62 protein-coding genes, 1 pseudogene and 1 riboswitch (2 of these 64 only partly in view) are annotated in these 57,671 nt (G+C 47.9%); of the genes and pseudogenes, 11 read left to right on the forward strand and 52 right to left on the reverse strand.

Going from position 1 to position 57,671, the window contains the following annotated elements; translation table 11 throughout:
• On the reverse strand, positions 1-250 hold the 5' portion of the coding sequence (locus SNR34_RS18820) for an alpha-ketoacid dehydrogenase subunit beta (RefSeq protein WP_236412245.1). The gene continues 728 nt to the left of window position 1, outside the view; 250 of the gene's 978 nt are visible here — the first part of the coding sequence; its start codon is at positions 248-250; its stop codon lies off the left edge, out of view.
• A gap of 109 nt (positions 251-359) precedes the next feature.
• Positions 360-1,427 carry a pyruvate dehydrogenase (acetyl-transferring) E1 component subunit alpha gene (gene pdhA, locus SNR34_RS18825; protein WP_236412244.1) on the reverse strand — a complete coding sequence of 356 codons (1,068 nt, stop codon included), beginning with the start codon at positions 1,425-1,427 and terminating at the stop codon, positions 360-362.
• A gap of 256 nt (positions 1,428-1,683) precedes the next feature.
• Between pdhA and SNR34_RS18830 the strand changes: the two genes are divergently transcribed.
• Positions 1,684-2,418, forward strand: coding sequence for an alpha/beta hydrolase (locus SNR34_RS18830; RefSeq protein ID WP_236412242.1), 735 nt, complete (start codon positions 1,684-1,686; stop codon positions 2,416-2,418).
• A 142-nt stretch (positions 2,419-2,560) separates the two neighbouring features.
• Here the strand turns inward: SNR34_RS18830 and SNR34_RS18835 are convergent, their stop codons facing one another.
• Both SNR34_RS18835 and SNR34_RS18840 read right to left on the reverse strand, forming a co-directional pair.
• Complete coding sequence (locus SNR34_RS18835; protein WP_486179920.1) at positions 2,561-3,034, reverse strand: low molecular weight protein-tyrosine-phosphatase; 474 nt, start codon at positions 3,032-3,034, stop codon at positions 2,561-2,563.
• A 4-nt stretch (positions 3,035-3,038) separates the two neighbouring features.
• Entirely contained in the window at positions 3,039-3,707 is a 669-nt protein-coding gene (locus SNR34_RS18840) for a trimeric intracellular cation channel family protein (RefSeq protein WP_236412918.1), read from the reverse strand.
• 165 nt (positions 3,708-3,872) lie between these two features.
• On the opposite strand from SNR34_RS18840, the gene SNR34_RS18845 reads away from it, so the two are divergent.
• On the forward strand, positions 3,873-4,514 hold the full coding sequence (locus SNR34_RS18845; protein ID WP_486179921.1) for a thiamine diphosphokinase: 642 nt from the start codon (positions 3,873-3,875) through the stop codon (positions 4,512-4,514).
• A gap of 282 nt (positions 4,515-4,796) precedes the next feature.
• Entirely contained in the window at positions 4,797-5,297 is a 501-nt protein-coding gene (locus SNR34_RS18850) for a C40 family peptidase (protein ID WP_236412236.1), read from the forward strand.
• A gap of 63 nt (positions 5,298-5,360) precedes the next feature.
• Here the strand turns inward: SNR34_RS18850 and SNR34_RS18855 are convergent, their stop codons facing one another.
• The 26 genes from SNR34_RS18855 to metH form a co-directional block, all read right to left on the reverse strand.
• The gene (locus tag SNR34_RS18855) at positions 5,361-6,056 is read right to left on the reverse strand and encodes a winged helix-turn-helix domain-containing protein (RefSeq protein WP_486179922.1); all 696 of its coding nucleotides are present in this window, start codon (positions 6,054-6,056) and stop codon (positions 5,361-5,363) included.
• A gap of 130 nt (positions 6,057-6,186) precedes the next feature.
• The gene (locus SNR34_RS18860; RefSeq protein ID WP_486179923.1) at positions 6,187-7,242 is read right to left on the reverse strand and encodes a ThiF family adenylyltransferase; all 1,056 of its coding nucleotides are present in this window, start codon (positions 7,240-7,242) and stop codon (positions 6,187-6,189) included.
• Positions 7,239-8,006 carry a thiazole synthase gene (locus SNR34_RS18865; RefSeq protein WP_343260152.1) on the reverse strand — a complete coding sequence of 256 codons (768 nt, stop codon included), beginning with the start codon at positions 8,004-8,006 and terminating at the stop codon, positions 7,239-7,241. Before SNR34_RS18865 ends, SNR34_RS18860 begins: the two co-directional genes overlap by 4 nt.
• Before the next feature lie 2 nt (positions 8,007-8,008).
• A complete protein-coding gene (gene thiS / locus SNR34_RS18870; protein ID WP_236412227.1) occupies positions 8,009-8,212 on the reverse strand; it encodes a sulfur carrier protein ThiS in 204 nt (67 codons plus the stop codon).
• On the reverse strand, positions 8,209-9,429 hold the full coding sequence (gene thiO / locus SNR34_RS18875; protein ID WP_486179924.1) for a glycine oxidase ThiO: 1,221 nt from the start codon (positions 9,427-9,429) through the stop codon (positions 8,209-8,211). Before thiO ends, thiS begins: the two co-directional genes overlap by 4 nt.
• Before the next feature lie 14 nt (positions 9,430-9,443).
• Complete coding sequence (locus SNR34_RS18880; protein ID WP_486179925.1) at positions 9,444-10,142, reverse strand: thiamine phosphate synthase; 699 nt, start codon at positions 10,140-10,142, stop codon at positions 9,444-9,446.
• 191 nt (positions 10,143-10,333) lie between these two features.
• Positions 10,334-10,443: riboswitch (TPP riboswitch) on the reverse strand.
• 151 nt (positions 10,444-10,594) lie between these two features.
• Positions 10,595-11,581: a hypothetical protein gene (locus tag SNR34_RS18885; RefSeq protein WP_486179926.1), complete on the reverse strand. Its 987-nt coding sequence runs from the start codon at positions 11,579-11,581 to the stop codon at positions 10,595-10,597.
• A complete protein-coding gene (locus tag SNR34_RS18890) occupies positions 11,568-12,119 on the reverse strand; it encodes a hypothetical protein (protein ID WP_339272896.1) in 552 nt (183 codons plus the stop codon). The genes SNR34_RS18885 and SNR34_RS18890 overlap by 14 nt, the downstream gene beginning before the upstream one ends.
• Positions 12,112-12,513 (reverse strand): hypothetical protein, encoded by a 402-nt coding sequence (locus tag SNR34_RS18895; RefSeq protein ID WP_486179927.1) that lies wholly within the window; start codon positions 12,511-12,513, stop codon positions 12,112-12,114. Before SNR34_RS18895 ends, SNR34_RS18890 begins: the two co-directional genes overlap by 8 nt.
• A 16-nt stretch (positions 12,514-12,529) precedes the next feature.
• Positions 12,530-13,015: an ABC transporter permease gene (locus tag SNR34_RS18900; RefSeq protein ID WP_339272900.1), complete on the reverse strand. Its 486-nt coding sequence runs from the start codon at positions 13,013-13,015 to the stop codon at positions 12,530-12,532.
• Positions 13,016-13,046: 31 nt separating this feature from the next.
• On the reverse strand, positions 13,047-15,116 hold the full coding sequence (locus tag SNR34_RS18905; protein ID WP_486179928.1) for a hypothetical protein: 2,070 nt from the start codon (positions 15,114-15,116) through the stop codon (positions 13,047-13,049).
• Positions 15,106-16,932, reverse strand: coding sequence for a pilus assembly protein CpaF (locus SNR34_RS18910; protein ID WP_486179929.1), 1,827 nt, complete (start codon positions 16,930-16,932; stop codon positions 15,106-15,108). Before SNR34_RS18910 ends, SNR34_RS18905 begins: the two co-directional genes overlap by 11 nt.
• Positions 16,933-16,937: 5 nt before the next feature.
• Entirely contained in the window at positions 16,938-17,768 is an 831-nt protein-coding gene (locus SNR34_RS18915; RefSeq protein WP_486179930.1) for a CpaE/TadZ family protein, read from the reverse strand.
• On the reverse strand, positions 17,765-18,478 hold the full coding sequence (locus tag SNR34_RS18920) for a hypothetical protein (protein WP_339272909.1): 714 nt from the start codon (positions 18,476-18,478) through the stop codon (positions 17,765-17,767). Before SNR34_RS18920 ends, SNR34_RS18915 begins: the two co-directional genes overlap by 4 nt.
• A 71-nt stretch (positions 18,479-18,549) precedes the next feature.
• Entirely contained in the window at positions 18,550-19,545 is a 996-nt protein-coding gene (locus SNR34_RS18925) for an SAF domain-containing protein (protein ID WP_486179931.1), read from the reverse strand.
• Between the two features lie 118 nt (positions 19,546-19,663).
• Complete coding sequence (locus SNR34_RS18930; RefSeq protein ID WP_486179932.1) at positions 19,664-21,133, reverse strand: serine/threonine protein kinase; 1,470 nt, start codon at positions 21,131-21,133, stop codon at positions 19,664-19,666.
• 245 nt (positions 21,134-21,378) lie between these two features.
• The gene (locus tag SNR34_RS18935) at positions 21,379-22,434 is read right to left on the reverse strand and encodes an SAM-dependent methyltransferase (RefSeq protein WP_486179933.1); all 1,056 of its coding nucleotides are present in this window, start codon (positions 22,432-22,434) and stop codon (positions 21,379-21,381) included.
• A 6-nt stretch (positions 22,435-22,440) separates the two neighbouring features.
• A complete protein-coding gene (locus SNR34_RS18940) occupies positions 22,441-23,220 on the reverse strand; it encodes an ABC transporter ATP-binding protein (RefSeq protein ID WP_486179934.1) in 780 nt (259 codons plus the stop codon).
• Positions 23,217-23,534, reverse strand: coding sequence for a thioredoxin family protein (locus SNR34_RS18945; protein ID WP_236412203.1), 318 nt, complete (start codon positions 23,532-23,534; stop codon positions 23,217-23,219). Before SNR34_RS18945 ends, SNR34_RS18940 begins: the two co-directional genes overlap by 4 nt.
• Positions 23,531-23,872 carry a cyclic-phosphate processing receiver domain-containing protein gene (locus SNR34_RS18950; protein WP_236412202.1) on the reverse strand — a complete coding sequence of 114 codons (342 nt, stop codon included), beginning with the start codon at positions 23,870-23,872 and terminating at the stop codon, positions 23,531-23,533. Before SNR34_RS18950 ends, SNR34_RS18945 begins: the two co-directional genes overlap by 4 nt.
• A 22-nt stretch (positions 23,873-23,894) precedes the next feature.
• Entirely contained in the window at positions 23,895-24,743 is an 849-nt protein-coding gene (locus SNR34_RS18955) for a deoxyribonuclease IV (RefSeq protein ID WP_339278433.1), read from the reverse strand.
• A complete protein-coding gene (gene mutM / locus SNR34_RS18960) occupies positions 24,733-25,554 on the reverse strand; it encodes a bifunctional DNA-formamidopyrimidine glycosylase/DNA-(apurinic or apyrimidinic site) lyase (protein WP_236412201.1) in 822 nt (273 codons plus the stop codon). The genes SNR34_RS18955 and mutM overlap by 11 nt, the downstream gene beginning before the upstream one ends.
• A gap of 7 nt (positions 25,555-25,561) precedes the next feature.
• Positions 25,562-26,371 carry a TIGR01457 family HAD-type hydrolase gene (locus SNR34_RS18965; protein ID WP_486179935.1) on the reverse strand — a complete coding sequence of 270 codons (810 nt, stop codon included), beginning with the start codon at positions 26,369-26,371 and terminating at the stop codon, positions 25,562-25,564.
• Positions 26,372-26,483: 112 nt separating this feature from the next.
• Positions 26,484-26,624, reverse strand: a complete 141-nt coding sequence (locus tag SNR34_RS18970; RefSeq protein WP_486179936.1) for a hypothetical protein — start codon at positions 26,622-26,624, stop codon at positions 26,484-26,486.
• 140 nt (positions 26,625-26,764) lie between these two features.
• Positions 26,765-27,709 (reverse strand): ribonuclease Z, encoded by a 945-nt coding sequence (rnz, locus tag SNR34_RS18975; RefSeq protein ID WP_486179937.1) that lies wholly within the window; start codon positions 27,707-27,709, stop codon positions 26,765-26,767.
• An 80-nt stretch (positions 27,710-27,789) separates the two neighbouring features.
• Positions 27,790-31,230 (reverse strand): methionine synthase, encoded by a 3,441-nt coding sequence (metH, locus tag SNR34_RS18980; RefSeq protein WP_236412195.1) that lies wholly within the window; start codon positions 31,228-31,230, stop codon positions 27,790-27,792.
• Positions 31,231-31,408: 178 nt separating this feature from the next.
• Here metH and SNR34_RS18985 point away from each other — a divergent pair, with 178 nt between their 5' ends.
• The gene (locus tag SNR34_RS18985) at positions 31,409-31,948 is read left to right on the forward strand and encodes a cupin domain-containing protein (protein WP_236412194.1); all 540 of its coding nucleotides are present in this window, start codon (positions 31,409-31,411) and stop codon (positions 31,946-31,948) included.
• 103 nt (positions 31,949-32,051) lie between these two features.
• On the opposite strand, the gene SNR34_RS18990 is transcribed toward SNR34_RS18985, so the two are convergent.
• The 8 genes from SNR34_RS18990 to SNR34_RS19025 all read right to left on the reverse strand — a co-directional run bounded on the left by SNR34_RS18990 (position 32,052) and on the right by SNR34_RS19025 (position 39,094).
• A complete protein-coding gene (locus tag SNR34_RS18990; protein ID WP_236412193.1) occupies positions 32,052-32,726 on the reverse strand; it encodes a GntR family transcriptional regulator in 675 nt (224 codons plus the stop codon).
• A 102-nt stretch (positions 32,727-32,828) separates the two neighbouring features.
• Complete coding sequence (locus SNR34_RS18995; RefSeq protein WP_486179938.1) at positions 32,829-34,460, reverse strand: ABC transporter substrate-binding protein; 1,632 nt, start codon at positions 34,458-34,460, stop codon at positions 32,829-32,831.
• 68 nt (positions 34,461-34,528) lie between these two features.
• Positions 34,529-35,398 (reverse strand): carbohydrate ABC transporter permease, encoded by an 870-nt coding sequence (locus tag SNR34_RS19000; RefSeq protein WP_236412191.1) that lies wholly within the window; start codon positions 35,396-35,398, stop codon positions 34,529-34,531.
• A 12-nt stretch (positions 35,399-35,410) separates the two neighbouring features.
• Entirely contained in the window at positions 35,411-36,340 is a 930-nt protein-coding gene (locus SNR34_RS19005) for an ABC transporter permease (RefSeq protein WP_438286790.1), read from the reverse strand.
• 606 nt (positions 36,341-36,946) lie between these two features.
• Positions 36,947-37,738, reverse strand: coding sequence for an HAD family hydrolase (locus tag SNR34_RS19010; protein WP_486179939.1), 792 nt, complete (start codon positions 37,736-37,738; stop codon positions 36,947-36,949).
• Positions 37,739-37,767: 29 nt separating this feature from the next.
• The gene (locus tag SNR34_RS19015) at positions 37,768-38,280 is read right to left on the reverse strand and encodes a hypothetical protein (protein ID WP_236412187.1); all 513 of its coding nucleotides are present in this window, start codon (positions 38,278-38,280) and stop codon (positions 37,768-37,770) included.
• A gap of 130 nt (positions 38,281-38,410) precedes the next feature.
• Complete coding sequence (locus tag SNR34_RS19020; protein ID WP_339272930.1) at positions 38,411-38,620, reverse strand: DUF896 domain-containing protein; 210 nt, start codon at positions 38,618-38,620, stop codon at positions 38,411-38,413.
• A 99-nt stretch (positions 38,621-38,719) separates the two neighbouring features.
• Positions 38,720-39,094 (reverse strand): LysM peptidoglycan-binding domain-containing protein, encoded by a 375-nt coding sequence (locus SNR34_RS19025; RefSeq protein ID WP_236412183.1) that lies wholly within the window; start codon positions 39,092-39,094, stop codon positions 38,720-38,722.
• A gap of 276 nt (positions 39,095-39,370) precedes the next feature.
• Between SNR34_RS19025 and lexA the strand changes: the two genes are divergently transcribed.
• Together lexA and SNR34_RS19035 are read left to right on the forward strand one after the other, a co-directional pair.
• Positions 39,371-39,997 (forward strand): transcriptional repressor LexA, encoded by a 627-nt coding sequence (gene lexA / locus SNR34_RS19030; RefSeq protein WP_236412171.1) that lies wholly within the window; start codon positions 39,371-39,373, stop codon positions 39,995-39,997.
• Positions 39,998-40,309: 312 nt separating this feature from the next.
• A complete protein-coding gene (locus SNR34_RS19035; protein ID WP_486179940.1) occupies positions 40,310-40,573 on the forward strand; it encodes a hypothetical protein in 264 nt (87 codons plus the stop codon).
• Between the two features lie 45 nt (positions 40,574-40,618).
• On the opposite strand, the gene SNR34_RS19040 is transcribed toward SNR34_RS19035, so the two are convergent.
• From SNR34_RS19040 to SNR34_RS19055, 4 genes are all read right to left on the reverse strand, one after another.
• Positions 40,619-40,993, reverse strand: a complete 375-nt coding sequence (locus SNR34_RS19040) for a DUF5412 family protein (protein ID WP_343260134.1) — start codon at positions 40,991-40,993, stop codon at positions 40,619-40,621.
• Between the two features lie 72 nt (positions 40,994-41,065).
• Positions 41,066-41,809: a polymorphic toxin type 44 domain-containing protein gene (locus SNR34_RS19045; RefSeq protein WP_486179941.1), complete on the reverse strand. Its 744-nt coding sequence runs from the start codon at positions 41,807-41,809 to the stop codon at positions 41,066-41,068.
• A gap of 461 nt (positions 41,810-42,270) precedes the next feature.
• A complete protein-coding gene (locus SNR34_RS19050) occupies positions 42,271-42,492 on the reverse strand; it encodes a transposase (RefSeq protein WP_343260493.1) in 222 nt (73 codons plus the stop codon).
• Positions 42,437-42,670 carry a helix-turn-helix domain-containing protein gene (locus SNR34_RS19055; protein WP_486179942.1) on the reverse strand — a complete coding sequence of 78 codons (234 nt, stop codon included), beginning with the start codon at positions 42,668-42,670 and terminating at the stop codon, positions 42,437-42,439. Before SNR34_RS19055 ends, SNR34_RS19050 begins: the two co-directional genes overlap by 56 nt.
• A 231-nt stretch (positions 42,671-42,901) precedes the next feature.
• On the opposite strand from SNR34_RS19055, the pseudogene SNR34_RS19060 reads away from it, so the two are divergent.
• From SNR34_RS19060 to SNR34_RS19070, 3 genes and pseudogenes are all read left to right on the forward strand, one after another.
• Positions 42,902-43,237 (forward strand): annotated as a pseudogene (locus tag SNR34_RS19060) (tyrosine-type recombinase/integrase); the annotation flags it as partial.
• Positions 43,238-43,830: 593 nt separating this feature from the next.
• Positions 43,831-44,571, forward strand: a complete 741-nt coding sequence (locus SNR34_RS19065; protein WP_486179943.1) for a P1/P2 acidic ribosomal protein — start codon at positions 43,831-43,833, stop codon at positions 44,569-44,571.
• 54 nt (positions 44,572-44,625) lie between these two features.
• On the forward strand, positions 44,626-45,144 hold the full coding sequence (locus SNR34_RS19070; RefSeq protein ID WP_486179944.1) for a hypothetical protein: 519 nt from the start codon (positions 44,626-44,628) through the stop codon (positions 45,142-45,144).
• Between the two features lie 47 nt (positions 45,145-45,191).
• On the opposite strand, the gene SNR34_RS19075 is transcribed toward SNR34_RS19070, so the two are convergent.
• On the reverse strand, positions 45,192-45,383 hold the full coding sequence (locus tag SNR34_RS19075) for a hypothetical protein (protein WP_486179945.1): 192 nt from the start codon (positions 45,381-45,383) through the stop codon (positions 45,192-45,194).
• A gap of 21 nt (positions 45,384-45,404) precedes the next feature.
• The gene (locus tag SNR34_RS19080; protein WP_486179946.1) at positions 45,405-45,767 is read right to left on the reverse strand and encodes a hypothetical protein; all 363 of its coding nucleotides are present in this window, start codon (positions 45,765-45,767) and stop codon (positions 45,405-45,407) included.
• A 188-nt stretch (positions 45,768-45,955) separates the two neighbouring features.
• Between SNR34_RS19080 and SNR34_RS19085 the strand changes: the two genes are divergently transcribed.
• Positions 45,956-46,645: a stalk domain-containing protein gene (locus tag SNR34_RS19085; RefSeq protein ID WP_343260129.1), complete on the forward strand. Its 690-nt coding sequence runs from the start codon at positions 45,956-45,958 to the stop codon at positions 46,643-46,645.
• 292 nt (positions 46,646-46,937) lie between these two features.
• Here the strand turns inward: SNR34_RS19085 and SNR34_RS19090 are convergent, their stop codons facing one another.
• Complete coding sequence (locus tag SNR34_RS19090; RefSeq protein WP_486179947.1) at positions 46,938-47,402, reverse strand: hypothetical protein; 465 nt, start codon at positions 47,400-47,402, stop codon at positions 46,938-46,940.
• A 430-nt stretch (positions 47,403-47,832) separates the two neighbouring features.
• On the opposite strand from SNR34_RS19090, the gene SNR34_RS19095 reads away from it, so the two are divergent.
• Complete coding sequence (locus SNR34_RS19095) at positions 47,833-48,177, forward strand: tyrosine-type recombinase/integrase (protein ID WP_486179948.1); 345 nt, start codon at positions 47,833-47,835, stop codon at positions 48,175-48,177.
• A 108-nt stretch (positions 48,178-48,285) separates the two neighbouring features.
• Here SNR34_RS19095 and glnA read toward each other — a convergent pair whose 3' ends face one another.
• The 7 genes from glnA to SNR34_RS19130 all read right to left on the reverse strand — a co-directional run.
• Entirely contained in the window at positions 48,286-49,614 is a 1,329-nt protein-coding gene (gene glnA / locus SNR34_RS19100; RefSeq protein ID WP_236412161.1) for a type I glutamate--ammonia ligase, read from the reverse strand.
• A gap of 131 nt (positions 49,615-49,745) precedes the next feature.
• Complete coding sequence (locus SNR34_RS19105; protein ID WP_236412159.1) at positions 49,746-50,159, reverse strand: MerR family transcriptional regulator; 414 nt, start codon at positions 50,157-50,159, stop codon at positions 49,746-49,748.
• An 83-nt stretch (positions 50,160-50,242) separates the two neighbouring features.
• Entirely contained in the window at positions 50,243-51,496 is a 1,254-nt protein-coding gene (locus tag SNR34_RS19110) for a methionine gamma-lyase family protein (RefSeq protein ID WP_486179949.1), read from the reverse strand.
• A gap of 84 nt (positions 51,497-51,580) precedes the next feature.
• On the reverse strand, positions 51,581-52,867 hold the full coding sequence (gene hflX / locus SNR34_RS19115) for a GTPase HflX (RefSeq protein ID WP_236412154.1): 1,287 nt from the start codon (positions 52,865-52,867) through the stop codon (positions 51,581-51,583).
• A gap of 494 nt (positions 52,868-53,361) precedes the next feature.
• Positions 53,362-54,360 carry an AAA family ATPase gene (locus SNR34_RS19120; RefSeq protein ID WP_486179950.1) on the reverse strand — a complete coding sequence of 333 codons (999 nt, stop codon included), beginning with the start codon at positions 54,358-54,360 and terminating at the stop codon, positions 53,362-53,364.
• A 208-nt stretch (positions 54,361-54,568) separates the two neighbouring features.
• Positions 54,569-55,132, reverse strand: a complete 564-nt coding sequence (locus SNR34_RS19125) for a ribonuclease FAU-1 family protein (RefSeq protein ID WP_236412153.1) — start codon at positions 55,130-55,132, stop codon at positions 54,569-54,571.
• Between the two features lie 239 nt (positions 55,133-55,371).
• Positions 55,372-57,671 carry the 3' portion of a transglycosylase domain-containing protein gene (locus SNR34_RS19130; RefSeq protein WP_486179951.1) on the reverse strand. The gene runs 394 nt beyond the window's last position, so 2,300 of the gene's 2,694 nt are visible here — the last part of the coding sequence; its start codon lies off the right edge, out of view; the stop codon is at positions 55,372-55,374.

Genomic DNA, 57,671 nt, shown 5'->3' on the forward strand with positions numbered 1-57,671 from the left:
CGAATTGGATTTCGGCAACCGGACGGAAGCCTTGAATACCCAAACCTACAGCCAGACCGCCGATTGCGGACTCAGCCAGCGGTGTATCGAATACGCGCTCTTCACCAAATTCTTTTTGCAGTCCTTCCGTTACACGGAAAACGCCGCCTACATGACCTACATCTTCACCGAAAAGCACAACGTTAGGATCACGTTTCAATTCAACGCGAAGCGCATCACGGATTGCTTCTTTCATGTTCATTTGTGCCATTTGCTTCATTTCCTCCTTAAACATTGACAGTTCACATTCTCGAAATCACACAAGGAACCGTAATCCGGACGATCGTCCGGACACGATATATGCTTTTAATGGAAAAAACTTATTGGAAGTCTGCTTTTTGCTCTTCCAAGTGCTTAGGCGTATGTTCGAACATGCTGTCAAGCAAGCCTGGAATCGTCATTTTTTCTGTTTTTTCCGCTTTTTTGATCTCGTCGTTGACTTTCGCTTTTGCTTCTTCTTTCACGCGAGCTGTATCTTCTTCGGTCCACAGACCTTTTTTCTCCAGATATTTCGCAAAACGCGCGATTGGATCCTTTTCGCTCCACTCTGCTTCTTCATCTTTGGTACGATATTTGGAAGCATCGTCCGAAAGGGAGTGAGGACGGAAACGATACGTTACGGCTTCGATCAATGTTGCGCCTTCGCCATTGCGGCCGCGCTCAGCAGCTTCTTGAACCGCTTTGATGACAGCCAGAACGTCCATACCGTCAACTTTAACGCCTTTGATCCCTGCTGCAACCGCTTTATGAGCGATGGACAATGCAGCGGTTTGTTTAGCAAACGGAGTTGTGATGGCGTAGCCGTTGTTTTGCACAAAGAAAATAACAGGCAGCTTGTAAACGCCGGCATAGTTCAAACCTTCGTAGAAGTCACCTTCGGAAGAACCGCCGTCACCTGTATATGTGATAACGACTTGTTTTTGTTTTTTCAATTTGTATCCCATTGCAATCCCCATCGCGTGCAGGATTTGCGCGCCGATGATGATTTGCGGCATCAATACGTTAACGCCGTCAGGCACTTGGCCACCATGCTGATGTCCACGGGAATACAGGAATGCTTGGTACAATGGAAGTCCATGCCATACGAGCTGCGGAATGTCGCGATAGCCTGGGCAGATAAAGTCTTCTTTTTGAATGGCGAATTCACTACCCACCATTGTTGCTTCTTGTCCGGATACCGGAGCATAGAAACCGAGACGGCCTTGGCGACCGAGGTTAACTGCACGATCATCCCAAGTGCGGGTAAATACCATGCGGTACATAATTTCTTTTAATTGATCGTCGGAAAGTTCTGGCAACTTATCTTTGTTAATAATTTCACCATCCGGAGACAGTACGGACAGAGCTTCTACTTCCTCCGTGTATACTTCATAAGGAACCTTGCTCATTTTTTTCTTCACCTCAACAAAAAGTTTGAATATCAAGTTCCGCTGTTATAGAATTATTATACACCTGTTTCACCGCATACGTCAAAGAAATCCGTAATTTTTTTATATTCCCTTTCGGATTGTATGTATAACAGGGGATGAATAATGGTATAACAGCATAGTACATGGCTGCTGGTCTGACCTATCCGCGCACAAGGTTAATCTTACCGTATTGTGCAGTTGAATGCAAAAAAATAACCGAGAAAGGTGACGTTTTATGACGGATTCCCGCTATTTGAAACGGACGATTGTGAAAGAAGAAATCGAGAGTCGCCATCTTGGCGAAAAGCGTGTCCTGCGCATCTACCTTCCCCCGGGGTATAACGAACTGCTAACTTATCCTGTCGTTTATTGTCAGGACGGAGAGGAGTTTTTCAATTTTGGACGCATCGCGACGACGGCGAACCGGATCATCCTGGATGAAGGCGCCGAGCCGTTCATTATTGTAGGCGTTCAGGTGGATGTCTCGGTGAGAACCCAAGAGTATGCTCCGTTCGGCGATCGCTTCAAAGCATACACGGCCTGCTTCGCTGAAGAGATTATTCCCTATGTGGAAGAGAAATATCCTGTACGCCGCTCTCCCCAGGAACGTGTGCTTGCGGGAGATTCCCTCGGCGGCAGCGTATCGCTGCACCTCGCCCTGCTTTATCCTCACCTTTTTAACCGGGTCATCAGCCTGTCAGGAGCCTTCTATTCCGCTTCCCAAGAAATTTACGCTGCTGAGGAAGACTTGTCGTGGCTGAACATCTGGATGATCGTTGGCTTGCAGGAGGATGCATTTGAATCCGATACAGGCATCTACGATTTCGTGCAGCTGAACCGCGATACACGCGACATTTTGGAGAACCGCGATGCGGTTGTATCGTACCGGGAGAAAGACGGGCGTCATCAATGGGGGTTTTGGCAAAAAGAGCTCCCCGAGGCTCTGCTTTATTTCCTGAGCGAGCGCTAACAACATCTGTCCGGCGGCGGCTGAAAGGCCGCTTTTTTCCCGGCATTTTTGTTAGCGTTTACATTTGAGATCAAAAAAGAAGCAGGACGCCCTGCTCTTTCAGTCGCTTTTGTTGCGCTCAGTATGGAAGAATTCCGAAATGTTATAATGATAGTGAATGATCACTTTCAATCCGTTTCAATAATGCGTCGCACCCGGCATCCACGAGTCTGTAAACCTCTTCGAAATTCCCCGTATAATACGGATCAGGCACTTCGCGCAACGTCTCATCAGGCAGCAAATCCATCAATTTGAGCAGATCGGCTTTCTCTCCGCCAACGACTTTGCGTACGTTCGCCACGTTGGAATCATCCATGCACACAATATAATCGAACTGTTCAAAGTCTGTACTTGCGAATTGCCTGGCGGCCATATTGGCATAGGAAATCCCGTATCCGTCCAACAATTGGCGCGTTCCTTCATGAGGCGGCTTGCCGACATGCCAATTGCCTGTCCCAGCCGAGTCTACGCGAATTCGGTCCTGCAGTCCGCGCTGCTCTATTTTGTGCCTCATCACCGCCTCGGCCATTGGGGATCTGCAGATGTTCCCCAAACATACAAACAAAACATGAATCATCTCGTTACTCCCCTTTTCCGAACGTACGATTTAATGAGCTTTGTGCCGCCTGAGGCTGCACACGATCCGCCTGTACCAGCGAACGGCGCGGCAGCTTCCATTTATAATGGACGGAACACATCCGGAAAAATACGACCGCAACAAATCCGATAAGCAATCCCGTATTGGTTGTCAGCCAGCCCATTCCGATCGCAAACCCGGCAGCGATCGCCCATACCGCATAGATTTCATCCCGCAACACCAAAGGTTTGCGTCCTGCCAACAGGTCGCGAATGATCCCTCCGCCGATGCCTGTCATCACTGCTGCCACAATGACCGCACTGATGGGATGACCCATGTTAACGGCATATAGGGCACCCTGAATCGCAAAAGCGGCAAGTCCGATGGCATCGAAGAGCGCCTCCGTCCGCTTCCAATGTCCGATCCATTTCAGCGGGAGCACAAATGCCACGGCTACGGATACGAGGGCAAGCATAATAAGTGCGCCTTGGCTCCACAGCGTGGTCACGGGCACACCGATCAGAACATTCCTTACCACCCCGCCACCGAAGGCGGTGACCAATCCCAGCACCAGTACGCCAAGAATGTCGTATTCCTCTTCCATGGCCACGAAAGCCCCCGACATCGCAAACGCAATGGTGCCGATGATGCTGAACACTTCAAAAATGTGCAAGTCCAATTCCGTCCAAACCTCACTTTTCAAGTCATCTCCATGTCGCTCTCATCATTGTATCCGCGAGTGCCGGAATTGTGCAACTAGATTTTGTGATTTATACTGGAAGGGTTCGCAATATAATGATAAATGAAAACTTTCTTCATGGCAGGAAGGATGAATAGAATGACCATGAAACGCGTCGTCATTTTTACGGGGGGAAGCCTGTCTCCCGAATTTCTCAAAGAAATCAGGCACGATGACGTGCTCATCGCTGCAGATCGCGGGGCACTGTACCTGATCGATCACGGCATTCGACCCCACTTTGCCGTAGGCGACTTCGACTCCATTACTGACGAGGAACGGGAAAGGGTCCGCCTGAACAGTGAACGCATGATTTCCGTCGATGCCGTCGAGAAGGACTGGACGGATACGGAAATGGCTTTCGAAACCGCATTGGATATGGAACCTACCCATATTCTCATGCTGGGCGCTACAGGCACTCGCCTTGATCATACGCTTGCCAACGTACATATCATGGTCCGTGCGATGCAGCATCATATCTCTTGCACGCTTCAGGACGAACACAACTATCTGACACTGACCACGTCCGAAGCCACGGTCGAAGATCGGGGGTATCAGTACGTTTCATTGCTGCCGTTGACGCCTGAGGTCACCGGAATCAGTCTGGAAGGCTTTCAGTACCCTCTGGATAAAGCAACGCTCCGGATGGGACAATCCCTTGGCATAAGCAACAAGCTTTTGGGACCTGCGGGGACAGTTACCATCGATAGCGGATTGCTGCTCATTATTCAGAGCAAGGATTAACGTTGGTTCATATGAAAGTTACATTTTTGTAACTTGCTGAAAAATAAAAAGAGCAACTTATTATTCGAAAAAACCTTTGATTTTCAAAGGTTTTTTCTGTTTCAAACCTTAAATGCATCCGTCAACGATTAATTTTTTGACATTTTTAATGGTATTTTAATAAAACGCTCCAAAACCAGTCACTTCAAGCACTTCAAGCTTCTACTCCAAATTTTAGGGTGTTACAAACCTGTTATACTCGCTCTAGCAAACGAAACGAAAACTTAATTTTGGAGGTACTACATGAAAACAAACATCTTTGTCCAAAAGGCCGTGACCGTGGGATTGTGCGCAGCACTTGGTTTTGGAGCCATCGCAATGACATCGGCACCTGCTGCTCAAGCAGCAAGCGCAACCGTGTCCAAAGGACAACAAATCGTCAATTACGGTAAACAATTTATGGGAACGCCATATAAATTTGGAGCATCCACTTCGACAACCAAAAATTTTGACTGCTCTTCCTTCATGAAATATATCTTTAAAAAGTATGGCGTGGACCTTCCGCGTACCAGCGTCAAACAATCCAAGGAAGGCGTAGCCGTATCCAAAGCGAACCTGCGCGTCGGAGACCTGGTATTCTTTTCGAGCGGCAGCCGTTCCACAGGCAGCAATATTACGCACGTAGCAGTTTACGCGGGCAACGGAAAGATCCTGCACACTTACGGATCTCCAGGGGTAACGTTCTCTGACCTGAACTCGGGAAACTGGAAAAAAACGTATATTAAAGCACGCCGTGTACTGTAATTTCCCTACGAATCATTGAATATATGTCTAAAATGGCCGGATCCATTAAGGATCTGGCCATTTTTAATGGGAAGAATGAAGCATATAACCCACTCCGCGCACAGTTTGAATGAGTTTGACGCCCCTACCCTTGTCCACTTTTTCACGCAAATGTTTGATATACACATCCACCACGTTCGTATCCATTTGAAAATCATAGCCCCACACTTCCGATAAGATCGTCTTCCGCGAACAGGCTTCGTTTGCATGCCGCGCCAAAAACTCCAACAATTCGTATTCTTTCGGCGTCAGCGTCAAATACTCCCCTGCCCGGCTGACTCTCCGCGAGCGCAAATTGATTTTAAGGTCATGCACCATGATAACTTCTTCGTCGAACTGCGAACCTTGAGAAAACAAGCGAAGCAAATTTCGAATCCTTGCCATCAATATACTCGGCTCGCTCTCTTGCTCGAGTATGTCGTTTGCCCCGCTGTCCAACCATTCCACGATTCGATCCGCAGATATTGCGGTCGTAATAATTATAAACGGAATGTTGTGATGGTTCTGTCCGCGATGCCACTTCAATCCTTCGTCGGGCTGGATTGCGTCTTCAGGAGCAGCGGTCCAGATGATCATGGACAGATTCTGCTTGACCATCTCCAATTGCTGCTTGTATGTACCTGCGCTGGCCAAGAGCACGGCATAGCCCTCGGCACTCAGCGCTTCTTTTAGCGACCTTGTCTGTTCCTGGGCGCCAACAAGTAAAATGGTCGTTTTCATCCGTTCACCCGGCCTTGGACAAATTCTTTCTCTGTAGAGGTCGCGTGCGATCCTCCATATGTCGTTATGATGCCGAAAAACGAAAAAGTCCATTCCTCGAAAGGAACGAACTTGAATTTGGTGCACGGCATTAGCCAAAATAGCGATGGACAAGCGTGCGTGCTTCCGCCGTATCTTTGGTCCCGTGGACGAGGATCCGACCGTCTTGAAAAATAACCATCCGATGTTCCCCTAGGCTGAACGAGACCAGAAACGGATTGTGTTCCACGACCCCTTCCCCAAGCTTACCCAAACGTTCAGCGGTCTGTTGGAGATCCAGCTTCAATGGTCGGGAAGGACGGATCTGCACCGTATCCCTGCCGCAAAGCACGTCCGTTTTTTCGAGATTCGAGGCGGATAAATACGGAAATGATGCCGATGCGCTGCACGAAGGACAATCCGGCTTCTTCGCGCCATCCACGTTGATCGTTATGTACTCGTTCCGCCACAGGTCAAACGACAGCAGCTTGCGCCTTAAGGCGCCATGATTTCCGCTAAGTAGCTTCATGGCTTCTGCAGTCTGATTGGCCGTGACCATCTGCACGGCTTGCGGAATGATTCCAGAAGTATCGCAGGTATCCCCGCCCAACGGCACCTCCCCGAGCAAACAATTCAAACAAGGGGTTTCCCCTGGCATAAAGGTGTAGGTAATCCCGTAGCTGCCTACGCACCCACCGTAAATCCATGGTTTGCGATGTTTTTGGCACATATCGTTGATCAGCAGTCTTGTATCAAAGTTATCCGTTGCATCCATCACCAGATCGACATCCGCAATGAGTTCTTCCAATTCATCCGCCCGCACATCCATGACTTTTCCAACGATGTCTACTGTGGAATTAATCTCTTTCAGACGCTTTACAGCAGCGATCGCTTTCGGCATGCGCTCCAATGCGTCCTTCTCTGCGTAGAGCTGCTGGCGCTGCAGGTTGCTCCACTCCACGTAATCGCGATCGGCGATCGTGATATGCCCGATTCCGGCACGTGCCAACGTCTCGGCGATTCCCGTTCCCAGCGCGCCTGCACCAATGATCAGTACACGGCTTCCTTTCAGCCGCTCCTGTCCGTTTTTGCCCAGCGGCGCGAATCGTTCCTGCCGTGAGTAACGGTTTTCTTGCTCTGGATGCTCGTTCGTGTTCGGGTTTGTCATGACTGAACCATTCCTTCCGCAGGACTGCTCGCTGCTGCATAACGCTTGACGGGGATCATGCCTGCCTCGTATGCCAATCTTCCTGCTTCAACGCCCATTCGCATGGCCTTAGCCATCTTAACCGGATCGCGTGAACCTGAAACAGCCGTATTAAGCAATACGCCATCTGCCCCAAGTTCCATCGCTTGGGCAGCATCTTTGGGAGAACGAAGGCCTGCATCCACAATGACCGGAACCGCAGCCTGTTCAATGATCAGCTCAAGATTGTACGGATTTATCAGCCCTTTGCCCGCACCAATCGGCGAGGCCCCAGGCATCACGGCGTGTACACCGAGCAATTGCAGACGTTTGGCCAAAATGACGTCATCCGAAATATACGGCAGCACCGTAAATCCTCTTTCAAGCAGCATCTCGCAAGCCCTGTACGTTTCGATCGGGTCGGGCAACAACGTTCGCCCATCGCCGATCACTTCTACCTTAATCATATCACAAAGTCCCGATGCCCGTGCCAATTCGGCGATGCGTACCGCTTCTTCGGCATTCGTCGCTCCAGCGGTATTCGGCAGCAACGTGAATCGACTCAGGTCCAACGTGTCGAGAAAATGCTTGCGGTCCCGCTGCTCCAAATTCAAGCGCCTTATAGCAAATGTCAGAACCTCTGTGCCTGATGCCTCAACCGCCTGTCGTTGTACATCCAAGTCTTCGAATTTCCCTGTTCCCAGCAGCAATCTCGATTCAAAGGCATATTTTCCAATGTTTAACACACTTATCCGCCTCCCACAAAATGTACGATTTCGATTCGGTCTCCGTTTTTCAGCGGCGTCGTCTCATGAAGCTCTCGCGTTAAAATTTGCCGATTCAGCTCAACAACGACGGTTTTCACCTGAAGATTGAAAGAGAGCAACAATTTGTCCACACGATTCAACTGGTCTTCAATCTCCATCGATTGTCCGTTGACGATAATATTCAATGCATCATCCCCTTTCCGCATAAGCGCTCCGGATTGAAAGCAGAAATCCCGAGTTCACCGGCCGATTTCCCCTCGATCAAATCCGCCAACACACTGCCTGTGATAGCGCTGAGCAAAATACCGTTCCGATAATGTCCGAAAGCGGCATACAATCCCGAATATTGTTCGCTTTCCCCCAAATACGGCAAACCATCCGGAGTCGATGGTCTCACGCCGGCCCAGGCTCGCTCGAATCGGGCGTGCGCAACGGCGGGAACCCATGCTGCCGCGGCGGAGATCAGTTTCTGGATTCCTCCAGGGGTCACATGCAAATCCGAAGCTCCCGCCAAGCTTGTTGCACCCAACCACACTTCTCCATTCGCTTTTGGAACGATATAAACATCTTCCGCATAAACGGTCCTGTCCGGTACATTTCCCCGTGCAGCGTCATGATGTGAAAACCGGACAGCAACCATTTCTCCCTTTACCGGCACGACAGGCATGTTCAACCCTACGCTTTCCATCAACTCTACTCCTTGCAGCCCGGCCGCGACTATGACATTTTTACATGTCAACATGCCAATGGAGGTTTGAACCCCTTGTATGCGCCCTGCCCCGGTTTGCAGCGTTACATTCTGAATGCCTTCCATGATTCGAGCCCCGTATGCTTGAGCAGACTTGGCATAAGCTGTGACAAGGTTTAACGGCAGCACTTCGCTTTCAGCTTGCCTGTACAACCCGCCATACGTATCCCGGCTTAGCCAGGGTGCCTGACGCTGCAGTTCCTGCCTATCCCAATACGTGCATGCATTCGAATCTGTTTCATATGCGGCTGCATATAGTCCTGCCTTTTGTCCGCTTCGAAAAGGCGTAATGAACCCGGCCTGCCGCAAGCCAATGTCAATTCCGCTCATCGCTTGAATATGCTCCCTCTGCCGGTGAACCCGTTCACGGCTGCGCCGGGCAAGCTCCGCCATGGCCGCATGATGAAAGTGCTCACTGTCGGCAGCCAGCATGCCGGCCGCCGCCGATGACGTCCCTCCACCCATTCGGGCTCGTTCCAGGAGCATTACTTCCTGCCCGCGGGCTGCCAATTCATAAGCGATGGAACAACCGATGACACCCCCTCCGATCACGATCGTTTCGGCAGACATGTCCTTTCGCGAACGTGGCTTCTCTTTTTTGTCGAGAATGTCGAACCCCGAACTACCGTCTAAGCTAATGCGATCATCAAACAACGATTGCCCCTCCTTCATCTTCGTTCAATGGCGTCATTCATGGGCCGTACACCGGACATGGCCTGTTTGAATGCAGCGGCTGCTTGCTCAGGTTTACTGTTCTCCCATATGGCGGACATGACCGCAATCCCGCTTGCCCCGGCTGCGTAAATCGCATCCACGGCATCAGGGCGAATTCCGCCGATCGCAATGACGGGAATGCAAAGGGAGCTGCATATCGCTTTCAATGCTGGTATGCCTCTTGGCGCAGCGCCAATTTTGCTGTTGGTAGCAAAAACGTGCCCAAAAATAACATAATCTGCGCCTTGGCGCTCAGCGGATTTCGCCCCTTCCAAGGAATGCACGGAAACGCCCAGACGGATCGGTTCATGCTTGTTGTCCATCCGGATGGTTGTTCCATACTGTTTGAAATCCGATTCCCCCCTTTGCACGCCGCACAACTTAGGAACAGAAAAACCATCCATTCGATCAGGAATGCCATTAACGACAATTTGCGAAGCCGGGATACCCGCTTCTAGCATTCGTTCGGCCCAATGCAATCTTTGGTTGATCGCAAGATGTTTTTCCCGAATATGAATGTAATCTACCCAAGGGCTCACCCGGATCGCCTTTTCAAGAAAAACATCAAGGTCCCCCGTTCCGTTTGAAATGACATGGAGCTCCAATGATGAAGGTACTGATTGAGTTTGCGAAGCAACCATAACTCGGTTCACCTGCCTTTCGCTGAAAGAACACAAAAAACCACTCCCGCAGGGGAGTGGCGACTTATTCGTATCTTTCGTGCAATGCAAGGCAAATGCGAAACCAATGGGCATTATTCTCACGCGTTTATGCATGGAACGAGCATTGCCGATAATCGCATTGCAATCCAAGCGACGGCTGAAATACAGCCTTCCTTGTCATGACGAAAAACGTGCCACTTCCCTACGCTGGTATGATCCAGATCAGGTACAAAGGGTCCGGAATCGAATTATTCCATCTCAGCCGCATCGCGCGGCACCCCTAGTGCTCTTATGAAGTTGTAGCCTATATTACCATAGGCATCCTGTTTTGTCATCGATCATTTTTGCGTGCACTGCCAGAAATCAGGAAGATCAGCGTTTTTTTAGGTTAGACTACGCAGCTGAAAATATCGCACTATCCAGTGCCTTTTCGTCGGAGGATACTAGCGATTGATATAACAATTTTGCTCAAAATAGCCTCGAGCCGCTGCCTCCTGGGCATCCGTAAAAACTTCCTCCGGCCTGTATCCGTTCGAGCATGTGGCCGGATAATAATATTTGATGCCGCTGTCAGGATCCACGCCGCCGATCACGGCCGTCCTCTTAACAAGCCGGCCGCCTCCGATGGCAAAGTTGTTGATTTTTCGGCTCCCGCTCGGAATACCCTGAATGAAAGCAATGATCCCTGTGTCATTTATAGAGTTGTACCAGTCTTCCTGGGAGATGAGCGGCAGAGTAAACGTGTATGAGATGCCATTTCTTCTGGCAAATTCGTTGTGACGATTGATGACCTCGGCCAAATCCTCCTGAACGGCACTGACAATCCGGCTTCTGCGCACATGTTCAAAATGTTCATCATTTCTCAGCAACGGGATCCGTGTCGACGCGATGAGTTCATTCCGAAAGCCTTCAAGCCACATTTGCCTTTCGGCATCATAGGCGTAGACATAACTATCCAACGTGAAATTGATGCTGTTTCCGTCTTCGTCTGCATAGGTATAAGGTTTCTTCGGGCTCCATACGTGACGAAAATAGTTTTCGGACTCCCCCATCATTTCCGTCTCTTTGGCAAACATGTAGTAACCGTCGTAGTCCAGAACAACGATAGCCGGGATATAATCGAACAAGGAGCGAATCGCTGGCGGATCGTCCTGAATCCCCAAATTAAGAGCCATCGTTTGCGTAAACGTCTCCAGCGCCAAATCTTTATCAGCGTTCACAAACTTTGATGAACCGTAGCCCGCTTCTCCACTTTGCTTTTCGTTCTGGTGCATGACCATGCCAGCGTCCATGACGGCAGTCCTCAGCGCCGTCTCATATCTATTGCTGAGGATCTGGGCCTCTTGGAGTTCCCGACTGCTCTGCGACACGATCCAAAAAAACGGAAAAAAGACAAGCACAAAAACGATGGACAGCTCAGTAATCTTCATTCAGCACCATCCCTCCATACGTGGTAAACACGGCGGGAGATTGGATTGTCCCATTTAGCCATTCGCGGATAAGCATTGCGGGGGTTCGATTCGTATTTCTGACGGACACGGTAAAAAAATCCCCTACTGTAAACGTGTATCTTCGGGCAGGATCCTCCGCGGTTTCTAAACCGTCGGTCGGAAAAAGCTTCTCTTTGATTTGGCTTGAATAATATCCATCCAAAACCGTCTCGTACGTCCCCGTAAAAGTCGCAGGATTTTGGGGATCGATGTAATTCGGCACATATTTTTTGTGCAGATGCTCCATTGAAATGTCGTAGACATTGCCCGTGCGCGCCAATTGTTCTTCGAATTCGGCAAACATCGCTGGAGAAATGTAACCTTTGGTGCGAGCGGAATCAACAAAACGCGTGACGGTCTGGTAAACGGTCATCCGGGAAATCTCATCCTGCCGATCCGCCGTTTCGGCAGCCGGATATACATATAGCAGAAGTACCGCCAACAAGACGGCAAGCAGTTTGGATGCGGCATTAATCAATATCTCCGGCCTCCTTCCAGAACGAGATTTTATTCAGCTGCCCGGACTCGTCTCTGATAAACTCAGGCCTGTAGAGACCCATAAGCTGGACCGGAACGGTCGCCCCCCTGTCTGCCAAAGGGTCTATACGATAGGCGCTTCCGTCCACCTCCACCTGAATGGTTGTCCCCGTCATCTGTCTGACCGTATGCAGCACTTCCGCTCCGCTATAACGTTCCGGCTCAGAAATTCTCAGCGTTGCTGTCAACTTGCCCTCCATAGCTTCCGTTCCCTGGATGGTCTGATCAATGGCTTGTGCCAAGTGGCGAACATGATGCTGTCCGTGCATACAAGCTGCAACAAACATAACTACCGCCGTGCAAAACAACATAAGCTGCTGCGTGTTTCGGGACATCACCCTCCAGCTCCTGTCACGATTGTGTGAAAATAAGCCCTCTCACCACATTGGACTTATCTTTCACGATGATCGCTTTGAATTTCCCGCTCGGATTGACGTATTGGTTGTCTTTCTCGTTCATCGTTTGATTAATGCTCCCTACCTTGTTATCAGGCGCGATCACCGAGCCATAATCTGCGTTATTGACGTCACGTGAAATGTTCAATTCATTGCCGTACCATTGTCCCGCTGCGTTTTTGCCAGTAATGATCTGAATGCCGAACTGGTCCTTGTCCGCATACTTTCGCAGCGCATTGGTCACCTGGGAGCCGCTGATCGTTGTTCCGTCATAAACGGTGAATGCAGCCTGAGACAATTCGGTCTGAATGTCCGCGAAGTTGTTCTGTGCCGTCTTGGTGGCCTCCTGGGCCGATATAAACAGCAGCACCACGATCGTAATCAAGGCAATCGTCAAAAAAATCCCGGCAGCAACCTTTAGCGCACTGGATGCATTGTTCATTTTCAATTCCTCCCAAAATAAGTAGTATGATTTATAATTTTTGGATTTGTTCGTAATACATGTTCATCTGCAGGAAGCTCATGCCAACAAGCGGGACGACCAAGTAGAGAAAGACCAGTGCATACATAGGCGCAAACCCGATCATTTTTCCCCATGCAGCCTTGGCATCGACCATTTTGGCGTACTCCTGCTTGCGTTGTTCAAAATAAAAAGACATCATGCTATCCAGATCATCAAATGCTTCCTGGATCGAAATTTTGCCCAGCGCAAGCTGCAGCTTGTCCACAAGGCGTTGAAACTCCGGGAGCCGCGCATCCGCCTTTAAATGTTCAAGGGCATCCTCCGGCCCATGTTCGAAATGAAGCAGGCACTTTTGCAAAGGACGTTTGAAAATGACGGCAAACCGGTTAAGCCACTCCAGAATCTCTTCCACCGACATCCGCTCCATGTCGCGCAAAATCGAGATGACCGTCTGGAACTGGTAAATTTCATGCAGCATGTCCATGCCGCGCATTTTGCGCTGAAACAGCATCAGCCATATGGGCAAATAATACCCGGACGTGCCGATCAGAAAAGCAATGAGCAGTTCCCACCACTGCAAATATTGACGTTGAAGCTTCTCCCATTTTTGCGTGATCCGGGCAACCGTTTCATTCTGCACCTCGTCCTTAAGCTGCCGGGAACTAACGCGCTCTAGCGCTTGGACGATTTCGTCATGAGTCGCATTCCCTGCTTTGGAGACCTGCTGCAGCACAGCCCGGTCCAGATCCGCCGTATCCTGGGCTTGTTTCAATTCATCTGCGGACATGGCTCCGAACATTCGGTCATCCCGGACAGGCGCATATAAAATATGGTTCCGTTCCACCTGGTGAAGCGCAGCAATGCAACAAAGAGAGAATAGAAAGCATCCTACAAAGAGGACAAACCTTCGAATAGCCAACCATTCATACTTGAGCTCCGAGCTGCTCTCTCTCATCAAACGTACGGATTGGCCGTACTTGATGCTGCCGGGTTTGGCTGCAAGCAGAAATGAGCATTTTCGAATAAAAGGCTGCTTGTAAAGGATTCGCTCCCATACGGTATTGCTGCGCCCTGCCCGAAAACGCGTTTCATCGTACTGTTGCAGGCGCTGCAGCAGTAAATAGGCAGCAATAATCACCACATAGATGGATATCTTGGTTACGAACCCCAGCTTGCTTCCGTAAAACTCATCCATCGAAGGAAAGCTGCTTCTGGCCCAACGCTCGATCGGCGCCGTAAACAGTACCGGGGCAAGCGCAATGATATTGAGCCCTTTCAACAGGTAATCCAGCTTGTCCCTGCGCAAAATTTCCAAGTGGATTTCCTGCGTGAGGTTGCCGAGCCCCTTCAGATAGATGGAGCCGTGCGCCCTGTCCTTATCCCCGAATTCCATGACCAAGTAGGACATGCCCGCAAATCCTTTCAAAAAACGGTTAGGAGCAACCTCATAATACCTTTCCAGCGCCTCGTTCGGATCCGGTGAAGTCAATGCCTCGTAGATGAGCATGACTTGCTGCGCGGCTTCCCCTTTACCTGTTTCCGCTGCCTCGTATAGCGCTTCTTCGATCATGCCGTGCTGGTGATAACGATGACGCACTTCGGCAAACACATCCAGCATCTGCATCAACAAACGTTTCTCCAAGCGATTTAGCCACATATCCAAGACCAGGCTGTTCAACACAACCGCGCACAGAACAACCAATAACAAAAAGCTCCATCCAGGTTGAACCATCAACAGAACGATACCGACTAAACTGCAGCTTCCTGCGACGATGAGCACGATCCCCATCGTCGTTTTTCTCAGCGCCATTTCATCTCCGACATGGCGGAACGAAATCCTCTTTTTGACCTGCAGAACGTATGCAGACCATAACGGCAGTTTCATGCTCCAACGATAGCTCTGCAATAAGAACGATCTCCAACCGGCAAGCCGCCGACTTCCTGGCATGGAAAATACGGTTTGCCGTCTGGTTGCTGCAACACCTCCTTTATGGCGGAGAATCGCTAGAATCAGCATGACAACCGCCAGACCTACAGCACAGCATGCAAGCAGCAATAACAGGATCGATTTAAACGGCATGGGTATCCCCCCAATATTTGATCAGAAACCGCTCGAACCGGTCTGCATCCTGCATCGTCATTTGATCCCGCATATCGGACATGCTTTCAGCAGTTAAAGGCGCAGCCGCAACATAACTTCCGTCCCGATACTCGACCACGTTGCGGAACGAAAACCCTACCCGCTCTTCAACGCTCTCGATCTGCCCGGAACGCGGCAGGCATTCGGTGATTCGCTCGATGTATCTGCGTCCCTCCACATCTTTTTTCATGTGCACGTCGAAATTGATCACGCTGACGACCTGCTCTTCGGCAATATGTTCATGTTGAAACATCCCTGTTTTGAGCAGTGAATTGCGCAGGGAAAACACAAGATCCCTGAACGTTTTGGCATGGTGAGTGAACAGCGTGAACAGACTGGCGACTTGAGACATTTGAATCATCCAGGCAGCTACTTCGTCACTCGCTACTTCACCCAAAATATTCACGGTTCCGTCCGTTTTTTTCTGTAAATCAAGGCCTTCCTGACCGGAAATATGCTCGGTTTCGCGAAAGCTCAATATGTTGCGCCGGCTATAAATACGTCTCAGCTGCAGCTCGAAGGCCATCTCTTGCACACGCAAGGTATACGATGGATAAATGTGTTTCACCATGGCCATAAGGAGCGTTGTTTTCCCCGAACCCTGAGCTCCGGTCACCGCGGTAATCCGGCTTCCTTTCATCAAATAACACAACAGCATGATCGGCAGCTCCGCATTTTCGCCAGTGACAAGCTGCTCCAGCGAAGCATTCGGAATATCGAACTTCCGTACGAAAAAGGCCCACGATTCCGCAAACGGAGGACGAACGACAACAACGCGCGAACCGTCTTTCATCTCGTTCACTTTATATCCGTTCGCCTCGGACAACTGTCCAGGGTAGTTGTATTTGTAAATGTTCTGGCATACCCTTTTCAGTTCACGGACGCTGCCAAAGGACAGAAACGACAGGTGGATCGATCTCCCCTTGTAAAAAATCCAAACGCTCTCCGCTGCGCTTAAAGGCTCTTCCGCTTCATTCACAAACGATGTATCCTGTATCAGATCATCCCACGATGCAGGCAACCGACTTCCTTGATCCTGCGTATCCAATATGCCGCTGACTCCGCCGCTCACGCCATCAATGCGTTGGTCACGAATCTCGTCAACTATCGAAAACCCTTTATAATGCTGATAGATTCGCTGCACGACGATATCTCTTTTTTCATGAAATTCTAGCCTGCGGTATTCGCAATCGAAAACGTAATGGATGTCTTCCTCCGAAATGTAGTAGCTCCCCCCGTTCTCCCCTTCTGCCTCCATTCGCAATTTCCCAAGATCATACGTTTCGATCAGCCGGGAAAGAGCATCCACCCCGAATTGCTGTTTGTACAAAAAAAACACAATTTCAAAGCGATCCTGAACCGTTAACAGCTCCTGATCTTCAAATGGAATGACTTCATCAATGGTGGTTTTGTTCAATCCAAGAGTCCGCGTGAGCAGATCGCCGATGAGTCTTTTAACATAAAGTTTGTCGCTCAGGCTGCCGGAGACACAGCCTTTCAGCGCTTTCCGCATCTCGGCACGCTGGTTGATTCTCCGCTGATATTCCTCTTCATGCAAGCCGGCGTCAGCCAACTGGCTGTGACTTAACTCATGTAGTGCATGTTTTACTTTCTCCGTCAAACCTTCGATGGTCAGCGATTCGTGATTATGATCTTTCCGTTCTTGTTGTTCACGATCAAGCTTCCTGTATTTCGTCCCAAAAAATAGGATGATTCCAAGCAGCATTACGCCGATTAATGTACCATTCACCCCCATGAAGGTCAGGCTCCCCTTTCAAGCCTTTTCAAGATCGTGCGCATTCCTGCGCCGTCCATGATCAGGCGAGCGAATTCAGCCATATGCTTGCTGAAACTGTCTTTCCCTTTTCCTTCATTGCCACTCCACCCGTGCAATTGCAGAAAACTCCCCACATCGCGCCGGTTGGCTGCATCAAGGTACCCCGTTGTGTACGGGATCGCCGACATCGTCCCCTTATATCGGAAACGACGACGAATGTTCGCTAGCGTTGCTCGGGCATGCGGGTCATACTTGCCAATTACCAAATGCATTTTTCGGTCTTTCATACAAAAAGGCATTTCTCCTTCAAAAAACTGTTCAAGCTCCCTCATGTTCTGCGTCAAATGAACGACCACGAACTCAGCGCGCTGCAGAAGAAGACTTGCATCTCTCCCTTCCTGACCCGCCTCTACGATGACCAGATCATAGTATTCGTTCGCGGCATTCAGCAGCGAGTTCAGCGGTTCAGCCTGCCCTTTGTGCAATCGCTCCATATTGTTCATGGAACCGGTCAGCAAGTCCAAGCGGTCTTTGATCAGCGGTTTGGCATGATCCTTGACGTTATGTTTGGTCAATGCGCCGCTGGCATGCAGCCGCTCGATGGCATCCCATCCCCCTTCGTCAAAACGGTGAAGCGAGTCTGCTTCATACCCTTGAATCGGAGGAAGCAACGCCTCCACTCCGCTGCACGCCTGTCCTGAATTCACCAGTAAAATTCTTACTCTGTACTGCAAACCCATGGCATACGCACCAATCAATGAGCTGGAGGTGCAGCCGCTTCCGGGAAACGGACTCCAAAACGCTACCGTACTCATGCCCTCATCCTTTCTGCTTCTTTCATCGCCTTTCGGCTCTGAACCGGTTCCCAGCCTGTCAGCTGCTCGATCAGGCGGCGAAGCGACTTTTTGTAGTTTCGAGAAAGTGGGCCCAGCCGTATTCGGCGATGATGCTCATTTTCCAATTTGACTGCCGCAATCAGTTCATCCCAGGGCAGCACCAGAGATTCTGCAGTCCACTCAAACGGGCCTCTATCAAGATATGTCCATAAATATTGAACATCCAGTTTGCAATCCACCGCATTGATCAAAATCCGTTGAAACGAAAGATTGCCCGGCAAGTCCTGTTCCTCCAGCAAATGCTCCAGCCAGCCCTTGCTGCGCTCGAGATTATAACGCTCGTAATCGCAGACCCAGAGACGGATCTCGGCTTGCAGCCATAAATCTCGGGAAGCGAAATGGGAGCTTTCCACGTCATAAACGATGTAATCATAAGCGTCAATCCCTTCGCCGCTTGCTTCGAGATGGCCCTCAACCGCTGCGGACGTAACGAATTGGCAAGCGACGTCAAATCCTTCAAACTCAGTAATGCGAAGCGAGTGATTGCCTTCACCCACGCTATACATGTATTTCTGTTGAAGCGTACCATCTACAAGCAAAACCCTTTTACCGGACGCCGCCAAAATTTTGCACAAGTACAACATCAGATCCGTTTTCTCGCACAATCCCGCAAAAATCCATGCATGCAATTGAACCCCTCCTAAGCAATCGCGTTGTTATAAGAATCATTAATAGAATAAATCGCTTGTTTTTCTGTGTCTCATTGCCCGCCAGTCAGCACCCGTTGTTGTTGTTCCTCAGCACTGCCGCTGTCCGCCGGTTGGTCAAACACGCTGCCTGGATCAACGTTCGCGGACTGATCCGTTCGTTCGCCAGCGCCTGGACGGTTATTGTACGAAACAGAGGATTTCGCCACATCCTGTTCAACGCTCCGCGAAGGCGCGGCAGCAGAGATTGCAAGCGAGCTTTCCAATGAGCTGCGCACTTGGCGCACCAGCTCCTGCTCGGCCCGCCTGACGATATTCGGATCGCTCTCCAGCAATTTCAACACCTCCTGATTCGCTGGATACGTCGGTATGGCCGCAGTTTGAAACTGGGGTTCCACATAGGTAAGGGCGTAGATTGAAGCTTTATGTAAGTAGGCATCCACGATCGCACTGGATAGCGACAAGATCTCTTCTTCCGTCATCGTAATCCATAATGTAGAGGCATTGAGGCGCTCCACCTTCTTTTTCGACAATAGAATGTAGTCCTGGCCTGTCGGAAACTGGATCCGAACATCAATGATATCACCCTGGGCCAACGACGAAGGCAGCAGAACAACTTGAAGCTCCCGGTTCCTTAAATCCGGAGGAGCAGGCGTATCTTCGTAAACCATTTCCGTCGTAATGGCTGTTCCTTTTTTAAGCTCGATCTTGGCTCGCTGATCTTCGGGTTGTTTGCTGCTGGACCACAAATTGCGCGGTGCCTGTGCGTCGGGAACGGCAAAAAGCTTAATGTCTTCCGCGAGAATCGGCTCCCCCGCTTCGATATCCCGCACGGTCACCCATGCCTGCGCCCCCGACTCCCATTGCTGGAGAAGCTCGGCTTCTTTTTGCTCAAAGGCTGCTGTAAACTTCGCTTCGATCTCCGCTTTGGTGTCGTTTAGCGTAATGAGGCTGTAAATCACGTATCCCCCAAACAACAGGCCTACTGCACCCGCACCAATCAGGCCAGCATAGATCCGTTGACGGCTTTGCTTTCGTAATTTGGACAAAAAAGGCTCTCCTTTCCCTTAATTGCATGTTCTGCTTTGGAATTGATCGTCATTTCTTGATGATCTCAGCTTGCTTCACCACACTTCTTCCTGTAAGCCTTACCATCATATACACGGCTCATTTCTTTCTGGTAAACCACGAACGCTTCGCCGGCGTATGCCCTGTCAGATGATGCAATAATTGCCCAAGCACCTTATCCATGTGCGGATCCTTGTCAAAAGGATCTGTTTGCAACGGAAGGCTGTATACGCGTTCCGTATCCAGTGATTTGCGAATTCGCTGCACTGCATCCGAAGCGGCCAATGGCAGGCAATAGGTCCACTTGTCCCGCGGGAAACGATGATGCGAGCGAATCAAAGCTCCAATCTCGGCTTGCCTCCACTCCGCGCCTGAACCTACAACGATGGGCAGGTCGGCTCTTAGAAATTCCTCCAGCCGCTGCTGATCCTGACCACTGCCCAAATCCATGACGATAAACTGGTAGCTGCCCCCAAGCAAAGACAAAATATCTGCCCTTCCGGATTGCTTCCAGTAGTGGACACCGTTGACCACAAAATTCCGGCCTGCAGCAGGCGGCTTGCCGCCATGGGCAATTTGCTGGATACGGCTAAACGACTGCGAACGCGGAGACATTTCAATAATGGCTACCTTGCCGTTGTTCCGCTCCAAATAATGGCTTATCGCTATGGATGTATGCGTTACGCCTACACCGGCGGCCGTTCCCATCAGAGCGATGACCCGAGTGCCACCATTCATCGTTACCGATACATTTCCTGAAAGCGGAGTGCTCCCGGGTCTTCGCAAAATTTCTGCACGCACTTCGCCGGCCGATTGAAAGCGTTCCTGGGGAACATGGCGCAGCAACCTTCGCATAACAGGGATGTACATGCGCGGAACATCGCCTCGTATAGAAGCCTCTACTCCTTGAATCCACTCCGTATAGGCACCGCATGTCAAGAGATACATCATCAGTGCACCAAGTCCGTATAGGTCTGAACGGGCATCCGTTTGTCCCGATCCGTATTGTTCCGGAGCGGCAAACCCGGCAGTTCCCAGCTTGATCGTATCCTGATTTTGAAGCGTCTTATAGCTTCGAGCAATGCCGAAATCAATCAACCTCACTTCCTGCTCCGGCGTGATCATGATGTTGGACGGCTTCATATCCCGATAAATAATGGGCGGATCGAGGTGATGCAAATATTCCAACACATCGAGCAACTGAAGCACAAATTCCGTCACCTGCTCCATCGGGATTTTACCGCCGCATTGTTTGAAATAATCGGCCAGCGTCATGCCTTCGATTCGCTCCATGACCAGGTAAGCATACCCTTGTTCGTCCGGGGCAAAGAAGTCGACAATCTGCGGAAGCCTCGGATGTCGAAGGGAAATGAGCAGGGCCGCCTCCGTGCCCATGCTGCTCTCATATGGCAGGCTCATCACGCTTTCTTTAACGGCCCACGTTTTGCCGGGAAGCTTCAAATCCTCGGCTTCGTACACACGGCTCATGCCGCCTGTGCCTAGAACCGAAACGATGCGGTATCTGTCGCCAAGCAGTCTTCCTGGCACCAATCTGGCCGAATGTTTCACTGTCAATCCCTCCTTTCTCGCACGACAAAAAGGGAAAGCCCTCCAAAGCCGCACTACCGAAACATCGGTAGCTCTGACTCTGGGATGCTTTCCCTTTAAACGTCATGGTTAATATTGGTATCATTATAGTACAGGCCGGTGTTAGTTGTAAAGTACAAAAACCGTTTCAGATCATGTCATACACAGTACGCCCGATTTTTCCTATCCATTGCTGGTAAAGCAATCTGTTTCAGGAAGCGAGTCTGTTAATATTTAATCATGTAAAGCGTAATCTCTTCTCGATTATGGAACAACTGCTTCGAGCGTTGAATTTGCAAACGAGAGCGTTCAAAGGTGTCGATGACTTCCTTGATGAGGGCCAGCGGCTTTTTGTGAAGCAGCTTGACCGTAACGATCGCGGTTCCCCCGGACTGAAGGCTGTACATCAGATCGGAAACAAGCCTGCTCATCAGCTTGGGACTCCAGCTCATATCACATACCAGCAGATCGAATTCGCCTTCCTTAAACTTCACGTCACCCGCATTTTTTTTCAAAAACGTAAGCTTGGGCGATTGCAGCAGACCCACATCCATCTTGGCCGGATCCACAGCGGTAACCTCAAGGCCGCGTTCCAACAGAAACGATGTCCAACCTCCTGGTGCTGCCCCGATGTCCAGCGCTTTGCGAAAAGATCTAAAGTCGATGCCAAAGGTCTGCTCCGCTTCCAGCAGTTTGAATTTGGCCCGCGAAATCTGCCCCTCTTCCTTCTGAAAACGGATAGCTCCTCCATTCCAGTCCGACAAATTTTGTTCCGGTTTCGAAATTCCCGCGTACAAGGTTTCCTCAGCAGCGAAAACGGATACGATGTAATCTGCTTCGCGAACAACCCACTCGCAGCTCAGATCCTCCAATTTGTCGGTGAGGTATTGCTTCAGCGACGCAGCGTTTTCGTGCCAGAACGCACCTTCGGTTTTGCGCACCTGCAACGCCACGCGTAAGCCGCCCAGCTCTTGATGATTCGTTATAAAAGCAAGCAAGCGTTCCAGCGCTTGTTCGGAATCGGCTGCGTTTTCCTGAAATTGCACCGGTTGAATATGACGCAGAAACGTCGGATCTTCCGTCTGCAGCATACTGGCAACTTGCTCTTCCGCAACAGGCAAGCCGGCAAGCAACACCTCGCCGGGCACGAGCACCGTGCTCTTGACCGCTCCGAACGTTCGGCGCAATTCTTCCTGCGCGTAAGGCGCAAAGCCATGATTGGCCGTGCAAATAAAACGGGAGAAGTTGCCTTCCTCCCAAGGTGACTGTGACTGTGTACTCAAAATGTGTTACCCTCCAGAACGTACGCGAATCCAAGGCCGTCCTTCCACCCATTGGATGTCGACCGGAATGTCGTACGTAAGCTTAATGGTTTCTTGCGTCAAAACATCATGTTTCGGACCTGCCGCGGCAATGCGGCCACCGCGAACAAGAGCGACATGCGTAAATAAAGGCATGATTTCCTCAATATGATGCGTGACATAAATAACGGTCATGTCCCGCTGGCGCAGCCGGTCGATTTCGGCCAGCATTTTTTCGCGTTCATACAGATCAAGCCCCGCACAGGGCTCGTCCATGATCAGCAGTTTGGGATCGGCCATGAGCGAACGCGCCAGCATCACCTTTTTCCGTTCCCCTTGGGACAATGTACCGAGCGGTTGATCGGCGAGTTTGCCAAAGTCCATTTCTTCTAACAGCTGCCGCGCTTTGTTTTGAACCTCGTCCGGAATCGCCTGATAAAAACGCAGAAATGCGTAGGCCCCGGTAGCCACAACTTCCCAGACAGGATCTCGCAAAGTCAGCTTTTCGATCAGCGTCTGGCTGATGTACCCGATCTGCTTGCGCACTTCCCGCACATCGCATTGCCCGTACCGGTTGCCCAATACGTCGATACGTCCCTGGCTTGGGAACATATACCCCGTCATCAGCTCCAGCAGCGTTGTTTTCCCGGAACCGTTGCGTCCCAGGATCACCCAATGCTCGCCTTCCTGAACATGCAGCTGCACATGGTCCAAAATTTGACGTTCCTCTCTCCGGAGGGAAACGTCTTGCATCTGAATGATACTCATCCCAGCACCACCTTTCGAATTTCGCCGAGAAGATGTTGGGTTGAATTCATTCGATAAACCATTGTTGGCCTTTCTTGCTCACCGTCAAACAGCATAAGTGCCGGCACGCTGGATATTTGATACTTCTGCACCAACTCGGGAATATCGTTGATATTCATCTCGACCAACACATCCTCCGGCAGCAAATGCTCGGCAACCTCCAGCATGCGCCGGGCAGCGGCACACGTGCCGCATAGCGGAGTATGGATGAAGACTGCTTGTGGCAATCCTTCCCATACGTTGCGCAAAAGCATTTTTTGCGTGATCGGCTTCATCGGGAACCCGCTCCCGCGGCAATGCGAAGCATAACCTCACCTGTCATTGGCCCGTTGTGCATAATGACTTCTGCCGGCTTGTTTGAGTAAAGGATTTCATACATTTGACGTTTGCCAAACATGCTCGAGGTATGCAAATAAATCTCGCGCGGATAGAGGCCTTCTCTTACGATCGCTGCAGCGACATCGCCACCGTTCGGGGAATCGGGACCCAGCTCATAATCGAGCGACAATATATCTACTTCGCATTCCCTGAGCAGCATCAGGCATTCCTCCGCGTTTTTTGCGAGCACAAAGCCTTTCGGACATGCCCGGTAGTCATCCAAAAATACATGCATGGTATCTCTCCTCTCCCCGCTTTTATTGCCAGGAACGCATTAACGCGATGTCTTCGCGGTGCGTTCCGTCTTTGCCCGTCTCCGTTTCCATGACAACGACGGCTTTTCCGAACTCGGGAGACGCCAGCAGCGCCTTCATTCCATCACTTCCGATGCGACCGGCGCCAATTCGGGCATGTCTGTCCTTGCATGAGCCGGATGCAAATTTTGAATCGTTGAAATGTACGGCCGCCAAGGCATCCCAATAGCCAAGCTTTCTTCCTTTTTCTAACATGGCCTGCTCTTCCCCCTCAGACCACATGCCTGAAGCAAAAGCATGGCAGGTATCAAAGCAAAAAGCAATATGTTCAGGGTGGCTGCATAGTTTGCGAATCTGCACCATCTCTTCCATCGTTGTTCCCATAGGTCCATGATCGCCTGCTTGATTTTCGAGCAGCACCTTTGCCTTCCCGTCCCATTGCTCCAGAACCATGTCAAGGGTCTGTATAATATGCTGATAACCCACCAAAGGGTCGTCGCTTTTCATATGGCCAAAATGAACCACCGTACCCACGGAGCCGCAAGCATCTGCGATCTCCAGGTCATTGCGAATCGAAGCGATCACCGCATGATATCCCGCCTCTCCACGGGACATGCCCAAAGCAGGATTAGTAGGATAAGGCGAGTGGGCGATGGACGCCAATCCGTACTCCATGCAATAGTCCCGGCATTGCCGGGCATCTATGGCATCCAGAGCCTTAAGCGAGAGACTGCGGGGGTTTTTCGGAAAGTACTGAAATGCCGTTGCCCCCTGTGCGTGAGCCCGCTTGGCCGCCTGGACAAATCCGCCTTTGGTGCTGACGTGCGCGCCGATGCCGCTGTTAGGCGTCATGCTGGCAATCCGGACAGAAAAATGCCTTCTTGCCCGTGATTTCCACACGTTCGATCGTTCCCCCACAACGCGGGCACGCTTCGCCTTCGCGATCGTACACCCTGCATTGGTCATCAAAATTTCCTGTCTTCAAGTCGCCTTGCATCAGCGGCATTTCAATATATCCGCCTTCGCTGGCTGCCTCGCGCAATACCGATTGCATGGCATGATATAGACGTTCGCTCAGTTCCGGAGAAGCGGCAATATTTTGGGTTTTGGACCCGGGTCTTAAGCCCGCAGCAAACGCAATTTCATCCGAATAACAGTTGCCGATGCCCGCAATGATATGTTGATTGACCAGCGTTGTTTTGAGCGTGCCCCGACGCCCCTTGAGCAGCGCGGCAAACCGTTCTGCGTTCATGCGGCGGTCCAGCGGCTCGGGTCCTAACTCAGACATCGCTTCTTCGGTTTCCTTCGAAGTCAACAGATGCAAATACCCCAACCGCAGACCGATAAAGAATAAAATTTGTTCACCGAAATGAAGCTCTACTTGGGTCGTGCGGTCTGGTCGATCGTCCTCGGTTCCCCAATAAAGCAATCCGCCCAGCATCAAGTGCAGTACGAGGCGCTTTCCGTTGGAAAGGTGGAAAATAAGATGCTTCGCCCGACGCTCCACAAAAATGATGCGATTGCCCACCAGCTGCTGTGCAAACTCATCCGGCGTTTTGTTAATGGATTTTTCGCGGTTAACCGCTACGTTCGTAATCGGTTTATCCAGTATGTGATCGGACAATAGCGTCCGGTAGTTTTCCATTTCCGGCAATTCCGGCATCGTACATCTACTCCTTCGTCGTTGGATGGCCGACTTGCTCAGACAGCCACTCGATCAAATTGTTCAAATCTTCAAACACATGGTCTGGACGTACCTTTGCGGCATTGATGTGGCTATCCATGTTGTCGCGTGTCGTCACTCCTGTCAACACCAACAACGTTTCACAGCCAGCTGCGGCGCCTGCACCAATGTCGGTACGCATATTGTCCCCGATGACCGCGACTTCTTCCGGATTCAGGTTCAAACGTTGGATGGCCGACTTCATGATGATGCTGGACGGTTTGCCAATAACGGTAGGTCGGATGTCGGTCGCCGCTTTAATGGCCGCGCCAAGCGTTCCCGCTCCCGGCGTAAGCCCGTCGTCCGAAGGAAGCTGCAGATCAGGGTTCGTCAATATGAATTCCGCACCTGCATTGATCCACCGAAGCGCCTGCGTCAATTTGGCGTAATTGAAATCACGGTCAATCCCCTGGATCAGGTAATCAGGATCGTGATCCGTTAAAGTCAATCCAGCATCCTGAATCGCCTGCAGCAGCCCTTCTTCTCCGATGCAAGCGACTCGCGCGCCAGGCGCAATTCCTGCTACGTATTCTGCCGCGGCAACCGCCGAAGTACACACTTGTTCAGCTTCAGCCGGAATGCCCATCCCTTTCAAATGTTCCGCCACGCCTTGAGGCGTACGCGACGAGTTGTTTGTGACAAACAAATAAGGCACCTTTTGCTCATTCAAAAAATGAATTAACCGATCTGCTCCCTCGATTCGATGTTTTCCGTGATAAAGCGTACCATCCAAGTCAATCAAAAAAGCTTTAATCACTCAGACACTTCCTTTCTTCATGGCATGAACCATTAGGAAAGCATTGCTGGAAGCCCAAATTGCAGAACAGTTCCACAAATGGTTGGCTTCCAAACAATACTGTCCGGCGATACTATGTATAGAGACAAAAAGGAAACGCCCGCTTCGCAGCACGCAACACGTCGAACTTGATCGAAGATAGACGTCTGCCTTCGCGCGCCTTCTGTACAAGCTTGTCATTTCCTGCGCTTTCCCGGAAAATAATTCGGTTCATTTCCTCATGCTCAATGCCCATCCTACACCGTTTACCAACAGATTGCAAAAGGGACTGCGGGAAATGCTTCCCCAGTCCCGAGCCATAATAGGCTTTCCTAATCAACGCCCGTCTGCAGATGCCCAACCATCCATTCATATTCAACCTTTTGGGGCTGGACCCGAATGAGCAATCGGCATAAGCTGGTGTTCCACGGCAAGACGGGTATTCGGAAATATTTCCTGAGCCTCCTGCAGCAGGGGCTGCAGCTGCTCCTCATCCTTATAGCGTGAGCTGAAGTGCGTCAAAATGAGCTGCCCCGCATTCGCCGCCATTGCCGCTTCGGCCGCTTGCCTAGCCGTGCTATGATAATACTCGTGCGCCGTATCCGCCAGCTCATGGGTAAACGTCGCTTCATGAACGAGCACATCCGCATGCTGCGCGAGCGGCAGTACCCCTTCGCACGGGCGTGTATCTCCCAGGATCGTTACTATCTTGCCGGGCTTTGGCGTGCCGAGCACGTCTTGCGGAGCAATCGTACGACCGTCATCCAGCGTAATGGATTCGCCTCGCTTCAATCGGCCGAACAAAGGCCCTGGTTTCAAACCGTACTCCGCCATCTTCGACGGGTCAAGACTGCCGGGACGGTCCTTCTCGGTCACCCGGTAGCCGTAACTGTCGATGCGGTGCTCCAAAAAGCCGGCTTCCACTACAAAACTCTCGTCTTCGAAAATAATTCCACCCGTATGTTCAACGATAAGAAGCTCATAATTCAGTCGGGACTGGCTTAGCTCCAGCGTTGTCGCAATCATGCGTTCCGTCCCTGGAGGACCGTATACGGTAAGCGGCGTCGTGCCCCCTTGATATGCCCTGCTGGAAAGCAGGCCCGGCAACCCGAATACATGATCGCCATGCAGATGGGTGATGAATATTTTCTCCAGTTTGCTCAGTTTGAGCGGAGAGCTCAAAATCTGATGCTGCGTTCCTTCCCCGCAGTCAAACAACCACAATGCCTTGCGTTCATCGAGCAAACGAAGCCCAATAGAGGTTACATTGCGCTGCAGCGAAGGTACACCAGCGTTAGTTCCCAGGAAATATAGTTCCACTCCGGATTGCACCTCTTTCTGTTGCCAGCAAAAAGCCTCCGACGATGCGGAGGTCTTTGCATGACCATTGCTCTTTATTGTTATGCTTTATCCACGTTAAAATACTTCGCTTGCGGGTGGCTGAATACCATCGCCGAAACGGAAGCTTCGGGCTCCATCATGAAGCCTTCTGTCAGCTGTACGCCGATATCTTCGGGACGCATCAGTTTGAACAACGGCTCCTGATCTTCCAGGTCCGGACAAGCAGGATATCCGAAAGACACCCGAATCCCTTGATAGCGCGCCCCGTGGCGCTGCTTCATCGTCATTTCTTGAGGATCCGGGAAGCCCCATATATCCCTCATCATATGATGCACGCGTTCTGCGAGTCCCTCCGCCACTTCCAGCGCTACCGACTGCAGCGCATGCGAACGAAGGTAGTCCCCTTGTTCTTTCCAGGTGGTGGAGAGCTCACGCACACCGTGTCCAGCCGTCACCACAAGGAATCCGACGTAATCCATAATACCGGACTCTACCGGCTTGAGGAAGTCGGACAAGCACAGGAACGGATCGACCTTTTGCCGCGGGAACGTAAAAGTATGCAATATTTGGCTTGTATCCTTCGGATCATACACGATAATGCTGTTTCCGCTCGATTGTGCCGGGAAAAATTGATACATCGCATGGGCCTGAATAATGCCGTCGCGAATCGCGTCGTTCATGATGCCATCCACGACCGCTTTAAGATCGGTTGCTTTGGGATCACCCGCAGCGAGCAATTGCTCTACCGAACCACGAAGCCCCAAATGATGTCCGAGCAGCATCTGCATGTTGACGTAAGGCAGGATGTGCGAAATAGGGTAGTTCCGCAGCACGTGCCGTTCCAAATCAGGCGGCACAAGCACCGGGTTATCGATCGCGATGTCGGACCGTTCCACGCGAGTAAGCTCTGGCATCGACTTCACGTTGTCCGCGTTGGCTGCATCAGCCTCTTTTTCCGCGTCCATCTCCAGCTGCATCTGCGCGCGGGTTTCCGGATTCATCAGCTTGTTCGCCAGATCCAGCCCGTCCATGGCATCCTTGGCATACACGACCATGCCGTCGTACTCCGGACGGATACGCGTTTTGGTGAATTTGCGAGTCAGTGCCGCCCCGCCGACCATAATAGGAACGTCCACTCCTGCCGTGCGCAAATCCTGAGCGGTTACGATCATCTGCTGCGCTGATTTTACGAGCAGTCCGGACAAACCGATCGCATCCGCTTTTTCCTTGCGATAAGCCTCAATGATCCGTTCAGGTGGTACTTTTATACCCAAATTGATGATCTGGTAACCATTGTTGGAGAGAATGATTTCCACGAGGTTTTTTCCAATGTCATGCACGTCACCTTTAACGGTGGCGAGAATGATTTTCCCTTTGACCGATGATTCGTTTTTCTCCATGAACTGCTCCAGATGGGCAACGGATGCCTTCATGACTTCGGCGCTCTGCAGCACCTCGGCAACAATCAGCTCATTGTTGTTGAACAGCCGCCCCACTTCCTCCATGCCCGCCATCAACGGCCCGTTAATGACTTCCAGCGCGGAGTATTTGGTCAACGCTTCATTGAGGTCGGGAATAAGTCCTTCCTTACTGCCTTCGACCACATAAGAAGCAAGCCGTTCTTCCAACGAAAGGTTCGAGATTTTCTCTTTTTTCTCTACCTTTTTGTTGCGGAAAGCGGCAACGAATGCAGCCAGCGTTTCGTCGTTCGTGTTATAGAGCAGCTCTTCGGACAATCTGCGCTCTTCCTCCGGAATGGAGGCATAGCGCTCCAGCTTCTCCGTATTTACGATCGCATAATCAAGTCCCGCCTTGGTACACTCGTACAGAAACACGGAGTTCAGCACTTCGCGGCCTGCCTCCGGCAAACCAAACGAGATGTTACTGATTCCGAGAATTGTGTGACATTCCGGCATGGCTTCTTTGATCAGACGAATGCCTTCGATCGTTTCCTTGGCCGAGCCGATATATTGCTCATCCCCCGTACCGACAGGGAAAACAAGCGTATCAAAAATCAGGTCTTCCGGCTGCAGGCCGTACTTTCTTACGAGCAAATCATAGGAGCGCTTGGCCACGTCAAGCTTGTCCTCTCTGCTGATCGCCTGGCCTCGCTCATCGATCGTACCTACAACGACGGCTCCGCCGTACTTGTGCAGCAAAGGTGTGACAAGCTCGAATTTTTCTTCGCCATCCTCAAGGTTAATGGAGTTAATAATCGCTTTGCCTTGAGAATATTGCAATGCAAGATCGATGACCTTTGCATCGGTCGTATCGATCATCAGGGGGACCTTGACCTTTTTGACGACGAGCTCAAGGAACTTGATCATGTCCTCGCTTTCCTCGCGGTCAGGGTCCTGTACGCAAATGTCGACAATATGCGCCCCGTTCTTCACCTGTGCACGCGCAATTTCCGAAGCCTCTTCATACTTCCCTTCGACAATAAGGCGTTTGAATTTGCGTGATCCGAGCACGTTGGTCCGCTCTCCCACCATATATGGGCGATTGTCCTGCTCGATGTATACCGGATCAATGCCGGATAACGCCGGCGGATGTGTTCCGTTCAGTTCTCTTGGGGGGTACTTTGCCAGGGTATCGCGCATCGCCCGGATATGTGCAGGCGTCGTGCCGCAGCATCCGCCCGCGATGTTCAGCCAGCCTTGCTCGGCAAAGGCACCGATCTTCTGGGCAAGCGATTCCGGCGATTCATGATAGTTCCCATTCTCATCCGGCAAACCCGCGTTGGGATAACAGCTGACGGCGGCCGAGGCCATGCTCGAAAGCGAACGAATATGGTCACGCATGAACTCGGGTCCTGTCGCGCAGTTTAACCCCACCGAAATCGGGTTAAGGTGTTCCAGAGAGATATAGAACGATTCGATGTTTTGACCTGCCAAAGTGGTGCCCATCGGCTCAATCGTGCCCGAGATCATCAACGGCAATTTGACGCCCGTCTGTTCGAAGGCTTGTTGAATGCCGATGCTCCCTGCTTTTACGTTGAGCGTATCCTGTGAAGTTTCGAGCAGTAACGCATCAACGCCGCCCTCGATTAAAGCGACGGCCTGTTCGAAATAACTGTCAACCAGTTCCTGGAAGGTCACTCCGCCCGTAACCGACAGCGTTTTGGTCGTTGGGCCCATTGCACCCACGACGTAGCGCGGATGGTCAGGCGTAGAGTAGCGGTCGGCGGCAGCCTTCGCGATCTTTGCCGCAGCCAGATTGATTTCGCGCGCGCGATCCTGTATTTCATATTCAGCCAATACAACCGAAGTCGCACCAAACGTGTTGGTTTCTATTAAATCGGCACCGGCTTCCAAATAATCTTCGTGAATCCGCTGAATGAGATCCGGGCGTGTTAACACGAGCATCTCATTGCATCCATCCAGCTCTTCGCCGCCAAAATCTGCGCCGGTAAGTTCAACTTGCTGGATCATCGTCCCCATTGCACCGTCGAGGATTAATATTCGTTGTTTTAATGCATCGTGTAGACTAAGCTTATCCAATATGGTCACCCCCGCAAAACGTTAAATCTTAGTTTAACAGAAACTAACTTATTGTGAAAGATCGTTTTCATCAGCCGTGTGGCGGGTTTGGCATCGACCCGAACGAATTAATGAATCGACAAAATCGAAGCGTTCCGATATAATGTCTATCAAACCTAGTGGAAAAGAGGGGAAGAAAATGGCTGAAATCGTGATCCGAAAAACGAACGAACGCATCACTGGAGAAGAAAACGTTCGAAATTTCTTGAACAAATATGACGTATTATATGAAAAATGGGATGCCTCCAAATTAAGCCCTGAACTGCAAACCAACTTCAACCTGACCGACGAGCAAAAAAACCAGGTTCTGGAGACGTACGATGCCGAAATCAAAGATTTGGCTGCGCGCCGCGGATATCAAATCTGGGACGTGATCACCTTGTCTGAAGATACGCCCGACATTGAAGCGAAGCTGGCCAAATTTGAAGAAATCCATACGCACTCCGAGGACGAAATCCGCGCCATTGTTGGCGGTAAAGGCATTTTTGTCATCAAAGGAACGGAAGAAGAGGGTTACTTTAATGTAGAACTGCTGCCCGGGGACGTCATCTCCGTGCCTGAAAACATTCCGCACTTCTTTACGCTGATGGAAAACAAACAAATCATCGCTGTACGCCTCTTTATTGAAAAAGACGGCTGGATTGCAAGCCCTTATCCGGATCCATCCTTTATCAAATAAGATGATTCACAGCATGAATATGTAATATGCTAAACAAAACCCCTGTTCGCCATCGAACAGGGGTTCGTTGCATCTCTTGAGGCATTATTCACCACTATGAGTTTTATATAAAATAATGCGGGAATTTGGCTTTGACCGGCTCTTGTTCGATCATGACCAAACGAAGATGCTCTTCCATGGCCTTAACGGCCAGCTCGGTCTCCCGTGCCGTAATCAATCTATAGATCTCTTTGTGCTGGGAAACGATGACGTCCAGGTTGGAAACTTCGGACAAACGGAGCAGGCGCAAGCGATTAAAAGGAATGTTCAACTGCTGCAGCATCTTCCATGTCCGCATTTTGCCTGTCGCCTGAAACAGTATTTGGTGGAATTCTTCATCGAGCTCATACAGCCTATAAACATTATTGTTATCAAGGCATACTTCCTGCATCGCAATGTTGGTCTCCAGTCGGAACCTGAACTCTTCCTCAAGAGAAGCACAAGCAAGAGCCACGATTTCCATTTCGATCTTTTCCCTGATGAATCGCCCTTCTTCCACGTGTTCCAAATTAATGAGCGACACGACCGTCCCGCTCTGCGGAATAATATCGAGTAGTTCTTCTTCGGCGAGTTTCATAAACGCTTCCCGGACAGGGGTCCTGCTCACCTGCAATTCATCCGCAATTTCCTTTTCGGAAATCTTCGTGCCCGGCTCAAGTTCAAGATGCAATATCCGCTCTTTAATCAGATTGTATGAATATGCCCGGGTCGATCCTCTAATTTTTTGATTAAGTGACATTCCTTAACCTCTTCCTCTCAGCCGTATTCATCCATCTTAGCACAAATTGCCGCTCCACTGAAATGCTCAAGTGAAACGGCAATCCGGGCTTTGGGCATTAGGTTACTGTTGTTTGCTCTCTTTATACTTCTTGTAAGTGTCGTTGGCAAGCTTCACGTATTGGGACAATCCTTGACTTTCCAGTTCCTGTACAAAGGTATCAAACTCAGACAATTTGCGTTCGCCCAGAATAAACTTCAACGTGTTTTGGTCCGTGTAGTCTTTGAGCGGCGTGCTCAGCAGCGTAACCTGTTCACGGTCAATTTCGGAATACGGGATCGGCGGTTCTGCCGGAACCACTTCTTTGGTCTCCTTCATGTCCTGCTGGAATTTCAGTTCTTCTTCGCTGAACATGGATTGCAGCAAATCGGTCGTTCCACCATACGCGAACACCCCGCCAGAGAAACCATAATCAATGCGCAGATCTTTGGTTCCCTTTGGATTCAGTCCGTTGTAGTTGATGTCGTCTGCCAGCTTGCGAACGCCGTTTTCTTTGGTAAAGGTCTCGCCTTCAACGCCCCATTTCGCGAATTCTTGGCCTTGGTCGCTGTAGTAGAGCCAGTCAATAAACTGCATAATGGCTTTGAAATTGTCGCTATCCTTGATCTTGCTCGAGATCATGACACCGTTTTCAAGTCTGGATCCGGACATCAGCTGCCCTTTTGGACCGCCTGGAACCGTAATTTTGGCAATGGAGAAGTTCCCTTCGCCGAGCGTTTTGTTCATGTCATTGCGATGCAGCACGAGCGTTTGCGAGTTACCGTTAATGATGAAGGACTTGCCGGAAACGAATTTCTGCGTGGCCTGATCATCATCCTGCGTAAAGCTTTCTTTGTCGAGCAATCCTTCCGTAACCAGTTTGTTGAAATACTCCAGCATTTCTTTGTACTCCGGCGTCGTCGCCGTATACACGAATTCATCCTGATCTTTCTTGTACGTCAGTCCGTTGCCGAATCCCCAACCAGCTTTCGTTCCAAAACCGGTGGCAGCGATGTTCAGCGTGCTGTTGAATTTGAATCGATCCGAGAACGGAGTGGAGTCCGGATAAGTTTCTTTTAGTTTTTTGGCTGCCTGGTACAATTCATCCCAAGTGGTCGGAATCGGAATATTATTTTTTTCAAACAAGTCCGTTCTTACGATAAGCGTATAATCAGGCCATACTTCTTCATGCAGACCTGGAAGCACGTAGTATTTCCCATCTTCCTGCCGAAGGCCTTCAAGTTCATCCTCCAGTCCCCACTTTTCCACTTTATCTTTGAAATTCGGCATCAGATCAATGTAATCGCTGACCGGCAGAACCGCACCCGACGATACAAATGCCGATTCTTCGCCCGGATAAGTTTTAGGGATTACCAGAGGTGCATCCCCTGAACTGATCAGGAGGGATCTTTTTTGGGGATAGTCGCTCATCGGAACGATGGTAGGTTCCAACGTTACACCAGTCATTTCGGTGATTTTTTGGAATAACAGCCAATCCTTTTTATACGGATACGCCGGCTGATCGCTGTACAATATCGATAGGTTGAACGGCTCGGTCGCCTTGAAGGTATCCCCGACATTATACGTTTCCATGGCGCCCTTCGTTTTTACATCGGCTTCGCCGCCTCCTGCACCGCTGCTGCATGCTGCCAGCACGACGCTCATCAAAGTTGCCAAAACCATTTTGCCTACAAGCTTGCGTGGCTTCTGTTTCATCCTTTTAGTCCCCCTGCATGTGGTATAGGTTGGCCTTGCGTAAACAAGCTTATATATCGGGCTGGAGCCTATTGTTTCACGGACCCCAGCATGATACCGGTTACAAAGTAACGCTGCACAAACGGATAAATCGTCAAAATCGGCAGGATTGTCAGAACCATCGTCACTGATTTGATGTTGGCCGCAATCGAAGTAAGGTTATCCGCGGATGCTCCTGCAGAAGCTCCCCCTGTTGCTCCGGCGATCATGTTGCGAAGATAAATCGTGACCGGAAACAGTTCCTTTTTGTCCAGATAGAGAAATGCAGGGAACCAAGAGTTCCAATGGCTAACGGCATAAAACAGTACCATCGTTGCCATAACTGCTTTACTTAACGGTAAAATGATGCGGATCAAGATGCCATACGTATTCAAGCCGTCGATTGCTGCCGCTTCCTCCAGCTCTTCCGGCATATTTTCAAAGAAGGACTTCATGATCAACATGTTATAAATGCTGATTGCCCCCGGCACGACCAGTGCCCACATGGTGTTGTTGAAGCCCAGCGAATTGATCAAAACATAGTTTGGAATCAGACCACCGCTGAAAAACATCGTGAACACGGCGAACATCGTCAGGAACTTGCGGCCCATCAGACGCTTTTTGGAAAGCGCGTAGGCAAAGATCGTGGTCATGAACATGGAAATCAATGTGCCCACAATGGTGTATATCACCGTGTTTTTATAGTTGGTCCAGAACATGCTGTCCTTGGAAATCGTTTTATAGGTGTCGATATTGAATCCTCTTGGGATAATGCTCACCTTGCCGGAGTTGATATACGACTCACTGCTGAAGGATTGCGCCACGACATTCAAAAACGGGTAAAGCGTAATGAACACTACGAACAATAAAAAGATGACATTGAATACCTTGAACACTTTGTATGATTTGGATTCAAACATGATGCTCCTCCTTTACCACAAGCTTCTTTGCGTCAATCTGCGCGAGATCGCGTTCACCGAAAATACGAGAATGAGCCCGATAATCGATTCGAACAATCCGATGGCTGTCGCGTAACTAAAGTTGCTGGATTGCAGGCCGACCCGGTACAGATAGGTGGAGATCACGTCAGATGTTTCATAAGTCAGCGGATTGTACAGGAGCAATATTTTCTCGAACCCAACCGCCAGGAAGTTGCCCAGATTCAGAATCAGCAGTGTAACAATTGTGGGCAAAATGCCAGGAATGGTCACATGCAGCGTTTGTTTCCAACGATTCGCGCCATCGATTCGGGCAGCTTCATACAAGGAGTCGTCGATGGTTGTCAATGCTGCCAGATACAAAATCGCCCCCCAGCCCATTCCCTGCCAAACTTCGGAGGTAATATAGACGGTTCTGAACCATTCAGCCCGCTGCATGAAGGGAATGGTGTCTCCAGTGAAGAAGGATACCAAGCTGTTAATGGAGCCATTTACGGCTGTCAGCTGCAGGATCATACCGGCAACGATGACGATGGACAGAAAGTGCGGAAGATATGAAGCCGTTTGCACGAATTTTTTGAATCGTTTGCTTTTCACCTCGTTCAGCAGCAATGCAAAGATGATCGGTACCGGAAAGGTGAAGAGCAGCGCCAAACCGCCAAGCATCAGTGTATTTCCAAACACTTTCCAGAAGGTCGGGTCTTGAATAAACATTTGGAAATATCTGAATCCAACCCATGTTTCCCCGAAAATACTTCCCCCGGGAACAAATCGTCTAAAAGCAATGATGTTTCCAAGCATCGGACCATATTTAAAAATCAGCAAATAAATGATTGGAAGAATTAACAATGAGTACAGCTGCCAATCTTTACGGAACAGCGCTGCAGCTGTCTGTAATCTGCTTTCTTTACGCAAAGAGGTCATCGTTAATGTCGTTTTAGCAGTTTCCGTCTTCATGTGTTCTCACTCCGATCCATAAACATGAATTAAGGCATGGGTCCAATCGCTGTAAACCCACACTTTTCCTGTGACCTGACGCTTCTTGATGTATACTGAATGTTCACCCCCATAACAAAATAGATCCATCAAACCATGTAAACGGTATCATTTTTGTGTAAACTGGTATAATTGATTTCTCTAAACATCGAAATGGAAGCTTAAAAGTACAAACCGTCGCTTCCCAAATTCCAGTGGTTTCACAATAACTATAAAGCGCTTACAATGAATACAAAATGAATAGCGATTACACTCTTGCTCCCTTCACGCTATACATGGTGTACGATCATTCCTTTCACCGTTTTTGTTAGCGGGATGCTTAACGTCGTTGCATCGTTAGTTACAAGATGAATCGCTTTGTACAAGCGCATACTAGTCATACTAGTATGTTAGTTATATTCTAAATCAACCGTTCCAACATTTCAACACCTTTTTTATAAAAAAAATGTTGGCTGCTTCAAATGGATGGCAAAACAGCTGCCCCCAAATAAAGTACCAACATTCCTTCTGTACGATATGTTAATGCATAAGAACTTAAAATTCAGCAATAATACGCTTCAAATCTGCCAAATGTTTAATTTCATGATCAGGTGCATACGACTCTGGATTCTCTTTATTTTCCCGGTTAATCCATACAGCTCGAATACCCGAAGATAATGCTCCCCGAATATCCGTAGTAAGCTTATCCCCTACCATCATGCTCTCTTCAGGTTTGACGCCGAGTTGGGCTAAAGCATGTTCAAAGATGGACGGATCCGGTTTTCCCTTTCCGAAAGAACCCGAGATAATAATATGATCAAAAAATGGAGCCAATTCGGGCACGCCGTCCAATTTTTCTTGCTGCAAAGCAGGACAACCATTCGTTAAAAGCAGCAATTTGTAATTCCCTTGCAGTTCACGCAGCGTATCCATCGTTTCTTCGTAGATATGGGGTCTCGCTCGACGCTCAGCCGCAAATTGTTCAGCCAAACGCTCGGCTAATTCCTCTTGGTCTACGCCCAATTTCAACAAGCCACGTCGCCATGACTCCTTCCGATACACCGGAGCGAGCTGTTCCAACTGGCGGAATTCCGCTTGTTCTCCTCCTGTGAAATTGGCCCAAAGACCTTCAAAAGGATTGATTCCAATCATCTTGGTAAACGGAAACGTTTCGTAAGATTCGTACAAGTTACGAGCTTCATTGCGAACGGCTTCTTCAAGCTTTTTTGGATCAATGCCCGTTTCTTGGGCTGCCACGAGACATGTCTCATAAAAAGCTTCTCTTACACTGCGCTCATCCCACAACAAAGTATCATCAAGGTCGAACAAAATCGCTTTCAACGCCATCCCGGTCATCTTCCCCTTTATGCAATGGATTACTTTTTATCGATTGTTTCCACGGTGATCTGATGTGCTTTGGCAAATTTAAGAAGACGCTCTGCAAGCGCATCGGTATCGTAACGGTTAATCAGTTTCGTAAATACCCATCGTTTTCCACGGCTGTTGTGCTCAATGACCACTGTGCCTGGTTCAATACGGAATCTGACAATATCGTCCACGCCAATGGAGCGCTCGCGGTTTCCTTTGAGCGTCACGATTCGATTGCTGCTCACTTTAACGTAAGGTCGGCGCAGAAAGAAAATGAACGCCAAAAATACGTATAACAGCATCGTTACCCAGTCCCAGGTCGTCATGGAAGTTTGGGTAAGAAACGTGCTCATAAACAAATAAAGCACAGCAAGCCCCAACAAAAATACGGGAAACAGAAGACTGCGGCCTTTAAATACGTCTTCTCCCGGTGTTCCTGACACAGGTTGGCCATTTTTCTTGCGCTGTTGATTCAATTGTTTCGAATTTCTTCGAACCGTTCTCTCGAACGAACGAGCCATGAAAATCCCCCTTATATGTTCTTTTATGCAGGTCGGCACAACAACGATTAGCCAACACTTCCCCCTATATTATGGACACTCAAATATAAACAGAAGAAACCTAGATATCACAAGGATAGCTTAGGTTTCTCTAGTGTTTGAGTTTGCCCTGGCGGCCCTGATCATTCTCGTCATCAACAATTTCAATGGAATCCAGCTGCTGTCTGAAATTGTTGCGAATGTTGTTCAAATAAATTTCTCTGAGTTTGGCGCGTTCTTCAAGTTCTTCCTCTGTCAATCCAGTGGATTTATGTTTGCGAGCCAACTCATTAATGCGTCCTACCAGGCGATCTATATCCAAACTTGTCCCCTCCAAAAATACAAAGTCACATTAACTTTGACATGTTCGGGTCTGCTTGTCAAGATTGATGCATAACCAGGGTGCAAATCTTCTATATAATTATTTAAAGCGAGGTAATTCCAACACTTGTCCGACTTGAATTGAACTTGTTTGTAACTGATTTGCTTCCTTAATTGCTTCTATATATACACGCGTATCCATATTTTCCGGTTTGTGTTCCAACGAGATGCTCCACAGCGTTTCCCCTTGAGACACCGCCACCTTACCACCAGGAATCAAATTTTCCTCATCACCTGCGAACACTGTTAGCACTGCGCTGCAGCCAATAATGACGATCAATGAAACGATCGTTAATTTTAATAGCAGAGCTGCTGCCTTGTTCTGAATCAGCCGTTTCTTTAGCAATCCCATATTGGATTTGACAGCCTCTGTATTGACAGGTTCGTAAATGCTTTGATAAGTGGAATATCTCATGGTTCCTTCGCCCTCCAAACATTTGTTCCGGTTCGTTGAAATCAATATAGCACGAACACATGTTTCATACAATAGTTTTTTTAGAACAATTGTTCGCTTATTTTTTGAGCATGGCGTTACAGCGGGATACGTCCAAAATTCGATGCATCGACGACGATTCAAACCAACCCTCCACGAAAACGTTGATTTTATCGCTTTTTTTAGAACTTATGTTTGTACGAACGGTAGTTCTATGTTATAATTTTCCCAAACGTTACTAAATGGGGTTGATACGGTATGTCGAAGATATCCAGCAGGCAACAGGCTATTCTGGAGTTTATACGCAATGAAGTCCGGTTGAAGGGGTATCCTCCTTCCGTACGAGAGATTGGTGAAGCCGTCGGGTTGGCATCCAGTTCAACCGTCCACGGTCATTTGGATCGATTGGAGAAAAAAGGACTAATCAGACGCGACCCAACGAAACCTCGGGCGATTGAACTGCTCAGCCAAGAAGAGTCCGAGCATTCACATCAGTTTGCCCATAGCGTCGCTCGTGTTCCCGTTGTCGGTAAAGTAACGGCAGGGGTACCGATTACGGCAACCGAGAACATTGAAGACTACTTCCCGCTTCCAACACACTATGTCGGCGAACAGAAAGTCTTTATGTTATCCGTTGTCGGAGACAGCATGATCGATGCAGGCATCGTCAATGGAGACTATGTCATCGTTCGCCAGCAGCAAACGGCGGATAACGGCGATATCGTCGTCGCCATGACGGAAGAAGACGAAGCGACGGTAAAGACGTTTTATAAAGAAAAGGATCATATTCGTCTGCAACCGGAAAATGCCACTTTCGAGCCATTGCGTCTCAAACATGTCAGCATTTTGGGTAAGGTCATCGGTCTTTTCCGTGATATTCACTAATTTTGCGCAACATTTTACATCATGAATGACTACAACAAGAGGCTGGCCCGTTTAATGGGTCAACCTCTTTTTTTATGTCTTAGATATTGTGAATCCCCCCTCCTCCTCCGACTCCATTCCGGAAACTTCCATCTTCTTCTCATTCGATAAGAGGTTATTCGTGATTTTCGACGATTCATGATAATAAAGAAGATTGCAGAATAAAATTTTTTCTTAATTATATTCTCAGAACACATGTTCCTATGTTATCATCTAGTCAAAGTTCATGTAATGAGCACAAGTTATACCGGCTTCAAAGAAAGGAGATAAAAAATGAATCTATATAAATTCGAATTGACAGTGTATGGATTTCCACTGCGCGTCCATTTTAGCGCAACGGAAGAAAGCGGATTACGATGGTGCAAACGAACCGCTTCCGACTTCCAAAGGAATGTTGCCAATTTAGAGATAAAAGTTTCTGTACATAAAAAAGAGAAACAAAAGAATGCATGGGAATATCACGGAAAACCATATCTGTATGATCGAACTTTGCGAAAAAAACCTCTACCAGCGAACCACATAGCAGAAGATGATTAAAATGTAAAAAAGTCCATTCTGAAAAGAATGAACTTTTTTTATATTTTACTCTTTCTTCCTGTAATCGTAGATATCGTCAGGAACATTTAGTTTTACACCATTAATGGATACAATATCGTTACTTTCCCAGATGATAGACGCTTTTTCAACTTTATTTTGGAAATATATTATTTTATTTGGTTTTGAGCCATCATTGTACTGAAGTTCACATAAAATAGCTAACGAAGTTGTTGCTCCTGCATCAGAATTCATCGCTTTAATCGTAAATTTACCATCGGGTGAAACAGACTCTGATATAACTTCCCCTTTTGGAAGTCGTTCTAAGTCATAGTACCAATTCCACAAGAATACAAAAACAATAGCTACTGTTAACACAAAAAAACTACTTATCCAAAAAACTTTTCTCTTTTTACTTTTCACCGAATCCTTATTCCTCCAATCTCTACTTAAAATAAAATATACCTTAAAAAAATGAGGTATATTTCCATTCAATCATTTATTATCCGTATTAAACATACTAATTCCCCATTCAATCATAGTTGGATCTTGGGGGTCGTCAAAATATGTTTTCGACCAAGAAGGGTGTGCTGTTCCTGAATATATCTGATAAGCTCCTGCTACGGATTTTAAAATGCTCGCTGGGAATAGGTATCGACCTACATAGCCGTAATGAATATTCCCAATATCCTCACCGGTGATAATCCTACCATTAAACTTATAACGTTTACTTACTCCATACTTAAGTTTGTAATCCCATGGGCCGCCACTCTTTACCTGAGAAGCAAAGTAAAGGCCAGCTCCAGCCAAATCATTTGGATACATATACAACATTCGTAAGCCGTTACCTCTCATTTGCTCCTTAAAAATATTCGTAATTTCTTGAATACTTCCCTCATCAGGATCTGCATGAGGAGTTATTACGCTACTGCTTTCATACATTTGTATATAATTCAAAATAACTGTTGCTTCATCTAAAATTTTATTTATATCGAGGCCCTCAACATTACCATTAATTAATGCTTGTTCTACTTGGTTATGTTTACGTTGAACATCTTTAAACAATTTATCTGTAAAACGTTCAGAAACTGTTATATTTTGTTCTTTCGCCTGCAAGTTTTGAGAAGCAGATGCAGAATAAGGCGTGAGAAGAATTGATGCTGCGACTGTTCCAATAATTAAACTGGTGATTTTCTTTTTCATCATGACTTGCACAATTTGAGCAAACATCAGCTCCATTGTTATTTCCACATAACTTCCGGCAACATAACCTTAATCATTAAGTAATAGTATATAAGTCTTCAATGGTAACTTCATGAATATAGCTTCTTCTTTCTCCAATGAATATTCAAATCAATAAATGCTCCTTTAAATCTACCTCACTGAAGCTGGCGAATAGTCTCATCTTTGGGCAAACGTATGATTCGTGACAAATCGTTGGATGTGTAGTAATCATCCACTTTAAACTCCAGCAGAATTCCTTACACTCATCTCACACTTTTGGTATTGGCCTTTCACTCAGCAAGAAAGGGTGTCCTTACGATAACGCGGTGGCTGAAGCCACCTACAAGGTCATGAAAACGGAACTTATCTACTATATAAAACGCAATTAAGATCATAACCTAACAAGCAGACGATCAATCGTTTCCATCGGATACTGATTAATTCTCTTCATAAATTGACTCACACGGAGCCCGATTTTATAGAATTTGGTCAAAGAAAACGTTGTTTACTTCGTCCGCTTTGAGCCACAACCATAACCTTTCAACTGGATTTAAGTGTGGGCTGTAAGAGAGCAAAAACACTAACTGCATACGCAGATGTTTCTTCAAGAAAGGCTGTAACTCCGTAGCGTGATGAATCCGGCTATTGTCCAAGATCAAGGCGATTTTTGAAGATGACTTGAGCCTCCTCGTCGGCATTAGCAAGAGTATAGGTGGCTTTAGTAAAGCTGAAGTTCATCCGTTTAAGCATGGCCCTACTTGCACGCACACTCATGCTGACGTCAAATTCCCGCTTTATCCATTCAGCCACAAGCGGAAGAGTCCAAGTATATCTGACTTCGAAACCTACATCAACAGGCTGGTGCTGTTCGAGCATCGGCTAACTGACGACGTTGTTCCTCTGTAAGTTTGGTGGGTTGTCCGTCCATCCTCAGACCTGATAAACCTTGTGTTTGGTATGTTTGCCAATACACACTAATCTTTTGTCGCGCATGACTTAACAGGTCACCAATCTCACCAAACGTATGTCCTTCGAGACGAAGCCGAACGCCAAAATCCGTTCGTAGAGACGTTTATCGATGTTTCTCTCATCGCTTCCGTGATTTAAAACCTGGTTTTGTGCAGGAATGATGGTAGTCCGATGCCTAAATCTAGTCTCTTTAATGCTTCAAATAGAATTTTGAGAAAGGCTAGTTTGAGTGAGGATTTAACGACCCATTCCTTGAGGCATACCTATGCCGTGATCATGCTTGAAGCTGGGGCTGATATAAAATTTGTACAAGAGCAGCTTGGGCATGGCAGTGTGCAGATTACATCCGATGTATATTCTCATATTTCTAAAAAGCTAGAAAAGCGGAACATTGATAAGTATGAAAAGTACACTTCCCGTATTTTTGGATCAGAAAATCAAAAACCGGGGAACTTTTGGGGGACGCAACCTCAACAGAAGTGCAATTCCCCCAAAACGTCCCCCGGTTCATTCCTTCAAGACCCCGTGATTACAAGGTTTTAACCAATTAGTAAAGCGTGATATATTGATCGCGTTCCCATTGGTGAACTTGCGTGCGATTTATGTCCCGAGCTTTCATTGCATGTCATTCATAATATAAAATCAGTTTAAGACAAGCTTTATCAGTTAACGACTTTTCAAAACTAATCACATTCAATCAGACTTTTGTGGGCATTTTGTGGGCGCCCTTTTTTTATTCTATTATTGAAGAAACTCGAATTACATATTTTTTATATGGTAAAACTTCAGCAAAAATACTCCTCATTAAATATAACATTCTTTGGAGATTGCTGTTGCAATCTATAAATGGAATAGTAAGAAGGACAAATATGTAGTTTCCAGTGATTTATTACTCTAAAATTAATGACTCTATCGAGATTATGTCAGTAGAGTCTTGTTTGTTCAATTGGGTTAATGCGGCATCAAAGTAGTCTTCACCTGTTTGTTAACACTCAATATGTATTCACATTTCCACATCCAAACATTTTTATAGAAAAATATAACTAGGTCTGATAGACTATATCCTGTTGTTAATTATTACTATATCAGGAGGAAGAAGATTCAAAAAGCCTATTCATAAAAAATGGTGGTTTTGGCTTATTGTTGTGTTCATAGCTGCAGGCATCTTTGGCAACAAGGATGAGGAGAAAACAGACAAAGAAGAAGTTGTAGCAACCGAAGCATCCGCTCCTGCTGAATCCAAGCCAGAAACTGTTGTCGCTGAGAAACCCGCCGCTAAGACCGAGGATGTAAAGACAGTAAAAGAAGATGTAAAGAAACAAGAGGACAAAAAAGAGGAAATACCAGGCACCCTCGGAATGACTCCAGATGAATTTCGTAAATCATTTAACAAACGTGCCGATGAACTTGATAACCCTAAACTTAAAATCGGCAAGAAGCTTGAGATTGAAGAAGGTCCAGTACAAAATGTATTTCAGTATATGACTACAGATTACATAGGCATTACTGGTTCAGTAAACAAATCAGATGGATCGTTACGAGATGTAATGATGATTGGACAAGGAAACGGCACCCTCTCTTCTGGAGCAGATATTATTTTAAGTATTGGTTTGGTGGTTTTGGCAACCAACCCTGACTTGCCTACATCAGCCGTAGGGGACATCATGAAAGATTTGGGAGTCATTGATGAAGGTGTAGATTGGACAACAATTGACGAATCCACAGAGGTGAATAACGTTCGTTACACTCTTAGAGGTTCTGATGTTCTTGGAATCATGTTTAGCGCTAGTGATGTAAATGATAACTAATTATTATGGAGGACCACTATGAAAAGGATCTTGGCTTTACTATGTACTTTAGCTATGTTTGGATTCGTATATACCCCATCAAGCGTTGATGCTGCTGACGTAAATCCAAAGAAACTACTAGAAAAGAAATACCCTAGAGAACGTGTTACTGTCAGTAAGTCCATTGATCTGAACGGTGATAACAAGAAAGAACATCTATTGATTACCGACTCAGGCAACTTTTATTTCATTAACTCAAAGGGTATTATAGTACTTATAGATACAAACTACTACAACGATGAAGATCCTACCTTCCATATTCTTTATGTGTCGTCAAAAGAGAAGCATGTTGCCGTAACGTTAGATTACTTACCCTCTAACACTCAACTATTTGTGTTCCAGTACAAGGATGGAACACTTAAAAAGAAACTGTCTATTATTGGTGACGTAAATATTCAAATTTCTAAAACCGGTGAAATTACACAAGTCTGGAAAGACTACTATCCTGAAGGAGGATGGGACGCTGCTGTTGCCATCTATAAATGGAATAGCAAGAAGGATAAATATGTAGGTTCAGGAGAATTACCACGTTAAAAGAAGCTCAATTGGGTCATGACCTAGTTGAGCTTCTTTTCTTATATCTATTCATGCCATATTCCTTTAATTTTAATTTCACCAATCCACTCTTCAATCACCATCTGCTCAACTGAATCAAGTGAATCTTTCTCAAGATACTCTGAAGAATTAAATCTAAAGAAATTACATACCTTATCTCCAATTTTTAAATCTGCTTCTTCTATCAGGTATCTGCCCTTATCAAGGCTTATCTTCAATCCTGTTTTTTCCAGCTCCTTTTACAGTTGCCTCATGTAATATTTTATAAGCTCTCTAATTTTATTTTTCGGGTGCTTTGACCATAATTGCCAAACAGGAATAATATCTTCGCAGATGTCTTCTAAACTAAATTGAATATTTCTATATCCGACAAAAGGGCATATCCTTGTGGCAATCGTCATTTTTAAATTTTGCTCAAGTACCTCCCTTCCATACTCACTGTTGAGATTAACTTCTGGATCTATAGGTATTATTAAAAGTAAGGGATCTGATGTTATATGATGTTCTTCAATGCCTCTGGTATCATCTTCATAAGAATTCTGCTGTTCATGTAAAACTGAATACAACAATTTCGACTTACGTTGTTCTCCAATCGAACCCATATATTCAAATATCTCTTTATCATTTAAAGATAGACATCCAAATGGTTGTTTGACATCAAGCTGGCAAAATCGATGTGATTCATTTAGGAAACATATTAAGCACCGTCTTGTTGCGAAAATGCTATAAACTTTTTCCAGTGTTGTACCGCAATAAAGTGTATACCCCCTTTATAAAGGATACTCTCACTTTGAAAAAATCATTATTTAAAACAGTGGTCACTCTCGGTATTGGCATGATGATCGGATCAGCAACCCTTGCTGCAGCCGCTCCCTCTACGGTTAATGCCATATTGACCAAATTTTCATTCGCTGTTGATGGCAAGGAACAAAATTTGCAATCTGACACGCTGGTTTATAACGGCAAAACATACTTACCTATTCGTGAAGTTGCCCAAATGACTGGTTACAAATTAATTTATGACAAAGAGCAAAAGAAAATTGAGTTCGAAACTATAGGGGAATCGTTTTTGAACAACAATTCATCCACTCCACCTAGCACTACAAGCCAACCACAAACCAAGATTTACAATGTAGGCGATGTTGTCAAAACACCTTATTTTGACATTAAAGTTACAGGTGTTAGATATGATAGTAGTTTCAATGACTCACCTGCAGGAGAAGGTGCTACATACGCGATTGTTGAATTCGATGTGTTAGTTAAAAAAGAACCAACACCATTTCCAAAATGGGCTTCCATCAATTTTATTGATATCTATACTTTGGATACTGGAGTCGAGTATATGGGCGGAACAATCGCTTCGGGAAATATTACTGTAAACGAGTGGTCAAGTGTATCTGTTGGTAAGTTGGTGAAGCCGGGCGTGAAAGTTTCTGATGTAAAAATTTCTGATCCTATACTACAAGGTGGAAACTACTAAACTGTGAAATTCTAATAATCCCTGCCAACATCTTCTTAAGTTTAAATTTACAAATACCGAAGGAACACCCCAGTTACATACTGGGGTGTTTGTATTTTTGACAGCTCTTCCTGACCGCTCCATAGCACAACAAAAAACACGTCCGAAAACGGAATGTATTTTTGTTATTTAATCGGGGATCTATCCCCATTCCAAGTTGTTGAGATTATTCAATTAAATCATCCTTCACTACCTAATACTTGTTCAAAGTGCAACAAACCCTCGAAAAATTTCGAGGGCCGTTATCAGTTACTTAGAATAGATCCATCATAAATGTATACTGACCTGGTGCAATGAACTCCGTAGAGTCAATCACAGCATAAAGGGTTGCGCCTTCTGGAACATATAAGTTTCTAATGTACATGCCATTGTAATTTCCTTCAAGCGTCGGAGCATAGAATCTAGATGTTTCAGTACCATCCTTGTGGATCATTTCGATTCCCATTCTAAATTTTATATTATGTCCTTGTGGTTGTAGAAAAACCAATACAAATCTGCCAGGTCCGGTGTTGGTCCATTTGTACCAATCCTTATCATTGCTATCAGAAAGAAATAGACTATAACTGTTACCATAAATGTACGAAAGAGCCGTATCTCTTGTATCAGCGACTCCAACCACGGTAGGTCTAACATCAGCACCGTCCGCAAATGCTGAAGCGGAAATCGAAAACATCATAATAACAGCGAGCAATGTAGTTAGCTTCTTCTTGAGATTCATATTATTCCACCTTTACTATCTTATGGAATCGGCCGATTCAAACATATTATACCATTATCCTATCTTTTGTAAACAATAAACTATATTGTGTTTAAATCTTAAACATTGGATTTATTGCCTAATAAAAGATTTTAAAGTCACGCCATGCGGTACAAAAACCAAAAAAACATACACCTTGGTACGCCTGCTATACGATATTTCCGTTTTGGTCCATGCTACCTACATTCAGCGCTTCAGCCACTTTGTCACGACTTTGCTGCGGCACTTGTTCCAAAGTAATCAAGTTTTTATGGATCATCATTACGTATACAGCTAACAAACTCTCATCCCCTTTCATGAGTGATACGGCCCAGCGGATCAACAGTCTAGCCAGCTTATTCCGCATTTGGCATCACGCTTAACAACATGGTGACTTAAGGTATCACAAAGAATGGCAGGATCAAAACAAGGGGAATCTTGGAGAAAATACCATCAAGATTTAGATTTAGTATTATGTAGGGAAGATGGGAACTTCATGCCGAAATCATCTTTATTTAATGCTTTCTCCCAAATTTTGCAACGCAGTGATCTCCCCTCCCTCCCCATTCACTCTCTCCGACATACTTGTGCCGTCCTGTTACTTGAAGCTGAGTCAGATATGAAATTTGTCCAAGAACAACTGGGTCATGGTAGCATCCAAATTACATCCGATGTGTATGCCCACATTTCATCTAAAATTCAAACAAACAATATGGATAAGTTCGAAAAGTTCACCAAAGGAATTTTTAAAGAGTAAAAGTTTGTGGGCATTTTGTGGGCACCTCCCTCCAACTCCACTCATAAATCCTTTTACCCACAAAAAAGAAAAACCCCTCACGCCATATGGCGCAAGGGATTCCAGTTCCTAGTACAGCGTGATATATTGATCGCGTTCCCATTGGTGAACTTGCGTGCGGTACATATCCCACTCGATTTCTTTCAACTCATAGAAGTGAGCCAAAGCGTGATCGCCGAGCGCGTCGCAGATGACTTCGCTGCGGATCAGCTCATTAAGAGCTTCTTTCAGGTCAGCCGGCAAGCTTGGGATGCCTTCTTCCACACGCTCTTCTTCGGACATGATATAGATGTTGCGGTCGATTGGAGCCGGCAAAGGAAGCTCGCGTTTGATGCCGTCCAAACCTGCTTTCAACATCACAGCCAGTGCCAAGTATGGGTTCGCAGCCGGATCCGGGTTGCGCACTTCGACGCGTGTGCTGAGACCGCGGGAAGCCGGAATACGAATCATTGGACTGCGGTTACTTGCAGACCATGCTACGTAACAAGGTGCTTCGTAACCAGGTACAAGACGTTTGTAGGAGTTTACGCTAGGATTCGTGATCGCCGCGTATGCACGAGCATGCTTCAGCATTCCTGCCATGTAATGGCGAGCGGTTTTGCTAAGGCCAAGCTCATCGGACTCGTCCACGAACGCGTTCTCATTGCCTTTGAACAGGGATTGGTTACAGTGCATACCGGAACCGTTCATGCCGAACAACGGTTTTGGCATGAATGTAGCATGCAATCCGTGCTGGCGAGCAATCGTTTTAACGACCAGTTTGAACGTTTGGATTTGGTCAGCTGCTTTCAACGCATCCGCGTATTTGAAGTCGATCTCGTGCTGACCTGGAGCTACCTCGTGATGGGAAGCTTCAATTTCAAAGCCCATTTCTTCGAGCGTAATAACGATGTCACGACGGCAGTTTTCGCCAAGATCCGTTGGAGCCAGATCGAAATAACCGCCTTGGTCGTTCAATTCGTTGGTTGGGTTACCTTTTTCATCGGTCTTGAACAAGAAAAACTCTGGCTCAGGCCCGACATTCATCGCTGTAAAGCCCATTTCTTCAGCATCCTTCAGGCTGCGTTTCAGAATGCCGCGCGGATCTCCAGGGAACGGCGTTCCATCCGGCAAGTATACGTCGCAAATCATGCGAGCAACGCGGTTGTCGGCCACCCATGGGAAAATGAGCCAAGTATCGAGATCCGGATAGAGGTACATATCGGATTCCTCGATGCGCACATATCCTTCAATGGAAGAACCATCGAACATCATTTTGTTGTCCAAAGCCTTTGTCAGCTGGCTTACCGGAATTTCAACGTTTTTGATTGCACCGAGCAAGTCTGTAAACTGCAAACGAACAAACCGTACATTTTCTTCTTTTGCGATGCGGAGAATGTCTTCTTTAGTATAACTCACGATACTCTCTCCCTTTCTTCTCTGCTTATTTAGCTTGCATGTTATATTTGTACATTAGAAACCCGCATGGGTCAAGAAAAGGCTCAACCTATGACAGGAACATTTCCTATGACACGCGAGATTACGCAACATTATTTTTTGTTGAAAAATCGGGAAAGCTCTCCTTGAATAAGCGATACTTGTCCCGGTCTTTTTCCGGAAACCAGCTGTTGTTTCAACAAACGATGAAGCTGCGTATCCGATAGTTCCCTGCGTTTCACTTCCGTATCGGCCGTAATGACGGTTGCTTCCTCGGATTCCTTGGACACAGGGTTCATTACCTGTTTGATGCCCGCGATGTTTACTCCTTTTTCGATCAAAGCCTTGATTTCGAGCAAACGTTCAACGTCATTAAACGAAAACAAACGCTGATTGCCTGACGTTCTTGCCGGAACGATCAGATTATGCTGCTCATAATAACGAATCTGCCGTGCGGACAGGTCCGTCAGCTTCATAACGATGCCAATCGGGAATAAGGCCATATTTCTGCGAATTTCGTCGCCCATCACTCATCAACCTTCCAGTCATCTATTCTTCACCTTATTGTACATTTACTTGTTACAAAGTGTCAATAATGTGTTAGATAAACTCACAATAATTTACGATCTTTCATGGCTTGCATTGCCATCAAAACGCCATATTTGACATGCGAGTACGTTAATCCCCCTTGCATGTACCCGATATAAGGCTCTCGGATTGGCGCATCCGCAGACAGCTCAAGGCTTCCGCCCTGAATGAACGTACCTGCCGCCATAATGACAGGATGTTCGTATCCCGGCATGTCCCAAGGCTCGGGAACGACATGGCTATCCACCGCCGCTGCCCGCTGAATCCCTTGAACGAAGGCAATCAAATGCTCGGCGGAACTGAACTGGACCGCCTGGATCAGGTCAGTTCGTTTATCATTCCATGCAGGTTTGGTGACAAATCCGGAAGCCGCAAACATCGCTGCCGCAAAAACGCTTCCTTTAACGGCTTGTCCAACGATCGTTGGAGCCATGTAAAGTCCCTGATAGATTCCCCGCGTCGTGCCAAGCATTGCACCAACCTCGCCGCCGATACCGGGGGCCGTCAGACGATAGGCTGCAAGCTGTACATATTTTTCCTTTCCGCATATGTATCCACCGGTTTCCGCAAGACCGCCGCCAGGGTTTTTGATCAGCGATCCGGCCATCAGGTCTACGCCCACTTGGGTAGGTTCCAATGGCTCGGTAAACTCCCCGTAACAATTGTCCACGAACACGATAACATCTTCCTTGATCGCCTTCACGCGTGTGACCATGTCCGCAATTTCGTCGATACAAAAAGACGAGCGCCAATCATACCCGCGCGAACGCTGGATACCGATCACTTTGGTTTTTGACGTCACGCTATTCCGCACTGCTTCCCAATCGATCCCGCCATCGGGAAGCAGTGCCGTTTCCTTGTAATCGATGCCGAAATCCATCAGGGAACCCGTGCCATCACCAGGCTTGCCGATGACTTTATGCAAAGTGTCATAGGGTTTCCCCGTTATATATAACAATTCGTCCCCCGGGCGCAGAACGCCGAACAAGGCCGTTGCAATCGTATGCGTTCCCGAAGCGAAATGAGGGCGGACAAGCGCCGCTTCCGCTCCGAAAACGTCTGCATATACCTCGTCAAGCACTTCCCGTCCGCGATCGTTGTAGGCATAACCTGTCGATCCCGCAAAATGAAAGTCGCTCACTTTTCTCCGTTGAAATGCATCGATGACTTTCCATTGATTTTGATCGACCAAGCGATCAATCTCTTTCATTTGTTGCTCGATCTGGCGTTCAACCTGTTGTTGAAGCTCAATGATTGCTGTATCAAAACTGGACATCCTGCTTTATTCTCCTTTATTGCATGAATCTAACGTCAAATATATATTGTTATGTCAACTTACCATACAAATGTATCGCCAATGTTACGAAACGATGAAATCTTCGAGTAAATAGCCGTATTTTTCATATTCGCCCTTTTGCAGCTCCACTTGATAGATCACATCATTCTCTTCGAACGACGTATCCACCACGTCTCCGATCTTGTATAATACCGAAGTCAGATCACCGCGATCCGCCGGAATGCGGAAACGTTTGGTATCGCCTGTCAGCTCGGCCTGAATGCGCTCCCGGATTTTGAGCTGGTCAACTTCATCGTATGCACTGATCTTCATATGTTCCTTGTCCTGCGGCAGCATTTCAAGCTGTTCAGGAGTACATGCATCCTTTTTATTAAACAGGACCAGCTGCGGCTTGTCGCCGGAACCCAGCTCCTGCAAAATGGCATTTACCGTTCTCATCTGATCCTCGCGCATCTCGGAAGATGCATCCACGACGTGCAAAATCAGGTCTGCTTCATTCACTTCCTCCAGTGTAGCCCGGAATGCAGCAATCAGATCATGGGGCAGGTTCTGAATGAAACCAACCGTATCGGTAAGCACGATTTCTTTGCCGCTGGGCAATTCCATCGTACGGGATGTAGGATCCAGCGTAGCGAACAACTGGTTCTCAATATATACATCGGCTTCTGTAAGCTGTTTCAACAGTGTCGATTTGCCTGCATTCGTGTATCCGACGAGTGCCACTTGAACTATCCCCGTTTTTTTGCGGCGCTCGCGATGAAGTTTGCGATGTCGCGTTACTTCCTCCAAATGCCGCTTCAGATCATCGATCCTTCCGCGAATGTGGCGGCGATCCGTCTCAAGCTTGCTCTCCCCCGGTCCGCGGGTACCAATCCCGCCTCCCAGTCTGGACAAGTTTTTGCCGTGTCCGGATAACCGTGGCAACAAATAGCTCAATTGGGCCAGCTCTACCTGGATGATCCCTTCCCTCGTATTGGCGCGTTGCGCGAAAATGTCCAGAATCAACTGGGTACGGTCGATAATTTTTAGGTCGAGCGCTTCTTCCAAGTTACGAACCTGAGCCCCGGACAACTCCTGATCGAAAATCGCCGTCGTTGCGCCAAGTTCTTCCGCCACTGCACGCAGCTCATCCACCTTGCCTTTACCGATGAACCATTTCGTATCCCGCGTTTCCCGGTTCTGGGTCAGGACGCTCAAAACCTCAACGCCTGCTGTTTCGGCAAGCTTGACCAGCTCTTCGAGCGAATATTCCGGATTAATACCCGATCGTTTGACCTCATCCGTAATCAGGCTGACCAATATGGCACGATCTTTTTGTACTTGATTGGTATCATGTGTGACATTTGCCATCGTATCATTCCCTCCTTCTGCATGGTACGATCGTCAACCTCCAACGTCTTGCCATGCATGCCAAGCCGGACCGGATGGGCCCGGCCGGCTTATCCAAAGATATTCATTATCGCTTACTTTCACCCAAACTTCAAATCCTCCGTCCAGTCGGTTTCCGTTCCAGATTGCCGAGATTGAACGGAAGGCGAGGTCCAGGCAAACGGACCATCGAATAGCGGATGGAACGTTTAATCCCATTGCCTTGGAGTACGGTTTCATTGTTCCCATGTCGATGTTCCCTTATTTAGTTTAACATCGGATGGGAAATTTATAAAACATCGCCCAGCAATGCTTGCTATCTTAACCATTCTCCCTGGAACATGATAAATCCTTCCGCCTTCTTAATCATGATGGCCTATGCGTTGAAATTATGTACTCCGTCGCCAGTCCTTACTCCCCACCCTAAGCAAGAAAGAAAACGAACGATCACCTCCTCTATCGAAAAAGTACACCGACTAATTGAAATGTATCCCTTCCGTAATGTCTGTAAGCTTGGTTTTCGCTGCAGGAACATCACGGAATGTAATCTCGGTAAGCTTTTGTTTGGATGGTTTGCCTCCCAAACTCATTAGTCGAACAGCCTGGGTTCGTATTGCCTTTTCAATGACGTTCCGCACGTACCGAGCATTGCTAAAGTCTAACCTGCTTTCCTTTTCCAGGTAAATCAACTCCTTCAATCGGTCCATGGCATCTGAGTTGAGATTGTATTCTTTCTCAGAGGCCATTTTCAGCGCAATCAGCATCAGTTCATCCACGGAGTAATCTTCAAAATTGATTTGAATAGGAAATCTGGATGGCAGCCCTGTATTTATTTGCATAAACTCATCCATTTCATCGGGATATCCGGCAAGTATGATAATGACATCGTCAGCACGATCCTCCATCACTTTCACTAAACAATCGATGGCCTCTTTCCCGAAGTCCTTTTCTCCACCCCGAGCCAGACTATAAGCTTCGTCAATGAATAACACTCCCCCCATGGCCTTCTTAACCAAGTCCCTCGTTTTCTGAGCTGTGTGACCAATATATTCCCCCACCAAGTCGGCTCTTTCAACCTCCACGAGATGACCTTTGCTAAGTACGCCCATCCGGTTCAGCATTCTCGAAATGATTCTTGCAACGGTGGTTTTCCCCGTACCCGGGTTGCCTTTGAAAATCATGTGATACACTTGTTTGCTGCTCTTCAGCCCTTCTTCGGCACGGAATTTGTTTATTTGAATGAGCGCATATATTTCGTAAACGAGATCCCTAACCTTATCTAATCCGATCATTTCATCGAGTTCTTTGAAAATATCCGCCACAGATTCATGATGACTATTTGATGGAAGAGGCTCCTCCGCTTGCTCAACATAAGGTTCACCCTGATTCTGAGAATTAAACACGATGTTGATTCTTGATTCGTTTACAGTTATTCTTCTCGTTTTTTCGCCCACAGTCATCACCTCAAGGCTCATTATATGCTCGAAGCTATCGTTATAACTCTGCAATCGAACAAATGCTTTGAACAACAAAACCCCTATTGAGATCTAAATTTCTCATTAGGGGCTTTTGGTTTGGGCATGACGTTCATTTTAATCTGCTGAAATGAAGGCCCATCGTGAAAGCAAGAGGACTTTCCGTGGCAAATGCTGCTGGACGGCAGCCGGACACGTTCCGTTTCATTCAAAGCTGGACGTTTTTGCGGAACTCCCCGTTCTCGAACAAGGATTTGCGATGTTTAAGCGATAACTGGAAATAAGGAAACATGTGTGCATCGATGGCACGCAGCAGCTCCTTCGCCGTTCGATTGGCCAAATCATAGTCGGCGGTCGTGATTTGTTTCCGCGCCAGCGCCTCCTCAAGTTCATCCTCGTCCAACAAAAAGATCTCTCCATCCTTCAGTACAACGACGTCCAGATAAAGGTCATCGAACCAAGGCACGCCTTGATCGGTAATTCCTTGGCTTCTGCATGTATCAATATACCATTCCACGATGCGCTCTTGGTTATCAAACATGGCAGTCACGACAAAATGTTCGCCTTTGGGATAATACTGCAGCCAGGAATACCCTTTGTCTGCAATGCAAAACGTGCTTCCTCCGTAGGTTTTCCACAATGGTTCCTTCAAATCCTGTATCGTGTACAACGTGATGTAGCCTGTAAATATTTTGGATTGCACGAACCGGCATGTAAATTGTCGGTTCGTAATCCGGCGCCAATTTGCGCGATCCCCGAATTTCCGTTTCATACGAACCCCTCTTTGCCGACAACAGGCCCACCTGGCCTGCTCTAATGTGGTGAACAGCGAATAACGTCTGCATGGGAGCGATTCCTGAACATGCTCTGCACGACGTATTACAATAGCTACAGCTTACCATATTTAAGGTATACACTCAAAATCGCATGATCGGAAACAGAAATGCAAAAGGCCCTGTATCCCAAAGCCAATCGGGATGCAGGGCCTTTCATTTCTTCGAATATGTTTCGTTAACCTCCGTTGCCGGCTTGCGGATCGACGACGTTCGGATCTGACTCTACCGTACTGCCGCTATCTCCGCCATCCGGCGTAACAACCTCTCCCGGGATGACGACAGCCCCGTCACTCGAGCCATCCCCATTCCCGCCTGGTTCAGTCGTGCCTTGATCGGGCGGTGGATTGCCGTTGCCGGATTGTCCATCCTGGCTCGGTTCCCCATTATTCCCGTTTCCGTTATTTCCGTTGTTGCCATGTCCATTGCCGTTGTTTCCATTACCGTTATTGCCGTTATTGCCATTATTTCCATTCCCGTTATTGCCATTCCCATTGTTGCCATTGCCGTTATCGGGAAGCTCGCCGCCCGGATTGTCTATTCCCGGCTCCTCCGTCCCCGGATCCAGTCCCGGATCCGTGCCAGGATCAGGCTCCTGCGGCTCCAATTCCTGAGCTTCGATGAAAAGTGAAATGGTGTTGGTAGGTGACGTCTCTACTCCCGTAGACGGGTCATACGCAGTTACGTAGTATTCGTAAGTCAACCCTGGAAGGGCGCTTAAATCCTGCGCATTAGTCGTTCCAACAGCGTCTATGAGGCGTGTGAACTCCGACTCAGACGTCTCTTTACGGTACACCCGGTACTGAGTTTGGGAATCTCCTGATCCGCTCCACGACAACGATACCGTCTGCGTTGCCGGATCATAAGCCCCGCTCAGTCCTGTTACGGACAATTGTGGTGTCTCCGGTTTTTGCACCGGTGGCGCCGTTTTCTCTCCTTCCGGAACGGTAAAGTCCTTGACAGGAACGCCTTTGAGCGCATCGTTCATGACTTTCGCAAAGAACGCAGCGGACAATTTACTGCTGTTTTTGAGCATATGGTTCGCATCCGGATTGTCATATCCCATCCAGACCGCCGCAGTCCATTCCGGCGTGTAACCAACAAACCACACATCCCGGTTGGAACTGTTGCCGGAAATGCCGCTCTGCGTCGTACCCGTTTTGCCGGCAACCGGACGATCCAAACGTGCAGCGCGTCCTGTCCCGTCGTTGACGACGTTCTGCAGCATTTTGGTCAACTCGTAAGCATTGTGCTCACTCATGACTCGCGTCGTTTTGGACTTGTGCTTATAAATCTCTTTGCCGGTACTGTCCACCACCGATTTGATGGAGTACGCTTCCTGATATTCGCCAAGGTTGGCAAAAGCGCTGTAAGCCTGAGCCATTTCAAGCGTATTGGTCCCTTTGCTCAGCCCCCCGAGGGCAATCGCCAGGTTTTTGTCTTGGTCCGTAAGCTGAATGCCCAGCTTCTTGGCAAACTGCACGCCGGTATTGACGCCGATTTTGTCCAAAAGCCATACCGCCGGAATATTTTCCGACTTCGTAATGGCATCGGTCATGCTGATCGTTGACGAATAACCATGCAGGTTTCCCGGGCAGTAGTTGCCGAAACACTGCTTTTGATTGCTGAGCGGAGAATTGGCATTATATTCCCCGGACTCCAGTGCAGGCGCATAAGATACGATCGGTTTGAATGCCGAACCCGGCTGTCTCCGGCTTTGGGTAACGCGGCTGTAACCTTTCGTTTGATAGTCGCGTCCGCCCAGCAAGGCAACCAGGCTTCCGTTTTCATGGTTCATGATCACCATCGACCCCTGCACCTTTTGGTCGTCTTTGCTTTTTTCGAACAGGCTGTCGTCGGAGAAAGCTTTCTCCATCGCCGTTTGGGCCTGCACATCCATGGTCGTGTAAATTTTGTATCCGCCGATGTTCAGATCATCTTCCGTTTTGCCCGTCACTTCTTCGGCTTCACGCAAAACGTAATCGATAAAGGCCTGGTATTTTCTCTCTTTCTCCGGCGGCGTGTAGTCGTAATCGACCGCTTTGGCTTCGTCCATATCCGCTTTGCTGATGTATCCTTGCTCGTACATCAACTGTAACACTACCGCGCGGCGTTCCTTGGACGCTTCCGGATTGCTGAGCGGGTTGTACGCCGATGGTCCTTTGGGCATAGCCGCGAGCGTGGCGATTTGCCACAGCTTCAGTTCTTTCAAATCGGTGACCCCGAAATAAAACTCGGATGCTGCCTTGATCCCGTACCGCTGATGGCCGAAGAAAATCCGGTTCAAGTACATCGTCAAGATTTCGTCTTTCGTAAATTTGCGCTCGAGCGCCATCGCGATGGATACTTCCGTCGCTTTGCGGAAAAACGTTTTGTCGCGCGACAAGAACATGTTTTTGGCCAGCTGCTGGGTCAGCGTACTGCCGCCCTCTACCATCGAGCGGGCCATGACGTCCTTGACGGCCGCACGGCCGATCG

The organism is Paenibacillus sp. XP01, from assembly GCF_057364885.1.

What these genes read in the sequence shown, in the direction of transcription:
- SNR34_RS19055 (WP_486179942.1), bottom strand. Translation starts at nt 42,670, where the DNA reads ATGCTCGAACAGCACCAGCCTGTTGATGTAGGTTTCGAAGTCAGATAT.
- SNR34_RS18860 (WP_486179923.1), bottom strand. Translation starts at nt 7,242, where the DNA reads ATGACAAACCCGAACACGAACGAGCATCCAGAGCAAGAAAACCGTTAC.
- SNR34_RS19015 (WP_236412187.1), bottom strand. Translation starts at nt 38,280, where the DNA reads ATGGCTCGTTCGTTCGAGAGAACGGTTCGAAGAAATTCGAAACAATTG.
- SNR34_RS19105 (WP_236412159.1), bottom strand. Translation starts at nt 50,159, where the DNA reads ATGGGCGACGAAATTCGCAGAAATATGGCCTTATTCCCGATTGGCATC.
- SNR34_RS19035 (WP_486179940.1), top strand. Translation starts at nt 40,310, where the DNA reads ATGAATCTATATAAATTCGAATTGACAGTGTATGGATTTCCACTGCGC.
- SNR34_RS18835 (WP_486179920.1), bottom strand. Translation starts at nt 3,034, where the DNA reads ATGATTCATGTTTTGTTTGTATGTTTGGGGAACATCTGCAGATCCCCA.
- SNR34_RS19070 (WP_486179944.1), top strand. Translation starts at nt 44,626, where the DNA reads ATGTTTGGATTCGTATATACCCCATCAAGCGTTGATGCTGCTGACGTA.
- SNR34_RS19125 (WP_236412153.1), bottom strand. Translation starts at nt 55,132, where the DNA reads ATGAAACGGAAATTCGGGGATCGCGCAAATTGGCGCCGGATTACGAAC.
- SNR34_RS19025 (WP_236412183.1), bottom strand. Translation starts at nt 39,094, where the DNA reads ATGAGATATTCCACTTATCAAAGCATTTACGAACCTGTCAATACAGAG.
- SNR34_RS19045 (WP_486179941.1), bottom strand. Translation starts at nt 41,809, where the DNA reads ATGGAGCTGATGTTTGCTCAAATTGTGCAAGTCATGATGAAAAAGAAA.
- SNR34_RS19080 (WP_486179946.1), bottom strand. Translation starts at nt 45,767, where the DNA reads ATGGGTTCGATTGGAGAACAACGTAAGTCGAAATTGTTGTATTCAGTT.
- mutM (WP_236412201.1), bottom strand. Translation starts at nt 25,554, where the DNA reads ATGCCGGAATTGCCGGAAATGGAAAACTACCGGACGCTATTGTCCGAT.
- pdhA (WP_236412244.1), bottom strand. Translation starts at nt 1,427, where the DNA reads ATGAGCAAGGTTCCTTATGAAGTATACACGGAGGAAGTAGAAGCTCTG.
- SNR34_RS18885 (WP_486179926.1), bottom strand. Translation starts at nt 11,581, where the DNA reads ATGAAGATTACTGAGCTGTCCATCGTTTTTGTGCTTGTCTTTTTTCCG.
- SNR34_RS18950 (WP_236412202.1), bottom strand. Translation starts at nt 23,872, where the DNA reads ATGCATGTATTTTTGGATGACTACCGGGCATGTCCGAAAGGCTTTGTG.
- lexA (WP_236412171.1), top strand. Translation starts at nt 39,371, where the DNA reads ATGTCGAAGATATCCAGCAGGCAACAGGCTATTCTGGAGTTTATACGC.
- SNR34_RS19120 (WP_486179950.1), bottom strand. Translation starts at nt 54,360, where the DNA reads ATGAGCCTTGAGGTGATGACTGTGGGCGAAAAAACGAGAAGAATAACT.
- SNR34_RS19000 (WP_236412191.1), bottom strand. Translation starts at nt 35,398, where the DNA reads ATGTTTGAATCCAAATCATACAAAGTGTTCAAGGTATTCAATGTCATC.
- SNR34_RS19095 (WP_486179948.1), top strand. Translation starts at nt 47,833, where the DNA reads ATGGCAGGATCAAAACAAGGGGAATCTTGGAGAAAATACCATCAAGAT.
- SNR34_RS18970 (WP_486179936.1), bottom strand. Translation starts at nt 26,624, where the DNA reads ATGAACCGAATTATTTTCCGGGAAAGCGCAGGAAATGACAAGCTTGTA.
- SNR34_RS18855 (WP_486179922.1), bottom strand. Translation starts at nt 6,056, where the DNA reads ATGAAAACGACCATTTTACTTGTTGGCGCCCAGGAACAGACAAGGTCG.
- hflX (WP_236412154.1), bottom strand. Translation starts at nt 52,867, where the DNA reads ATGGCAAATGTCACACATGATACCAATCAAGTACAAAAAGATCGTGCC.
- SNR34_RS18945 (WP_236412203.1), bottom strand. Translation starts at nt 23,534, where the DNA reads ATGAAGCCGATCACGCAAAAAATGCTTTTGCGCAACGTATGGGAAGGA.
- SNR34_RS18895 (WP_486179927.1), bottom strand. Translation starts at nt 12,513, where the DNA reads ATGTCCCGAAACACGCAGCAGCTTATGTTGTTTTGCACGGCGGTAGTT.
- SNR34_RS18995 (WP_486179938.1), bottom strand. Translation starts at nt 34,460, where the DNA reads ATGAAACAGAAGCCACGCAAGCTTGTAGGCAAAATGGTTTTGGCAACT.
- SNR34_RS19090 (WP_486179947.1), bottom strand. Translation starts at nt 47,402, where the DNA reads ATGAATCTCAAGAAGAAGCTAACTACATTGCTCGCTGTTATTATGATG.
- SNR34_RS18990 (WP_236412193.1), bottom strand. Translation starts at nt 32,726, where the DNA reads ATGTCACTTAATCAAAAAATTAGAGGATCGACCCGGGCATATTCATAC.
- SNR34_RS18905 (WP_486179928.1), bottom strand. Translation starts at nt 15,116, where the DNA reads ATGCCGTTTAAATCGATCCTGTTATTGCTGCTTGCATGCTGTGCTGTA.
- SNR34_RS19010 (WP_486179939.1), bottom strand. Translation starts at nt 37,738, where the DNA reads ATGGCGTTGAAAGCGATTTTGTTCGACCTTGATGATACTTTGTTGTGG.
- SNR34_RS19110 (WP_486179949.1), bottom strand. Translation starts at nt 51,496, where the DNA reads ATGTCCAGTTTTGATACAGCAATCATTGAGCTTCAACAACAGGTTGAA.
- SNR34_RS18915 (WP_486179930.1), bottom strand. Translation starts at nt 17,768, where the DNA reads ATGAGTACGGTAGCGTTTTGGAGTCCGTTTCCCGGAAGCGGCTGCACC.
- SNR34_RS18955 (WP_339278433.1), bottom strand. Translation starts at nt 24,743, where the DNA reads ATGACGCCTAACAGCGGCATCGGCGCGCACGTCAGCACCAAAGGCGGA.
- SNR34_RS18940 (WP_486179934.1), bottom strand. Translation starts at nt 23,220, where the DNA reads ATGAGTATCATTCAGATGCAAGACGTTTCCCTCCGGAGAGAGGAACGT.
- SNR34_RS19050 (WP_343260493.1), bottom strand. Translation starts at nt 42,492, where the DNA reads ATGCCGACGAGGAGGCTCAAGTCATCTTCAAAAATCGCCTTGATCTTG.
- SNR34_RS19005 (WP_438286790.1), bottom strand. Translation starts at nt 36,340, where the DNA reads ATGACCTCTTTGCGTAAAGAAAGCAGATTACAGACAGCTGCAGCGCTG.
- SNR34_RS18910 (WP_486179929.1), bottom strand. Translation starts at nt 16,932, where the DNA reads ATGGGGGTGAATGGTACATTAATCGGCGTAATGCTGCTTGGAATCATC.
- SNR34_RS18830 (WP_236412242.1), top strand. Translation starts at nt 1,684, where the DNA reads ATGACGGATTCCCGCTATTTGAAACGGACGATTGTGAAAGAAGAAATC.
- SNR34_RS18845 (WP_486179921.1), top strand. Translation starts at nt 3,873, where the DNA reads ATGACCATGAAACGCGTCGTCATTTTTACGGGGGGAAGCCTGTCTCCC.
- SNR34_RS18985 (WP_236412194.1), top strand. Translation starts at nt 31,409, where the DNA reads ATGGCTGAAATCGTGATCCGAAAAACGAACGAACGCATCACTGGAGAA.
- SNR34_RS18900 (WP_339272900.1), bottom strand. Translation starts at nt 13,015, where the DNA reads ATGAACAATGCATCCAGTGCGCTAAAGGTTGCTGCCGGGATTTTTTTG.
- SNR34_RS18850 (WP_236412236.1), top strand. Translation starts at nt 4,797, where the DNA reads ATGAAAACAAACATCTTTGTCCAAAAGGCCGTGACCGTGGGATTGTGC.